Source organism: Pristimantibacillus sp. Z349TD_6 (genome assembly GCF_056173205.1).
In genome coordinates, this window is sequence record NZ_CM149662.1 from 5,760,172 (window position 1) to 5,817,842 (window position 57,671).

Annotated in this window: 39 protein-coding genes (2 of these 39 only partly in view); 7 read left to right on the forward strand and 32 right to left on the reverse strand. The window is 47.7% G+C overall.

Features of this window, described 5'->3' with window-relative positions:
• The 5 genes from AC0VYE_RS25145 to AC0VYE_RS25165 form a co-directional block, all read right to left on the reverse strand.
• On the reverse strand, window positions 1–586 hold the 5' portion of the coding sequence (locus AC0VYE_RS25145) for a carbohydrate ABC transporter permease (RefSeq protein WP_076267714.1). It extends 287 nt beyond the left edge of the window; 586 of the gene's 873 nt are visible here — the first part of the coding sequence; its start codon is at window positions 584–586; its stop codon lies off the left edge, out of view.
• Window positions 587–597: 11 nt separating this feature from the next.
• Window positions 598–1,557, reverse strand: a complete 960-nt coding sequence (locus AC0VYE_RS25150; RefSeq protein WP_076267713.1) for an ABC transporter permease — start codon at window positions 1,555–1,557, stop codon at window positions 598–600.
• A gap of 78 nt (window positions 1,558–1,635) precedes the next feature.
• A complete protein-coding gene (locus tag AC0VYE_RS25155; RefSeq protein WP_076267712.1) occupies window positions 1,636–3,294 on the reverse strand; it encodes a type 2 periplasmic-binding domain-containing protein in 1,659 nt (552 codons plus the stop codon).
• 115 nt (window positions 3,295–3,409) lie between these two features.
• Entirely contained in the window at window positions 3,410–5,080 is a 1,671-nt protein-coding gene (locus AC0VYE_RS25160) for a response regulator transcription factor (RefSeq protein WP_475443250.1), read from the reverse strand.
• 19 nt (window positions 5,081–5,099) lie between these two features.
• Window positions 5,100–6,860, reverse strand: a complete 1,761-nt coding sequence (locus tag AC0VYE_RS25165) for a sensor histidine kinase (RefSeq protein WP_475443251.1) — start codon at window positions 6,858–6,860, stop codon at window positions 5,100–5,102.
• A 219-nt stretch (window positions 6,861–7,079) separates the two neighbouring features.
• Between AC0VYE_RS25165 and AC0VYE_RS25170 the strand changes: the two genes are divergently transcribed.
• A complete protein-coding gene (locus tag AC0VYE_RS25170) occupies window positions 7,080–8,495 on the forward strand; it encodes a glycoside hydrolase family protein (protein ID WP_076267709.1) in 1,416 nt (471 codons plus the stop codon).
• An 84-nt stretch (window positions 8,496–8,579) separates the two neighbouring features.
• Complete coding sequence (locus tag AC0VYE_RS25175; RefSeq protein ID WP_083681891.1) at window positions 8,580–8,798, forward strand: winged helix-turn-helix transcriptional regulator; 219 nt, start codon at window positions 8,580–8,582, stop codon at window positions 8,796–8,798.
• A 247-nt stretch (window positions 8,799–9,045) separates the two neighbouring features.
• On the opposite strand, the gene AC0VYE_RS25180 is transcribed toward AC0VYE_RS25175, so the two are convergent.
• The 16 genes from AC0VYE_RS25180 to AC0VYE_RS25255 all read right to left on the reverse strand — a co-directional run bounded on the left by AC0VYE_RS25180 (window position 9,046) and on the right by AC0VYE_RS25255 (window position 33,979).
• Window positions 9,046–10,014, reverse strand: a complete 969-nt coding sequence (locus AC0VYE_RS25180) for a glycoside hydrolase family protein (RefSeq protein ID WP_256710862.1) — start codon at window positions 10,012–10,014, stop codon at window positions 9,046–9,048.
• Between the two features lie 207 nt (window positions 10,015–10,221).
• Window positions 10,222–12,516 carry a chondroitinase-B domain-containing protein gene (locus tag AC0VYE_RS25185; protein ID WP_475443252.1) on the reverse strand — a complete coding sequence of 765 codons (2,295 nt, stop codon included), beginning with the start codon at window positions 12,514–12,516 and terminating at the stop codon, window positions 10,222–10,224.
• 138 nt (window positions 12,517–12,654) lie between these two features.
• Window positions 12,655–13,785, reverse strand: coding sequence for a glycoside hydrolase family 88 protein (locus AC0VYE_RS25190; protein ID WP_475443253.1), 1,131 nt, complete (start codon window positions 13,783–13,785; stop codon window positions 12,655–12,657).
• 21 nt (window positions 13,786–13,806) lie between these two features.
• A complete protein-coding gene (locus tag AC0VYE_RS25195) occupies window positions 13,807–14,682 on the reverse strand; it encodes a carbohydrate ABC transporter permease (protein ID WP_475443254.1) in 876 nt (291 codons plus the stop codon).
• A 12-nt stretch (window positions 14,683–14,694) separates the two neighbouring features.
• A complete protein-coding gene (locus AC0VYE_RS25200; protein ID WP_475443255.1) occupies window positions 14,695–15,648 on the reverse strand; it encodes an ABC transporter permease in 954 nt (317 codons plus the stop codon).
• 102 nt (window positions 15,649–15,750) lie between these two features.
• Window positions 15,751–17,421, reverse strand: a complete 1,671-nt coding sequence (locus AC0VYE_RS25205) for a type 2 periplasmic-binding domain-containing protein (protein ID WP_475443256.1) — start codon at window positions 17,419–17,421, stop codon at window positions 15,751–15,753.
• Window positions 17,422–17,593: 172 nt separating this feature from the next.
• Window positions 17,594–19,948: an AraC family transcriptional regulator gene (locus AC0VYE_RS25210; RefSeq protein ID WP_475443257.1), complete on the reverse strand. Its 2,355-nt coding sequence runs from the start codon at window positions 19,946–19,948 to the stop codon at window positions 17,594–17,596.
• Window positions 19,949–19,969: 21 nt separating this feature from the next.
• Window positions 19,970–21,151 carry a polysaccharide lyase 6 family protein gene (locus tag AC0VYE_RS25215; RefSeq protein WP_475443258.1) on the reverse strand — a complete coding sequence of 394 codons (1,182 nt, stop codon included), beginning with the start codon at window positions 21,149–21,151 and terminating at the stop codon, window positions 19,970–19,972.
• A gap of 282 nt (window positions 21,152–21,433) precedes the next feature.
• Complete coding sequence (locus AC0VYE_RS25220) at window positions 21,434–22,144, reverse strand: metallophosphoesterase family protein (RefSeq protein WP_475443259.1); 711 nt, start codon at window positions 22,142–22,144, stop codon at window positions 21,434–21,436.
• 484 nt (window positions 22,145–22,628) lie between these two features.
• A complete protein-coding gene (locus tag AC0VYE_RS25225) occupies window positions 22,629–25,025 on the reverse strand; it encodes a glycoside hydrolase family 95 protein (RefSeq protein WP_475443260.1) in 2,397 nt (798 codons plus the stop codon).
• Window positions 25,022–25,807 carry a response regulator transcription factor gene (locus AC0VYE_RS25230; RefSeq protein WP_475443261.1) on the reverse strand — a complete coding sequence of 262 codons (786 nt, stop codon included), beginning with the start codon at window positions 25,805–25,807 and terminating at the stop codon, window positions 25,022–25,024. The genes AC0VYE_RS25225 and AC0VYE_RS25230 overlap by 4 nt, the downstream gene beginning before the upstream one ends.
• A complete protein-coding gene (locus AC0VYE_RS25235) occupies window positions 25,801–27,591 on the reverse strand; it encodes a sensor histidine kinase (RefSeq protein ID WP_475443262.1) in 1,791 nt (596 codons plus the stop codon). The genes AC0VYE_RS25230 and AC0VYE_RS25235 overlap by 7 nt, the downstream gene beginning before the upstream one ends.
• Before the next feature lie 129 nt (window positions 27,592–27,720).
• Window positions 27,721–29,301 (reverse strand): extracellular solute-binding protein, encoded by a 1,581-nt coding sequence (locus AC0VYE_RS25240; protein WP_475443263.1) that lies wholly within the window; start codon window positions 29,299–29,301, stop codon window positions 27,721–27,723.
• A gap of 92 nt (window positions 29,302–29,393) precedes the next feature.
• A complete protein-coding gene (locus AC0VYE_RS25245) occupies window positions 29,394–30,269 on the reverse strand; it encodes a carbohydrate ABC transporter permease (RefSeq protein ID WP_475449722.1) in 876 nt (291 codons plus the stop codon).
• 40 nt (window positions 30,270–30,309) lie between these two features.
• On the reverse strand, window positions 30,310–31,296 hold the full coding sequence (locus tag AC0VYE_RS25250) for an ABC transporter permease (protein WP_076267698.1): 987 nt from the start codon (window positions 31,294–31,296) through the stop codon (window positions 30,310–30,312).
• Between the two features lie 313 nt (window positions 31,297–31,609).
• Complete coding sequence (locus AC0VYE_RS25255) at window positions 31,610–33,979, reverse strand: beta-galactosidase (RefSeq protein ID WP_475443264.1); 2,370 nt, start codon at window positions 33,977–33,979, stop codon at window positions 31,610–31,612.
• 379 nt (window positions 33,980–34,358) lie between these two features.
• On the opposite strand from AC0VYE_RS25255, the gene AC0VYE_RS25260 reads away from it, so the two are divergent.
• Window positions 34,359–34,664 carry a hypothetical protein gene (locus tag AC0VYE_RS25260; protein ID WP_475443265.1) on the forward strand — a complete coding sequence of 102 codons (306 nt, stop codon included), beginning with the start codon at window positions 34,359–34,361 and terminating at the stop codon, window positions 34,662–34,664.
• 140 nt (window positions 34,665–34,804) lie between these two features.
• Here AC0VYE_RS25260 and AC0VYE_RS25265 read toward each other — a convergent pair whose 3' ends face one another.
• The 6 genes from AC0VYE_RS25265 to AC0VYE_RS25290 all read right to left on the reverse strand — a co-directional run bounded on the left by AC0VYE_RS25265 (window position 34,805) and on the right by AC0VYE_RS25290 (window position 42,969).
• A complete protein-coding gene (locus AC0VYE_RS25265; protein ID WP_076267695.1) occupies window positions 34,805–35,998 on the reverse strand; it encodes a Gfo/Idh/MocA family protein in 1,194 nt (397 codons plus the stop codon).
• Window positions 35,988–37,808, reverse strand: a complete 1,821-nt coding sequence (locus AC0VYE_RS25270; RefSeq protein WP_475443266.1) for a right-handed parallel beta-helix repeat-containing protein — start codon at window positions 37,806–37,808, stop codon at window positions 35,988–35,990. Before AC0VYE_RS25270 ends, AC0VYE_RS25265 begins: the two co-directional genes overlap by 11 nt.
• 131 nt (window positions 37,809–37,939) lie before the next feature.
• Window positions 37,940–39,355 carry an endo-alpha-N-acetylgalactosaminidase family protein gene (locus AC0VYE_RS25275; RefSeq protein ID WP_475443267.1) on the reverse strand — a complete coding sequence of 472 codons (1,416 nt, stop codon included), beginning with the start codon at window positions 39,353–39,355 and terminating at the stop codon, window positions 37,940–37,942.
• A gap of 75 nt (window positions 39,356–39,430) precedes the next feature.
• A complete protein-coding gene (locus tag AC0VYE_RS25280; protein ID WP_475443268.1) occupies window positions 39,431–41,062 on the reverse strand; it encodes an extracellular solute-binding protein in 1,632 nt (543 codons plus the stop codon).
• Window positions 41,063–41,122: 60 nt separating this feature from the next.
• Window positions 41,123–42,010 (reverse strand): carbohydrate ABC transporter permease, encoded by an 888-nt coding sequence (locus AC0VYE_RS25285; RefSeq protein WP_083681883.1) that lies wholly within the window; start codon window positions 42,008–42,010, stop codon window positions 41,123–41,125.
• 14 nt (window positions 42,011–42,024) lie between these two features.
• Complete coding sequence (locus AC0VYE_RS25290; protein WP_475443269.1) at window positions 42,025–42,969, reverse strand: ABC transporter permease; 945 nt, start codon at window positions 42,967–42,969, stop codon at window positions 42,025–42,027.
• A 391-nt stretch (window positions 42,970–43,360) separates the two neighbouring features.
• On the opposite strand from AC0VYE_RS25290, the gene AC0VYE_RS25295 reads away from it, so the two are divergent.
• The gene (locus AC0VYE_RS25295) at window positions 43,361–45,532 is read left to right on the forward strand and encodes a helix-turn-helix domain-containing protein (RefSeq protein ID WP_475443270.1); all 2,172 of its coding nucleotides are present in this window, start codon (window positions 43,361–43,363) and stop codon (window positions 45,530–45,532) included.
• A gap of 82 nt (window positions 45,533–45,614) precedes the next feature.
• Here the strand turns inward: AC0VYE_RS25295 and AC0VYE_RS25300 are convergent, their stop codons facing one another.
• The 4 genes from AC0VYE_RS25300 to AC0VYE_RS25315 are packed head-to-tail and all read right to left on the reverse strand — an operon-like array spanning window position 45,615 to window position 50,530.
• Window positions 45,615–46,631: a metallophosphoesterase family protein gene (locus AC0VYE_RS25300; protein WP_475443271.1), complete on the reverse strand. Its 1,017-nt coding sequence runs from the start codon at window positions 46,629–46,631 to the stop codon at window positions 45,615–45,617.
• A complete protein-coding gene (locus tag AC0VYE_RS25305; protein ID WP_475443272.1) occupies window positions 46,628–47,458 on the reverse strand; it encodes an alkaline phosphatase family protein in 831 nt (276 codons plus the stop codon). Before AC0VYE_RS25305 ends, AC0VYE_RS25300 begins: the two co-directional genes overlap by 4 nt.
• A 21-nt stretch (window positions 47,459–47,479) precedes the next feature.
• Window positions 47,480–48,334, reverse strand: coding sequence for an EamA family transporter (locus tag AC0VYE_RS25310; protein ID WP_475443273.1), 855 nt, complete (start codon window positions 48,332–48,334; stop codon window positions 47,480–47,482).
• Between the two features lie 57 nt (window positions 48,335–48,391).
• Window positions 48,392–50,530, reverse strand: coding sequence for an alpha-amylase family protein (locus AC0VYE_RS25315; protein ID WP_475443274.1), 2,139 nt, complete (start codon window positions 50,528–50,530; stop codon window positions 48,392–48,394).
• Window positions 50,531–50,792: 262 nt separating this feature from the next.
• Here AC0VYE_RS25315 and AC0VYE_RS25320 point away from each other — a divergent pair, with 262 nt between their 5' ends.
• The 3 genes from AC0VYE_RS25320 (at window position 50,793) to AC0VYE_RS25330 (ending at window position 54,966) form a co-directional block, all read left to right on the forward strand.
• Window positions 50,793–52,712, forward strand: coding sequence for a DUF6259 domain-containing protein (locus AC0VYE_RS25320; protein WP_475443275.1), 1,920 nt, complete (start codon window positions 50,793–50,795; stop codon window positions 52,710–52,712).
• Window positions 52,713–52,839: 127 nt separating this feature from the next.
• Window positions 52,840–54,333 carry a cellulase family glycosylhydrolase gene (locus AC0VYE_RS25325; RefSeq protein WP_475443276.1) on the forward strand — a complete coding sequence of 498 codons (1,494 nt, stop codon included), beginning with the start codon at window positions 52,840–52,842 and terminating at the stop codon, window positions 54,331–54,333.
• 60 nt (window positions 54,334–54,393) lie between these two features.
• On the forward strand, window positions 54,394–54,966 hold the full coding sequence (locus AC0VYE_RS25330; RefSeq protein ID WP_475443277.1) for a TetR/AcrR family transcriptional regulator: 573 nt from the start codon (window positions 54,394–54,396) through the stop codon (window positions 54,964–54,966).
• Window positions 54,967–55,148: 182 nt separating this feature from the next.
• Here the strand turns inward: AC0VYE_RS25330 and AC0VYE_RS25335 are convergent, their stop codons facing one another.
• On the reverse strand, window positions 55,149–57,671 hold the 3' portion of the coding sequence (locus AC0VYE_RS25335; RefSeq protein ID WP_475449724.1) for a cohesin domain-containing protein. The gene runs 234 nt beyond the window's last position; only the last 2,523 of its 2,757 coding nucleotides appear in the window; the start codon falls outside the window, past its right edge; the stop codon is at window positions 55,149–55,151.

Consider the following 57,671-nt stretch of genomic DNA (forward strand, 5'->3'; position numbering starts at 1 on the left):
CAGTGGCCAGCACGGGCACGGAAAGCGGAATAAACATAGACAGAAAAATGCGAAACTCATTGGCCCCGTCAACGGTTGCCGACTCATGCAGCTCCTCCGGGATCTCTCGGAAAAACGAGTTGAAAATAATCATGTTAAACACAGAAAACATAGACGGAATAATATACACCCAAAAGGAGTTAATCAGCGCCAGGTTTTTTAATACGAGAAAATAAGGAATGAGTCCCCCGCCAAAAAACAAGGTGATCAGATGGAGCCAATAATAAGGGCTGCGCCAAATTAAATTTTTCCGTGACATGGCATAGGACACCATCGCGGTAAATAGGATACTCGTTAAGGTGCCGATGACGGTGCGAAGGATGCTGACCTTAAGCCCCACGTACAACCGTTCGTCCTGTAGCACAACGCCGTAGTTAGCAAGGCTGAATTCCCGCGGAAACAAAAATACCCCGCCCCGCATATAGTCGCTTCCTTCGTTAAAAGATCCGATAAGCACAAAATAAATCGGATAAATGGTAATGACGCAAAAGAGTGCCAGAAAGGTGTAATTCAACACAATAAACAAGTCGAACCGTTTGGTAACCATTTGTTCCCCTCCTAAAAAATACCGCGCCCGGCAATGCGTTTGCTAAGAAGATGTCCGGCCACCAGCAGCACCAGCGCTACCAGAGACTTGAACAGCCCTACCGCTGTCGTGTAGGAATAACGCATCTGGGTGATCCCCATTTTGTACACAAAGGTGTCTATAACCTCGCTTCGTTCCAGATTCAACGGATTTTGGAATACCCATATATGATCGAAGGACGAATTAAGCAGATTGCTGACGGACAGCAGGAAAAAAACGATGATGGTTCCCGATATGGATGGAAGCGTAATATGCCAAATCCGTCTAAACCTTCCCGCTCCGTCAATCGTTGCTGCCTCATACAAAGTAGGATCTATGGAAGTAATCGCCGCCAAATAGATGATCGAGCCCCATCCCAGCCCCTTAATGATAGAGGTGATGATGATTAACCCCCAGAAGGCCGCGGCCTCTCCCAGTATCGCGACTGGCTCATCAATGAAACCGAGCTTCATCAGAATCGGAACGACAACGCCCGACTCTACGGACAGCATATTAATGACGATTCCGCCAAAGACGATCCAGGAAATAAAATGCGGAAAATAGGTGATCGATTGCACGAATTTTTTGTAGCGCTTGTGAACGATCTCGCTAATCAAAATGGCAAAAATGATCGGTGCCGGAAAATTGATCAAAAGCTGCAGCAAATTCAGTCCAATCGTATTAAACAAAATATCTCTAAATTGATAATCGTTAATAAATTCCTTGAAATAAGCGAATCCCACCCAAGGCGCCTCCACTACGCTCTTCATGAGATTGACCGAGTAATCCGCTTTCTTAAACGCAATGACAATGCCAAACATCGGCAAATAATTAAAGATGAGTATAAAAACAATGCCGCAAAGCGCCATGAACTGGATTTGCCACTGCTTCCATAATCGTCTAGGCAGACTGGGCTGCGGTCGAAGCTTGGTCAAAGCGGTTTCTTGCTGCATCAGATGTGCCTCCTCCTGTCCCCATTAGCAGCCCGTGCGCCTAAATACGGCAGACGCACAGGCCTATGTTATCGGTTGTTATTTGTATAGCGGCCAGGAGTGCTTGATACCGAGTGCTTCTTTTGCATTTTGGAACAGCTCATTCGTGTACGCATCATATTCGGACCTGCCCATTTCGTCGAGCTTCGCAAGCGTGTCCTCGTAAATGCTGCGTGCCTTCTCCTCCGATTCAGCCATGATGATACGAGGCAGCTCTCTGCCCCAAAATAAGGAGAGGCGATTGCCCGTTTCCAGCATCTTGTCGCGGTTTGGATGATCCGGAATCGGTTTGCCGCCGGAAGCGCTCGTATTATAGCTGTATGGAATTAACGGTTTCTTCATATTAGACTCCGCCAGATAGCTGTCCACGGGTTTATCCGGCTGAGGGAACAAATCTCTTACCGAATACCAGTCCATCAGCAGGTTGAAGCCCATTCCCCATTTTTTCTCCGACCCGTCACCCTTGGCGAGCGTCTCCTTATACTCCTCTGTCCATGCGATCGTGCCATCCGCATTATACGTATACGTTTCGCCCTCCCAGCCAAAATGGACGATATGCTGGCCTTCCTTGCTGCTCAAAAACTGCATAAGCTTAATAATCCGTTCATGCGCCTTGGATTCCTTGCCCACCATCGTAACGAGCCAGCCGAATCCGCGGATGTCCGTCAATACCGGATCCTCGCCTGCATAATTTCGCAAAGCAAATGCTTCATATTGCGCGGCGTCGTCATTGTTATACAGCGTACGCATGGAATCGGTAAAATCCTGGGGCGCAGTCAAGCTCGAAAACACTCTGCCGCTCGCGATTTTCTCATTAATTTGATCCCGTTTATCCGTAAAATTATCTTTGGAAATGAGTCCTCTGTTATAAGCATCATTTAAGAAGCGCAGCGTGTCCCAATACTTTGCGTCATACCTGCGGTTATTGTAGGTTCCGTCTTGCTTCTCATAAGGAATCGCAAAATTTTCGACCAGCCAGTCGAGCGAGCTATTCCCGTTTGAAGTAAACTCATAGAGCTGAAGCGGAATTACCGGCTTTCCGTCATACGTTTTCACTTCATTTTTCACTCGTTCCAATACATCCAGAAACTTGTCTGCTGTTGAAATATCCGGACGCCCTAGCTGCTCGTAAATATCGCTTCTCAGCGTAAAAGCGCTGTTTGATTCAAGCTGCTCGCCGGGCTTTAGCGCATAGCTGGAATAGGCAAAGTTAGGCAGGACGTACGTATTGCCGTCTGATTCCTTGTACCAATTGAAAATATCCTCATAAGGCTTAAAGTCTGGAGCATATTTCTCAATCAGCTCGTTTAAAGAGATGAGATAACCGCCCTTCGCAAGGCTTGTTTTGTAATCCATCCAAGACTCCACCGTGATGATATCCGGAATTTGCCCGGTAGCGATCATGGCTGACATCTGCTCCGAGCCATCTCCGGCTGGCGTAATGAAGTTAATATTAAGACCGAATTTGTCGCGAATCAGCTGCGAGAATTTATCCTTGCCATAGTCGCCGCTATATTTCCACCAAGACAAATTCACGTACCAATCAATATCCAATACTTCCTGTGCTGGCGGATTCGTTTCGTTCGTGTTTCCTTGTTGCTGTTCCTCGTTGCGATCGTTTCCGGTGCAAGCCGGCAAAACCGTCATGGCCGCGAATAGGAATAGAAGCATGGTCAACATCCATTTCTTGCTTCTCATTGCGTAACCCCCTAATATGCTCATTGCTGTTTTTGATTGGCTAGGCCTATAACCGTAGCTCCATTGTATGGGGAAACCCAAAGAGCCATCTACTTTGATATTGTTACCTGATTGACTATCTTTCGTTTACCTGCAGCTGTTCGCGGTACTCCTGCGGGGTCATCTGAGTAGCCTTCTTGAAGAAGCGGTAAAAATAATGCTCGGACAAAAAACCGACCGCTTTGGAGACATCGCCAATTCGGTACTGCGGCTCCGCGAGCAATTCCTTGGCTCTTGCAAGCTTCATCTCGTTAATCGTCTCCGATAATGCCTTTCCTGCCTTTTGCTTGTACAAGCGTGACAAATAGGAAGGGTTATGACCAATGGCAAAGGCCATGGTCTTCAGTGATAAATCGCCGCCTAAATGACTAATCAGGTAAGCATGAATGCTTTGTACGACGCGGTTTTCTTCATTTTCTTCCGCAGGCAGGCACTGCTCCAAGATATACTTTGCCAATCGCTGCAGCTGCTCCATCTGCCAATCCCAGTTATTCGATAGGCCAGATTCAATGCTGGCTTGCAGCTCCGAAATCCATTTCGGCATTTCTGTAAGGTTAAGCTTCTCCAAATAGGCAAGCAGCAGAGCATAGATCGAGCTGGAAATTTGCATACAGACGATCGTATGCCGACCATAGAAGGCTTGCTCCCCAATTCGAAGCAAGAGCTCCAATACCCGATTGAACTCCTCTTTGTTTTTGTGCTCCAGACAATAGGCTAAATGCTCATAATGCTTAAAGATCTCTAAGCGGACCGGAAAGCTATTGCTCTCCTTCTCTTGACCCGTACGCTGCTGCTCATCTAGCAGAAGCTGCTGCTTCTTAATCGAAGAGGTCATATTATTTTTTAATTGGTCGAGATGCTCGCCTAGCTGCGACCATCCAAACGGATGGCCGCCAATGGCAAACGACATCGACAGATTAAGCAAATCCCGGCAAGAGGATTGAATGCCTTCGAAGGTGCCATAGACAAAATGGGAGGTCATATTCATCGTGCTGGCAATTTGCATATGATCGATCCACGGCTCGGCTTTGGATTGCATCAGCCATATGATTTTCGAACGGTCGTAAATAAAGGAGTAATGAATCATCGATAATGATAAATATTCGTTGGCAATGTTTTGTACCGCGTAGAGCAGCAAGGAGCGATCATACTGCGAATAGGGCTGCTCCCATTCATCCACTTTAGCGATTACCGCAAACAATTGCTTCTCTGGCAGCAAAGGGATCTGCAGCTCTTCAAGCTGCTGAGGCAAGGACTTATAGGCTGCTTTATCACCAAGGAGCAGACTTTCAAAAAACTCCCTTTGCAGCGCCCCAAGCGCCTGCTTCACTTGTTTTTTCGCGTCTTCTAGCAAGGTTTTGGCTTCCTGCTCCCCTTGAACAAGCTTAATCGCGGCATAAACCGCCGCTATAATGACCTCATCTTCTTCCGTCTTCAAAATATAATTAACGGAGCCCTGCCGAATGGCCTCCTGAGCATAGTTAAAATCGTCGTAGCCCGATAGAAAAATAACCTTGCAATACGGCCATCGGGCGACAATAATTTTCTGCAATTCCAATCCATTCATGCCTGGCATCCGTATATCGGTAATCACAATATCCATCTGGGTCGTCATGAGCACATTCAAGGCTTCAGCTGCTGAATAAGCGCCTGCGACCTCAATTTCCGGGTGCCGGGTGGGACTAAACAGCTCCACCAGACCATTCACGACATATTCTTCGTTGTCTACAATCAATAACCGGTACATGTTCGGCTTCCTCCTCAAATTAGCTGGAATGAATCGGCAATCGCAGCATGACATGCAGTCCGCCGTCCTTGCTGCGACCAATCGTCAGTCCATAGGATTGTCCAAACTTCAACTGGACTCTCCGATGGATATTCAAAATGCCTGTGGTCTCAATGTCTCTACTCTGAGACAATAACAGCTGCTGCAAGCTCTCAACCGTCGCTTCTGTCAGGCCGATGCCATTATCCTCGATGTGAATGAGCAGCTCTTCCTCCGCCAGCTCAAACCAAATACGCAAAATTCCCTGCTCGTGATGATCCTCTAGCCCGTATTCAAAAGCGTTTTCTACGATTGGCTGCAGAATAAGCCTCGGCACGATAAGCTGTTCTACTGCTGCCGGAAGCGGCTCGATTTGAACGGCCAGCTTGCTTCCGAAGCGCAGGCTCTGAATGCCAATGTAGGCTTCAATATGCGACATTTCTTCTTTGAGCAGAGCCTCATCTTCCTTGTTGCGCGTAATAAACCGGAAAAATTGGCCTAAATTTTTGGTCAGCCGCTTGGCGTTTTCGATATCATCAAGCTGGATGATCCGATTCAGCAGAAAAAAGATGTTATATAGGAAATGCGGGTTAATTTGAGCCTGCAGCTGCTTTAATTCGGCCCGGTTCAGCCTCAGCTCATGCTCATATACGTCATTGATCAATCCTTCCAATCTGCCGGACATTTTATTGAACTGCTGATATAAATAGTTGAATTCATCCTTGCGGTCCGATTCGAGCAGCGTATTGAATACCCCCTTCTCCAATCGCCGGAAAGCTCCTGTCAGCCGAATCATCGGCTTATGAATGAGGCTGTAAATCCAGGTGGAGAAGAAAATAATAACCAATAGCGATGTCGCCGCCAAAATGAAATAAATCCTTTTGTACCATTTGATAGGGCCTAGAAAGCTATTCTCCGGTACGTAAGCGACAAGCGTTGCATCCAGCAAGGAGGACGATTCATAAGCAAAGACGAAAGCGCTGCCATCAATCATAAACCTTCCGATTCCGCTAGCGTCTTCCTCTGCTTTGCCCAGCTGCAGCAGTCTAAGCAGCTCCTCATTATTCATTCCTTCTTGCGGCAGCGAGCCGAGCAGCCATTTGCCCTCATGATCAACAATTAACGCTTCGCCTCCATTATAGGTCGCGACTTCCCGCAAGGATCGTTCCATATTTGTTTTGGACAAAATGATCTCCATCCATATTTTCGGAGTACCCTCCTGCATCTCTTTTTTGGGATAATGCTCGCCCATGATGAGCTCGCCTTGATCGGAGCCAATGTGCTTACGCGAAAGGTAAAGCCTCTGCAGAGCCTCGACATCCGCTTCCTCTACCTGCTGCACAATGAGATCATTATGGATCGTCGTCTCCAAATCCGTCAGCATCAGCTTGATCTTATGGACAAACAAGCTGGAATCCTTGAACTGCTGCAGTCTTCGCTCAATATCCTGTTTGGCATAGATAACATCGCTGTCTGAATAAATGGTGTGGTACCTCATTAAATTTTGTACAGAGCTGTCCAGAATGTACTTCTGCTTCATCCGGATCAATCTTTCCATTTCCAGCTCGAATGTATTTAAATAAAAATGGGCATTCGATTTCAGCGAATTCGTTATCTCGCCTGAAATCGCTGCTTCACCTGAACGGTTAATAAGCGCGCTAACAATAAATACAGGGATAATCGCTATCAAAAAAACAAGAATCAGCTTCTGGAACAGATTGATGCCTGTGGTCGGGATTTTTTTGAAAAAACGTAATCTCATCGCTGCCAACTCGCTTCCCTTTGCCCTATCGATTAGGGTCTCCTTTACTTATTCTGTAGCATGAAGACTACTCCTCTGTCTTCTGTTTACCTCTTCCTTCCCTAGCAAGTAAACAAAAGACAGTCAAGATATCGAAGTAGCTAACTTTTCGGTGAAATGGCTATGATTAAACAGACCTAAGCTAGGGTCACAGTACACACTTGTCAGGGGGAAAATAGTATGGGGAAGCTCAAAGCATTAGGTTTGCTGGCTCTTGTTCTTATTTTCGCAGTATTGCCGCTTCAGTCCGCTAAGGCAGCCGTCTTGTGGAACTCACCAACGTTAACAGAGGTATACAATCCCACCGGCAACACCTACGCATATGCGCCGACGGTTATCCGCGACGGCAGTACGGAGCATATGTGGACTTGCCATAATGCGCAAGATGGGGTTATTAAGGACCATATTTTTTATACCAAAATCGTAAACGGCAGCGTGGTCGAATCCAAATCCGTGCTTGAGGCTGGGCCAGAAGGCGCTTGGGACAGCTATCATGTGTGCGATCCCGCTATCGTTGCAGGCCAATTTTATTATTCAGGGGTAATGTACGATTATGCGTTGTTTTATTTGGGGAATGACGTGAATGCCAGCTACCATAACCAGATTGGCGTCGCTTTCTCGAATGACTTATCAGGCGAATGGGTGAAATATCCCTCGCCAATTATAGAGTACCCTAATGATGGCTATTGGGGAGTCGGACAGCCTTCTGCCACAAGCATTGACGGCCAAGGCGGGCTATTGCTGTTTTATACGAAAGGAGATCCGAGCGCCACGGCAGGCTACCGCGTCCAATTGAACTTAAGCGACATGAGCGCGCCTGTGATTGGCACTCCGCTGCAATTGACGAATAGCGGATTAACCGACAGCAACGGCAATCCCGACTGGCTAAACAACTTTGACATGGTCTATGATCCGACGCGGGATCGCTTCTTCGCCGTACGCGATCAACGCCCATTCCCGAGCGATAATCCGGCTTACATCAGTGCCAGCCTGCAGGTCGTTAGCATGGAGGGAAGCTTTGTTTGGGGCGGCGGCGGCTCATGGAAGGTCGAAGGTGCGCTGAGCAGCGCCATCTCTGGGAAACCGCGCAACCATAATGCGGCGCTCCTTCGAACGCCTTATGGCACGCTTCCTAATCCAGCAAAAACGGAGGTTTATTTTACGGTTAGCCTTGCGGGTACAGCTTTAAGCACGATTCCTGAATATACGTATGACATCTGGCGGGTGGAAGGTGAATTAACGGATGGGGATAGTTTATTGGAAAAACCGCTAACCCATTTTAGCAGCAAGCTGTTCTCGGTTGACCGCTTGACTCACAACTTGAATACGAATGTGTTCGAGATCCACGGCAGCTCCAAGAAGAAAGTAAACCAAGCTTGGGTAGGCTATCAAATGTTTGACACGAGGGGTTATTTGATTGAGGCCGGGACAGCTTATCCGAATGCCATTAACGAAGAAGGAAAATTCACGATCCCCATCCTAAAGCCTGCCGGTATCGACAGCCAAACCATTAGGCTTGAGGTCTACTTCTTGTCAGCCAAAGGACAAAAGCTGAGCTCCAAATCAGCAAATTTATCTTTTTCCTTTCTTCCCTAACCGATAAAACAGGATTGGCCGACATGATGTAACGTTGAAGCGTTTTGGGCTTGGGGATGCATCTCTTGCAAAATACCATATGGAATGAACGAGGCAGCCCTCTTCGGAGGGCTCTTCTCTTTTTTATGTAGACATAGTTTCTGGCATCATTGCGAGTTGGAGAGAGACGGAGTGGTCCAGCTCGAGGTGGATCATGAAGTTATAACAAGGGTTGATTATTCACGGACAAACCTGGGTGAAACACTTCTCCCTATCACTCAATTCATGCGGTATTTTGTTTTCCTTAATCTGCTATACAGCTGAATAGTTGTATCTGCCAGCCTCTCCACAAGCAGAAAATATACCCTTTTCAACTGTGCATGGTAGGATCCGCCATTTTTATTTGTCGATTAAAACCTGCTGGGGTGTCACATACTAGATTCCGTATTGGTTGTAGTGGTTGTAGGGTTTGGTGTATTCATAACACATTTTTCCACGATCCAGCAAGGATACTCTGCCGTAGTTGTAATGACTTCTCCGTTAACTGAGATATTATTAAAGCCCCCATGTATCATTGCTTTAAAGGTATAACCATGTTCCATGTATCGGAAGCGTCCATAAAACCGTCGTTGCCATCCGAGACGGCCGCGAACAAATGAGTCGGCTTGCCGTTCTGGAAAAGCAGGAACGGCCGCTCCAGATTGCCCAGCGTCTGCACCGTGCCGTCATCCCAGCGCACCGTCCGGGAATAGCTTTGCGGCTGTCCATGCATGCTCCATTTCAGGCCGTCTGGAGACCCGGCGTAGATGCCGCCGTATTTTTCACCACATAGACGCCCTTCCATATCTTTGGCGATCAAATGGTATCCTTTCGCTGTTTGCCAGATGAACGGATCTTCGATATGGAACGACTCCGGAGGAAACACTGGCTCGCCGCTCAGCACCCGGTATGGTCCCTCGTAGTGATCCGCATACGCGACGCCAATCGTCATGCCGCCATGCAGGTTGCCTTCGTAGCTTCGTGCCTTGTAGATCAGCAGCACGGAACCGTCCTCCCGGACACACGGAGCCGGATTGGAGGTCAGAAAGCTATCGAATCGGCCGGGACGTGTTGGCAATATCGGTTCATCTGCTCTGCGCCAAGGGCCGAATACGCTGTCCGCGATAGCCAGGCCTACCCGTTTGTTCGCCCGCGCCACGATGCATTGCGGATCGGTTAACCCGAAATTTTCGGGCGGATCCGGATCGCCCAGCGGATGGGTCGAGCCCGTATAATAAAGTAAATATTTGTTGTTGTGCTTAACGATATGGGGGTTGTGCGTGCAGCGTCCGTCCCAATATTGCGCTCCCCTCGCCGGGAGCGCCACCTCGCGGAATTGGTATGGTCCCTCGGGCGTATCCGAGTCCGCCCTGACAATCTCCGAAGCCGTCATCCAGCCAGGGTGCATCGGCAGAGTCTTCGGCCAGCGCGAGGCAAACATATGGAATTTGCCGTCCTCGCCCTGCACGACTGAACCACACCATATCCAATAACCTTCCATTCGGAAGCCGCCGCCACGCGGAGCCGGCAGCATTATGTTAGTATGCATGTAGTGTCACCTCGCCTTTTCCCACTGCTCTATAATTGCTGCGAACCATGGTCTCTCATCCTTTCGAATGAAGTGTATAACCGGCATTCTTCACACAGCTATGGATCGACATAGCCATGCCGGCGGACCGACCGCCGGCATGCTTGCTCATCAATCAACCTAAGGCGTATTCAGCCCCACATCGTCGGCCGCTAGCGGGCGATTCAGCAGAGGCGCTCCGGAATACTCATCCGCCCCCACATCCGTTGTCGCCCGCATTTGGCCATCCATATCCGCCTGCACGAACGCGTATGTCCCTACAGCGGCGTCAATCGCCGGGCTGCTCGCGGTCAGCTTCTGGATGCCGCTCACCGTGGTCAGCAGCGGATTGATATTTCGGATCTGCCCCGAGCTGCGCGATATGTTGCTAATGGTGCTGCCATACCCGATATTGCCCTGAAACAGCGTATTCGTTGTCGCCGCCTCGTAATAAAGCGTGCCGGTGCTGTTGCGCACGATATTGTTCGCCACGACGGAATCCTGCGGAGCATACGCTTTGCCCGATCCAATGACGATGCCGGTTGTACTGTTTACAATCGTATTGTTGACGATAAGCGCCCGGTAAACTTTCCACTGTTTGCGCAATTGTTCGACCGTCGGGCTTGGAGGGGAGCCTCCAGTACCGCCATCGAAGTCGCCGTTTGGCAAGTAGATTGCTTCGCCTGTCAAATTCTCAAAGTAGTTGTTATAAATCTTATGGTCATTGCCGAACATCCGGATGCCTTCCTGATCCGACTCGACGCCGTCCCCGAGGAAGAAGTTGCTATATACGCTGTTGTTATGGCCGTGCCGCAGCGTCAGGCTGCCCTTGGACGTAAGGAATGTATTGAAGCGCACCGTATTGCTGCTGCTCTTGACCGAAACAATTTCCGGCTCGCCGTCGCAATTCTGAAATACATTATATTGTATCGTATTATAGCCGTGGGAGAGCGTTAGACCGGACAAGCCGAGACGGATGGTCTCTTTGCCGTTGGCTACCCATGGGCCTACATCATGGAAATAGTTGTATTCAATAATATCGTATTGCGAAATTTGACCTGAGCCATCCTGTCCTTCGTAAGCGATCAGCGGTTCGGTGTCGCTCTTCATTCCGAAGTCGTTCCGGTCGATACGGTTATGATGGCTGTTCGTGCCCCGCACTTGCAGCCACATCAGGCCACCGCCTGAGCTTGGCAGCGCAAACGTATTACGGGTCAGTCGCACATGGTGCGAGCCTTCAAGCACCACTGCGCTATTGCTTGTGTTCGTAAACTTTAATCCGTCCAGCACCACATGCGAGGAGTTCTCGACGCGGAAGCCCGACGCTCCCGAGATGATAGCTTGGCCGCGGTTTTTCGCCTTAATAACGATTGGCGCGTTGGCGGTGCCATTTTTGTTCTGAACAGCAAACGGGCTTGTACGCGAATACGTGCCGTTTGCCAGCACAATCGTTTTACCCGCTGTAGCATTTGCAAGCTCGGCAGTGAGCTGCGTGGAAGTGCTAACTTCGACGACCGTCCCTTCGCTACCGCTGCCGCTTGATTCGCTGCCATAAATTTCGACCTCTGCAAAGCTGTTCCATGCGTTCACCGAGTTGCCGTGGCCAACAATACGAACGTAGCGGACAGGGGCAACATCGGTAAAATCAAACGTCTGCAAGCTGTTGCTCAGACTGCTGACCGCTCCCGAAAGCGCTGTGCTGAAGTTGTAGCCATCATAGGAAGTCTGGATATCAAAGCTGAAAGTTCGCTCCGCCCCGTTGGTGAAGGCGATCTTCACGTATTCCACCCGTTTGCTCGATCCAAGGCCGTATTGAACCCACTCCCCGTCGCCACTCGCTGCCCAGCGCGTGCCGAGATCGCCGTCGATCGTATTCGCGACGATATTGCCGTCATCTCCACTAGCCATAAGCTGCGGTACGGTAACCGCCAGCTTGCTTGCACCCGGCGAAGGGCCGCTCGCGGTGCCGTACAGTTCAACTTCGGTATAGCTGTTCCACAGGTTAGTGGAATTGCCGTGCCCAACGACCCGCACATAGCGGGCTGGATCGACATCCGGGAAATCGAATGTTTGCAGGCCTTCCACAAGGCTGCTCACAAGTCCGCTGCTGACGGTCGTGAAGGCGGAACCATCCGTAGACGTTAAAATATCAAAAGTAGAGGTGCGGCTTGCCCCATTCAAAAAAGCAATTTTAATGGAAGACACTTTACGGTTTACGCCCAAATCGTACTGAATCCATTGCCCGTCGCCATTCGCTGACCAACGCGTGGCGAAATCGCCGTCCACCGTGTTGGCCGGAACATTGCCGTCATTTCCACTCGCCGTCACACTGGAGCTGCTAATTGTGAACTTCGCATCGGCCGCCCTCGCCGCTCCTGGCATTAACGCAACTAGCATACAGAGCAAAATCAAACATGTCATACTTTTGGTTCCCATAATTCTTCATCCTTTCTGTTATGAATTGATGGTTATTGAATCATTCCCTTCGTTCCGTCCGCACCTCCTCTCAAGAATACGGAAGCCGGGAGGTGCTTCCTGTCCTCCCGGCTTCGTGATTACGGCTCTTGATCCTGCTTAAAAAATGTGCTGGCTCCAGCCTTTGCTCTTCGCCAAAGCTTCAATATAATAGTAATCGCCGTAAATCAGCGATACGTTGATGTTGCTATTGACTGGCTTATGCCCGGTTGCACCGAGCAGAATGCCTTCATACTCCGGCTGGTCGAACGTACTGTAGTTGTTCGACAACGAGCGCAGAATGCGCATGGCCGCGCGCTGATATAAAGCGGCTTCCTCAGGAGGCACCTGCGACGCGATATCGATCAGTCCAGATGCCGCGCAGCTTGCCGCCGAGGTGTCGCGCGGCTCGTCCGTCAAGTCGGCCGCCGCACGGAAATCCCAATGCGGCACATCGTCTTCCGCCAAGGCGCTGATGAAATAATGCGCCACCCGCTTCGCCGCATTCAAGTAACGCGCTTCACCCGTATAGCGGTATGCGCAGCTCATCCCGTAGAGCGCCCAAGCTTGGCCACGCGACCAGGACGATTGCGGCGCGAAGCCCTGTCCGCCGTCATAACGCTCTACTTCGCCCGTCTCCGGATCGAAGATTACGATATGATGCACCGAGCCATCGTCTCGGATAAACGAGCGAAGCACCATATCTGCATGAGCAACCGCAATATGCTTGAAGCGCGGATCATCGCTTTCTTCGCTCGCCCAGAACAGAAGCGGCAAATTCATCATCGAATCGATGATCGACCATCCCGTCTGGTTGCGAGGCCACGCTCTAATAAACTGCCCGACCGGGTTGTACCGGCCTGCCAAATAGTTGGCGGCGAACAGCCCGCGCCGCCGTGCGTCCTGGTCGCCGGTCAGCTTGTAGCGGATAACCGATGTCGGCAGAAACTGAAAGCCAACATCGTGGTGGAAATGGTTGTCCCGCAAGTAACATTGCTCCATGCGTTCATCCCAAGGCTCTGCTTCCTCCCGATAACGCCGCTCTCCGGTCATATCGTACAGAATCCACAGAATGCCCGGCCAAAAGCCCGAAATCCACTGATCCACTTTGATCTGGTCATATTTGCCCGCTGCCGAAACATGCGGCGCTTCTGTCCAGCCCGCTTCGATCATATGATCAACTTTAATCTTCACTTTATCCCACCAATCCGACAGCTCGGATGGTTTCAGCTTCACATTTTCATTGCTCATTTCAAAATTCCACTCCTTATCCTAACCTTTGATGGCACCGATCAAGGCGCCTTTCACGAAATATTTTTGCAATAACGGGTATACCAGAAAAATCGGAAGAGTAGCTACCATAATCGTGGCGTATTTCAATGTCTCGCCGAGTATGATGATCTCATCCTGGGATGCTCCCTCCGCCATGGAGCTCGCCTCGCCGATAATCAATATTTCTCGCAGGATTAACTGCAATGGATACATCGACCGATCCTGAAGGAAGATCATGGCATTAAACCACGAGTTCCAGTGGCTTACTCCGTAATACAGGCCCACCACTGCAAGCACGGGCTTGCATAACGGCAGGAAGATGCGGAACAGAATGACAAAGTCGTTGGCGCCATCGATCTTGGCCGACTCTTCCAGCGCATCCGGCACCGCCTCGAACGAAGTCCGCATAATAATGAGGTTAAACGCGCTTATTGCGGTAGGCAGGATCAGCGCCCACAGTGAGTTCGTAATGCCTAGCCCTCTAACCAGCAAGTAGAACGGAATTAACCCACCGCTGAAAAACATCGTAAACACGATAAAGAGCGTAAGCTGCTTGCGATATTGCAGCATTTTTCTGGACAAGGCGTATGCCGCGAAGGAAGTGAGCAGCAAATTTAGAGCCACGCCTACAATGACAATAAATAACGTGTTGCGATAGCCGAGCAGGATCATCGGGTTGCTGAATACCGCCCCGTATGTTTCAAGCGAGAAGCCCAGCGGCTTCCAAAGAATACCCTTATGCGCCATCATCAGCGCCGGTTCGCTGAACGAAGCAAATGCCACGTACAGAATGGGGTACATTGTTGCAATCATGAGCACGGACAAAAACAGCGTATTGCAAACCCTGAATATATGTTCACCCAAGCTTACTCGCATGCGAACCCTCCTCTACCACAAGCCCGTATTGTTCAACTTCCGGCTTATCCAGTTGGAGCCGATAACGAGCGCGAAGTTAATCACGGAGTTGAACAATCCGACTGCTGAGCTGAAACTGAATTGAAAATCTTGAAGCCCGATTCGGTACACATACGAGGAAATAACATCCGCTGTCACATAAGTGGTCGGGTTGTACAGCAGAATAACTTTCTCGAAGCCAACGCTCATAATTCGGCCAATGTCCAGGATGAGCAATATAACGAAGACGGGCAGCAGCCCCGGTAGAGTAACATTAAGCATCTGCTTCCAGCGTCCGCCGCCGTCGATCTTGCAAGCTTCATACTGCTCGGGATCAATCGCAGACAGCGCGGCCAAATAAATAATTGTACCCCAGCCTACATGCTGCCAGATATTCGAGGAAACGAAGATCGTCCGGAAAAAAGACGGCTCCAGCAGCATCGTGATCCGCTCGCCGCCGAAAAATGCGATAATATCGTTAATGACGCCGTCACTGCTCGTAAAATCCTTGATCATGCCGCAAATAATGACAAGCGAAATAAAATGCGGCAAATAAGTGATCGTCTGAACCGAACGCTTGAACAGCGCATTTTTCACCTCATTAAGCAGCAAGGCGAGAATAAGCGGAGCGGGAAAACCGAAAACGAGATCGTACAAGCTTATCATCAGAGTGTTTTTAAACACCCGCCAAAAATACATTCCGCCAAAAAACTCTCTGAAATGCTCAAGCCCAGCCCACGCGCTGCCCCCAATTCCAAGCCTGGGATTAAAATCCTTGAACGCAATAATCGCACCGTACATCGGGAAATATTGAAAAATAATGAAATATGCCAAAACAGGAGTAAGCATGATGTACAAATACTTGTTCTTAACTATGTCTTTCGCGATATTAAGCGGCAGACGCCCGGCATGCGCGACTTTGCTGCGTCCCAGCTTCAACTGAGCCATCTATACTCCTCCTGTCCACATGCAGCATCATCGGCAGGGGATGGTTGCACCACCCCCTGTCCCCACGGCGGCCTGCAGCCTGCCGCAAGACGATACATGGAGTTATCTTTTGTTGTAGCGTTCCAAGGCACCTTGATAGATGTCGATTACATCGCGAATGCCCATATCTTCCAGCTGCTTCACGAAGCTGTCGAACTTGTCGAGCGGTTCGTTGCCCATTAAAAATTTGATAAACATTTCTTCCAAATACGTGTTGATTGCCGTCATCGTCTGCGCTACCTTCTTGCTCTCATCTACAGTAGGCGTAATGAACGCGGGCAAAATATGTTTCTCCGCGTCGGTCTCCGACCAAACCTTGACCGCCTCGTCCTGTTGCGGAAACGTGTTGGTCGTTTTTTGCTCATGCATCGGGAACGGGCCATTCGGAACCGTATATTGCGCCAGCATCTGCTGCGAAGTGTACTTTTCGTTTTTCACGATCATATCGGTAAATTTCGGGACGCCGTTGTCCATCGTGTAGCTTTCGCCTTCAACGCCGAAGTTGTACATTAAGGTTCCTTGCTCGCTAAATGCGAAATCCAGCCATTTTACGATCGTTTCCAGGTCTTTCGCTGATGTCGTCACGGCCGCGCTTGCTTTCGGGTTATATTTGAAATCGCGCTGTCCGGTGAATGGTTTTTCGCCTGCTTTCAATACCGGATAAGGAGCCGCTGCTAGATTAAAATCCGGATTTTGTGCTTTGCCGGACTCCAGCCATTTGCCCATGCCGCCGCCCAGCAGGTAAACCGTTGCGCCGGACTCGCCGTTCAGAAACCGCTTATCCAGCGTGTTGCGCTCGACGATTGGAAAGTCTTTATCAATCAGACCTTCGGAATACCACTGGCGGAACAACGTCAAAACATCTTTGTACTGCGGATCTAACGGACCGTATTTCACTTTGCCCTGATCGTCAATATAGAAGCCGTGCGACGTTTTGTATGCGCCGAAAAACGCATCCTGTAAATTCATTTTGTTCGCGTATAGTGCCGTCAGCGGTGCTGCGGCGCCCTTTTTCTCTTTGAACGCCGTCAAGACCTTATGCCAATCATCTATCGTGACAGGCAATTGCAGCCCCAGCTCATCCAACCAGTCTTTGCGCAGCATTGGTCCGCGGAAGACTACGCCTTCCGAGTTGCGTACCATCGGGAAGGCGTAATATTGGCCGCTGTCGGTTTTCAACATTTTATCCAGATCCGGATCAGCTTCCAGCATCTTCTTTAGATTAGGCGCATATTTATCGATCAAATCGTTGAGCGGTACGATAACCCCGTCTGCAATTGCCTTTTCTGGTCCACCTGGATAGATGCTCCAGTCGTACTCCAGCACATCCGGCAGTTTGCTGGAAGCGAGCAACAAATTAAACTGCTCTTCCGCTTGGCCGTCGGTCGGGTGGATGTAGGTTACTTTCACGCCGGTAGCTTCTGCAATCGCCTTCCCGATTGGCGCTTCCGCCAGATTCGTTGTAAAAGTAATCAGGTTTCCGTTGATTGGAGCCCAGTACGAGAACGTATCTTTGGTATCCAGCGGATAAACCGGCTTATTCGCTCCCTCGTTGCCTTTGCTTTCGTCATTGCCGCCCGTATTGCTGACGGCGCTTTGAGCTCGCTCTGTCTTGTCCTTGTTGCCTGAGCCCCCATTACTCGTGCATGCGGTTAACAACAATGAAAGTACCATTGTGATCCCCAGTGTAAGCTTCAGCCCTTTGTGCATCTTGCCGTTACGATTTTTCGCCATTGTGCCCCTCCGTTCTTTTCGTATCGAATATGTTGGTGTGAATACGCTTTCATCGTAACGCTAATCCAGTGCTACAAACCATTGTCAAAACCTCAAATATACTGCAATTTCTCAAAAAAGAAGGTAGCAAAACCGCAAGTTAACCGCTTTTTCTTGAAAAAAAGCCCGAGAGCTACTCAACTTCCCTGTAGCGCCCGGGCGTAATGCCTTCGAATTTTTTGAATATCCGGTGAAAGGTATTCACATCGTTGTAACCGACCATCAGCGATATTTCGCTGACATTATATTTCTCACTGGTAAGCAGCAATTTGGCCTGCGCCAGCCGCGTCTTGTTTATATAGTCGAGCAGAGATTCGCCCGCAAGATCCTTAAACAGTTTGGAAACATACGACGGCGTCATGGAGAAGGCTTCCCCAATCATCGAAATGTTCAGGTTCTCGTCTTGGTAATACTCATTAACATATTTCATGACCTTATCGATTAGCGGATTGCTGCAGTATTCGCGGTTATTATTAACGTAGCCGCACAAAAGCTCTAGCATATCGTATAGCTGGCTGCGCATCTCCCCAACCGTCTGGCATTGCATCAGGCGTTCGATGGCGCGCACTCCGTCAGGCATATCCGGCTTGCCCGCGATGCGGATTTCTCCGATTACTTTTTGCAGCGTAGCCATCAGATCGAACATGAGACATTTCGCTGTATGGAAAGGATACGGCTCTGTCGTAACATTTTTCTGAACAATCTCCCCGACGAACGTTTTCGCCTTATCGAGCTGGCCTTCGCGAACCATAACGATCAATTGCTGCTCGGCCTTGAGAGGATAAAAATAACCACCCGGAGCAGCCCCCTGGTTGTCGCTGCCGCTCAGGTCCGCATAATGAATAATGCCCCCGCTGCCTGCAATGATACGGTATTCCATCGCCTCGACCGCTTCCTGAAACGCCTGGAAGATGCCATATTCGCCCTCCTGCTGTGCACTGATGGCAGCGGTCAACTGGACATCGGCATGACTTGCGATGAACGACAACGTTTCTTCCGCGATGTGCTCCAGCTCCCCCCGCTGCTCCTCCGGCGATGATAGCTGATGGTTAACGATGCAAGCGAGCAGCTCCTGGTCCAGCTCTACCGCATAGGCGTTAACGGACTTACGCGCAACCTCCTCGACCACATTGGCGATCAAGAAGTGCAGCAACCGCTTGTTATGTACCTGATCCTCATCCTTCCGATGGAACTTGCCGAAATGCTCAATGCGCAGCAAGATAACAGAAAATCCTCCCAGCGGGAAGCGCAGGTCATAGGCTGAAAACGATTCGTGCAGCGGGATATGGCTGTCAAGCTGCCCCTTCAGCAACCGCTGCAGGAAATGCGATCTGAGTGTATTGTTATGCTGATTCAGCTTGTTATGAAGCTCCTCCTTCTCATGGAAGGTGCTGCTCAGCGCCTGCTCCAGAAAGGAGTATTCATTAGAGCCGCGATCGAATGTCACACCAGCCTTGAACGATAAGCTCTGAATGAGCGCATGAATCGGCAGGTAATTCCGCTTGAGCAGCCAATACGTCACGCCTCCGCCAATAATGAGGCAAAGCAAGATGCTTGCGATCGTCAATTGCTCTACTACGTTCATCTTCTGGTGGTATACGCCCGCCGGAAGCGTCATCACATATTTCCATCCCGTAATGGAAGAGGTTGTATAGGATGCAACAAGCTTGCTGCCGGAAGTTTCGATCTCCAGTTGCCCTGATTCTTCCGGCATATCGCTGTAGTGTAGAGCAGGTTCCGCCAGCGACTCGCCTGTAGACGCAATGAATCGGTTGTCTTCATCTAGAATAAAGATTGTGCCTTCCTCAGGCACCGACGCTTGCTCCAGCAGCTTGCTCCGGTCAATCATGAATAGCAAGACAGCTCCCGGCTGATTCATGATCGTTGATGTCGCATTTTGGGCATACATGACCGTAGGCCTCCACTCATTCTCTTCAGACACAACAACCGAGTGGTAGCCTTTAATGTACCATTGGTCAAAATATTTTTGAAACGACTGGAACGGCATTTGCTCTTCAAGGCGGATATGGTCGTATAACGCTTCGATGTTCATACGGTTGTTGCGGGCGATGACCGTATCGCTGTTTTTGTAGTAAATATAAATGCCTTCAAGAAAATCGTTAGCGATTTCATATACGCGCAAATCATTGGCGATTTGGTATATTTCGTAGTGATCTGAATCAGACAAAATGGGATCGGCAGAAATAAATGATGCGATTCGCCTGTTGAGGCTTACCTCGAGGCTTAGGCTCTCGATTCCTTTGAACTGGCTATCTATGGCTTGCTCCATCTGAACAAGAATGGATTGGTTGGCGCGGTTAATTTCGGCCTTTACAACGTTCAGCGTCGCGCCGTATATAACGCCGCTGATCAGAATGGGCACGAGCAGCACCGAGATGTATGAAAGCATCCAGGTCAGAAATACGCTGCGGTTTTTGTGCCGGAGCTGCTTCAGATAGATCGTCCACCGGTTTCGAGTTTGGGCCATAGGTTCTCCTCCATGTTAGCTTTAGTCGGAGTCGGGACCGACGTCAATTCTTGTTAGAATGGCCGGACAACGAATATCCTCGACATCCGCTTTCTGATTGTTGATACATACCGCCGGAGACGGCCGGTATTCATATATGGCCTGTTGCTCCTTGCTGCACACACGGTTGTAAGCGATTACACAATTCTCTGGCGCATAAGGAACCCGCTTGCCCAGCGTAATGCCATGACGACAATTCACAATCGTATTATTCACGACATGCGCGCGATAGACGCGCCAATGTTTCCTCAGTTCCTGCTGCGTCGGCGCCTCCGGATAGCCATCCGGACCCCCATCGTAGTTACCGCCGTCAATGAGCAGCGCATCCAACGTTAAGTTTTCCATATAATTATCAAAAATGTGATGGTCGTTGCCGTAAATGCGAAACCCGCCCATCTCTTCCTTCATGCCATCACCGATAAACACATTGTTATGAAAACGGTTTCCATGTCCGTGCCGCGCTGTCACTTGGCCGGCGGAGTTTTGGAATGTGTTGTACCGAATTGTATTATAGCAGCTTTTTACCGAAATAATCTCGGGCTCTCCGTCGCAATTTTCAAACAGATTGTGTTGAATCGTAATATAACCGTTCGAGAGAGAGATTCCGGACAAGCCAAGCCGGATCGCTTCTAACCCGTTGACGACTCGTGGGCCTATATGATGAAAATAATTATATTCGATAACATCATGCTGCGAAATTTGTTCCCCATCGCCATCAAATATGACGAGCGGACCAAGGTCGGCCTTTGGCCCGAACTCGTTGCGTTCGATCCGGTTCCAGCCGCTGCCGCTTCCCACCACAGACAGCAGGCTATACTCCGCCCCAACCTGTCGCGGCTCAAATCTATTCCGCGCAATCCTCACATGCCGCGAACCATCCAGAATGATAGATTCGCGCTGCTCGACCTGGAAAAGCAGTCCCCATACCTCTACATAAGCAGAGTTCAAGATGCGTATACTTGATTCGCCAGCTATCGTCGCTTTTCCTTTATTGACAGCGCGAATGCTTAATATGGCGGTGTCCGATCCCACTTTGCCTTCAACGATATAGTCTTCATTCCGCTCGTAAACGCCGTCTGCGAGCAAGATCGTGGAACCAGGTTCTGCCCGGCCCATGGCTGCCGCCAACTCGTCGCTGCTCGACACCCAATAAATAGTAGTCATCTTCCCACCTGCTTCCTATTAAATAGGCTGATATGATCCGCAGCCTCTGCAGGATCATATCAGCAACTTCACAACTTCTATTATGAAAGATACGTTTCCCATGCCATAGTGTGAAAAAATGAAACAATCATAAAAAAGTAAACTGAGGCTCAAAAATAGCTAAAATAATCGCCTTGCAACCTGTAAATCGCAACCTGCCGGTGGACAAAACATAAGAAAGGACGTATCCCGATATCAAATCGTGGATACGTCCCCTTTGCAGTTGCCTGTTTACCAGCCCGCTTAACCGAAAAAAAAGTATGCAACCTTCATCTCTTCTTCCTTCAACAGCAACTTTTGTGCTGCTTCAAGCAGGGGTGTGCGGTCATAGACAAGACTTTTCATTGCAATTTTGCCATCTGTAATCGTGAAATAGTGCGCTTCTTTCGACGGATCGTCGCGACGGCGGTAGGACACGCTTCCCGGATTCAGCCACAAACTGGAATCGCTCAAATAATGAATGCATCTGCGATGCGTATGTCCGAATATCATGCGGCGATCTCCTGTGGCCTCTGTTGTCTCGCCGTAGCGTTCCGCCCAGAAGGCGTCGTACTTGGGCAAGCTGTCAATCGTCAAATAGTTGTCGTACAGATGCTGCATCGTGTAACGATAGCCGTCCATTTCGAATGTGCGGGTGACTGGTATGCTTTCTAGGAAGGAAATTTCCGCTTCACCGAGCAGCCTTGTATTGCAATGTGCCCACTTGATCCCATCCTCCGCCACATCATGACCTCTATTGCCGTTTCGGTATAGGTCGATAATAATGTCGTCGTGGTTGCCGCGAACGCAAATCGCTTCGTTCTTATGCACCCATTCGATAACTTCCCGCGGGAAAGGCCCGTAGTCTACGAGATCTCCCGCGCAATAAATCAGGTCACAGCCTTGTTCTGCCTTGCGGATCGATTCCAATGCATAGACGTTGCTGTGAATATCCGAAATAATTAAAGCTTTCATAATCAGTTCAACTCCCAAAAGTTCAATATTCCCAGCAGTAAAGTCACCACTCTAAGTGTTCTCCCATTTGCCTAGCACACTCTCCCTCCTTTATATAAAAAGATGGAACTTTGATAAATCGTCAAAAGCTAAAACCGCACTCATATATTTCTACTTCCTATCTGCAATTTCTGGAATGGACATCAAATGTTAAAAAAGTCACTCATGAGATCGTACATTTTTGAGAAAAAAGGCACGTACGCGCTGCCTCATACTAGCTTCCGTTAGCTCAATAAATAGAGCAGGTTACCGTAGCACCTGCTCATCAATGTCTTTTATTCAAATCGTGACTCGTTTGTGCTCGGCAACCCTCAAATTCAAGGAGGGCGGGATTTTTTTCATCCTATTTAGAAGTTTAAATGATTAACTTGCTATTCCTATCCATTTTGTTGCGAAACCCTTATACATAAAAAGTCCGGAAATTGTCTGATCATTAAGCTTGATATCACAAAGCAGAAATTGGTCTAATTATATACTGTTCACCTGCAACTGTAGGAAAAGAAATTTCCTTAATATGCTGCTCCGACTTAGCTATAACTACTCCATTATTGATAGCTTCAACTTCTACTTCAGCATCTATCGTACAATTTCGTCCTAGCTTTGAAACAAGCTTGGCCTGCGAAAGCCTGCCGCTTGCCCATTCGATCCCTATCTCGAATCCGCCGCGCGCACGCAAGCCCGTTACGCTTCCCGTCTGCCAAGTATCCGGCAAAGCCGGCAGCAGTTGCAGCTTCCCTGCATGCGACTGCAGCAGCATTTCAGCAATGCCAGCCGTTACCCCAAAGTTTCCATCAATCTGAAATGGAGGGTGAGCATCGAAAAGATTCGGGTAAACTCCTCCAGCATGCCCTCTATCTGGGTCCCTCTCATCAACAATTCGCAGCAAATGACTAATTAATTTACGAGAACGGTTGCCTTCGCCAAAGCGTGCCCATAGTCCAACTTTCCATGCGAGACTCCAGCCTGTTCCTTCATCGCCCCGAATTTCTAAAGAACGGCGCGCTGCCTTGAACAAGTCACTATCGTGATCTTTCGTAAATTGACTGCCCGGATAAACGCCATATAAATGAGAAACATGGCGGTGATGGGGATCCTCTTCATCGAAATCAACAGACCATTCTTGGAGTCTGCCTCCTCTTCCGATTCGAAGCGGAGCTAACTTATCTCTCTTGCTGAGCAGCTCCTTCTGCCACTCCTCATCCACCTGCAGCACTTCTGCAGCTTCAACGCAGTTTGTAAACAGCTCCCAAATAAGTTCCATATCCATAGCGCTTGCCGTCGACACACCAACCAAGCTGCCATTCGCAGGATTTTTGAATTTATGCTCGGGAGAAGTGGAAGGCGATGTGACTAACGAGCCTTGATGATCCTCCGTTAAATAATCACTTATGAACAGAGCCGCCTGCTTCATAATCGGATATGCGCGCTCTTTAAGAAATAGGAGACTACCGCCAAATAAATAATGCTCCCATAAATGACTGCATAGCCATGCTCCCGCCATCGGCCATAGTGCCCAGACTGGATCGCCATGCCCATAGTCGCCTACAGGCGCTGTTTGTGCCCAAATATCAGTATTTTGATGAGCTGTCCAGCCTCTGATGCCATAATGCACCTTGGCTGTCTCACTTCCTTTAATTTTCAAACTGTCAATCAAATCGAATAATGGGTCGTGACAATCGGGCAATCCGCAAGTCTCTGCAAGCCAATAATTCATTTGCGCATTAATATTCAGCGTCCAATTGCTGCTCCACGGCGCCCTCGTTTCTCGGTTCCATATCCCTTGAAGATTAGCCGGCTGACTTCCTTTCCGAGAGCTGGCAATAAGCAAATATCGTCCATATTGGAACAATAGCTCTATGAGTCCATGATCATCAGCCCCGTGCATCCTAATCCGTTTATTAATTGGTAACTCTGATTCATGTTCCGACGAAGCCGAATCTAGTTGCAATTGGACACGATCAAACAAAGGCTTGTAGTCGGCAAGATGTTTATCCTTCAGCACATCGTAGGACTGTGCTGCCGCTAGCGATAATCGTCTCGCAACCTCCTCGGACGGATTCTTCCCCTCATGAGTAGGCGACTTATCATAACCGTTAAAACTAGATGCAGCAGTCCATATAAGCATAACCGAAGAGGCTTTACTGACATGCAGACCGCTATCATCCAGCTCTATCATTCCACCATCCGCTGTTGCTGTTAGCCCCGCTTCAAAGCGAATAGCCTCACTTTCCACTTCTTCTTTATATACGATTGGGTTATCGGTACAATAATAGCTTGGATCCACATGATCCGGACAGCGGCCATTCATGACGAGACTATCATCACGCACAGACATTCGATATTTTAGCGGACTCTGCATCCTAGCAGAGAAGTTAAGCGACGAAGCTTCGCTGGCAGTTAATCTCATTACAAGTATCTTATCTGGGTAAGAACAGAACGTCTCACGAATGATCCGGTTATTTCCCACCTTAAACTCAACACGGGCAATAGCAGTCGCCAAATCAAGGCTTCGTTTGTATTCGGTAGCTAGATCGCCATGATAAAAATCGAGTATGAGATCTCCTAATGGCAAGTAGGATTGTGTATAGGGACCCAACATAGACTTCGCTAACTCGTCTGCGTCTTCATATCGCTCTTCTTGCAGCAGCTTCCTAACTTCGGGCAACACCGCTAATGCATTCGGATTATTATCTCCCTTAGGGGGACCAGACCAAAGCGTATCCTCGTTTAGTTGTAATCGTTCTCTTTCCACACCGCCGAAAATCATCGCCCCTAGATGCCCATTCCCAACAGGCAGCGCCTCTGTCCATACATCTGCCGGCTTGTCAAAATACATATTCATTCACATTCACTCCTTTTCGCTGTTTCTCGGTAACTGCCAGGGGTAACGCCAACATATTGTTTAAATACTTTATAAAAATGACGAGGATTATCATAGCCTACACCCTTCGCAATCTGCTCCATCGAGAAATCAGATTCTTTACTCAGCAATGCTTTCGCTTTATCGATACGTATAGAACGCAAATAGGAGACGAATGTCATTCCGGTTTCCCTCTTTAGCAGATTACATACATAATTAGGGTGTAACATAAGATGATCAGCCACTTCTTCAAGTGATACGTCACGCATAAAATGGTCCTGTAAAAAATCCTTGAATTTACGAATGTTCATATTATTATCTCCAGGCGAGCGCTGATCGTCCTCGTCAGTATCATCATCTCCCCGTGCAAAGCCTTCTTCCCGCTGCTTTTCTTCCATTATTTCCAGTGTGACACGTCCCAATATAAGTGAAAGCTCCTTCTGATGAATCGGCTTTAGCAAATAATCAGTTACTTGTAGACGAATGGCCTTCTGAGCGTACTCGAAGTAATCATATCCAGACAAAACGACGAATCGCTTCACATGCATTCTTTGCGCTTCGCGAATCAGCTCTAAGCCGTCCATCTCCGGCATTTGGATATCGGTTATCATAAGATCTGGTCGGAATTGTTCCATCAGCTTCATTGCTTCGATTCCGTCTGAAGCGACTACGATATTGGTAAATAAAGTGTTCTCGCTCGTAACCATAAACTGCAAACCGTTTCGTATAACAGGCTCGTCATCGACAATCATCAGCTTTAGCATGATGAATCCTCACTCCTTTTCTCGAGTGTTAATTCAAATGTCGTCCATTTCCTCTCTTCAATTCTAACTTTAATACCTGAACTGCCTCCGAAAAAAGCTTTAATCCGCTCATTCACGTTAAATAATCCAATACCGCCCGTAAACGGAATTTTGTCCATCGGAATTTCACCTGCAAGGACTGCTTGTATAATACTCAAGCGGTCTGGTTTAATTCCCGCCCCGTTATCAGATATTCGGATTACAACCTCACCTGGCCTGTCTTCAATTTTAAAAACTATCGTTCCGTTACCGCGCATCTTTCCAAGCCCATGCAAAATACTATTTTCTATAATCGGCTGCAATATAAATCTTGGACAACGGAAATTGGTAATATTGCCCTCGATGGTCTCCTCGAAATGTAAGCGCTCCCCTATTCGAACGCGGTGGATGGAAATATAGTTGCGTACATTCTCGAGTTCTTCAAGTAGAGTTGCCTCGTCATTATCCTTAGATAGGCTGTAGCGCAATAAATTGCCTAACGTAAAGGCGATTTCCGCGATTTCTGTTTCATTCTTCATTAAGGCCATCATACGCATCGTTTCAAGTGTATTGTAAAGGAAATGCGGTTTTATTTGTGCTTGAAGCATCTTAATTTCCGCTTCCTTCTTCATTAACTCCGTTCGATGGACTTTATGTCCAAGCTCATCCATTCTTGTGATCATCTTATTATAAGCACCGATAAGGAATCCAACCTCATCCGTTCCGCTTTGACCTGGATAAAAAGCTAGCTTCGGATCCTCAACACTCCTCATATGCCGCGAAAGACGAATGATCCGCGAGGTAATGGACGATGCAATCCCGAAATAAAACACTGAAAGTACAGCTAGAAGCAATACTCCGACAGTGATCGTCCAACGCTGCTTTGTCTTCAAATCCAGCATAGGACCTACTTTGCTAATCTCAATTAATGTCATATTTATTTTTTTCAATTGAACGGCATTTACTAAATAGCTGTGCTGGTCAATATAATAGCTTCGCACACCGTTCTTCGGCATTCCAGCTATTGCTTTCGTTATTCGATTCGGATTCCAATTTAATATTTCTTCAGCAAAAATCAGCTTCCCATCCGTGTCGACGACCATTTTCCACGAAGTTTCACCGTTCTTAAGCATTTGAAAAAAACTGTTTAATAACCCGTCATTCGCTACAATTCTAAGCAATCCTATTTCTTTTGTGTAGGATTCATTATAAAGCTTCTGAGTGTAATGAATAACTGGATACTCGTTCAGTCCCTTCTCTTGGTAAGCCCACAATCCCCGGTCAGGGGAGAGCGCACTTAGCGATTCCTTATTGGAAGGATCAGAGAAGTCAGTCTTGTTCATAATATCTGGCGGTAATTTCAAGACCGCATCATTGTCTTTATAGATGGTAATGGCATTAATGATTGGATTGCCAGAGTACATGAATGTGAAGGCAGGCCCAATCTCCTTGCGATAGTTATAAATCATCTCCCACTCGTTCACAAATGTCCCTGACAAATAATCGGTTAGGTTCGTATTGTTTTGAAATAGCGGATAGGCGGACTCGATTTTAGATAATTCCAGTTCAAAATTCCCATAGGCTTGTTCCAATAACTGCTGCTTACTGGCTAAATATTGATCCAACAAATTGTCCGACATCTGCTGGTAGAAAATATATCCAAATACAACAAACGGAACACAAATAAGCATCACATAACCTATGATAAGTTTTGGAACGATGCGCATATGGCGAATTTTATCCAGTTGTTTGCTTATAACTCGCATAGTACTCCGCTCCATTGTCACAGGTTAGATTTTATTCCGTCCATTATAAAATGCCACTCAATAGATAGGAGCGGCTTGAGCTTCCACCCCGCCGCTTTCCTAAACATAAGTCGCTATGCATAAATCATTCTATTTGTTGAAGTTTGCTTTTACCTCTTCATATTTGGTATTCGCCCATTGCTCCAGCTTATCCATACCCATTTTATCGGCTTGCTTCACCATATTTTCAAATGCTTTCTTAGCCGCTTCCTCCGAAGTTGCCATGTAAATTTTGGCTTCCTCGTTATCAATCATGTTCGTGATATTGTTCGTCGTTACCTGCTCCTGCGAATCGGCCGCAGGCTGCACGAGACCAATCTCAGGCATGAAGGTTGTTAATGCGCTAAGTTCTTGGTTCGCTTTTGTAGTCTCTGTACCAGGCACATAAGTACCGAGTGCTTCATTAACTGCATTGCCAGCTAATAGACCCCACCAGTATACTCCCATGCTATTTTTCACTTCGTCGCTTGCACGGTCATAAGTAAAGATAGGATACCCTCCGTCTTCACTCATATTATAATCTGTTCCTTCAATGCCCCAAAGCGCCAAGCGCTGTCCTTCATCAGAAAGTAGAAATTGCATCAATTTAATCGCAGCTTCAGGGTTCTTATTTTTCTTCGTAATGAATACGCCCTGCCATCCACTTCCATAACGCTCACTTTTAAAGCTTTCACTGATTTTGGCCGGCAGCTGCATCCATTTGTAATTCGTATCCTTTGTTTCTGCACCAATTCTGCTTGCGCCGCTTGTCGTCCATGCATAAGCGAAACCTTTACCGCTTGTCATAATTTGCTTAGCTTGATCTTCATTTTTGTAAGCAAAGTTTTCCGCTTTAATATATCCGTTGCGGTACAATTCGTTCATGTACAGATACATTTGTTCAAGCTCCGGCGTCCGAAGCGCATGAACCAGCTTGCCATCTTTCTCCACCATTCCATCTTTCATTGCACCGAATTGCATGCCGATATAGCCTTTCGCCCATGCTGGGTTTGGGTTGAGTACCAGCGGGATCATATCTGGATATTTTGTCTTCACCATGCCTAACAACGTATTAAAATCTTCCATTGTTTTAATTTCGGGGTTTCCAATCGCTTCCATAATGTCGGAACGTACGGTTATACCAGCTCCGTCGGTAAGTGCATATTTTTCGTTTGCTTTCCACTCAGCTGCTGTGGAGAAATTATTACGGATCGTATAATACTTACCGTCTTCCTCTGTGTTCACTGCGATATATTCCGGATCGATTTTGAAGTCCGGTGCATATTGATCAATTAGATCCTGCCAGCTATAGGACATTTTTGGATCGGACAACCGTTTGATTTGCGCGCCGGTTCCTGTTGCAACGAGATCGGGAAGATCGCCTGACGCGATCATGAGCGGAAGCTGCTTCTCATCGGTTGCAACCGTAATATTCAATTTCACTCCCGTTTTAAGCGTAATTTGATCTGGAATCTTGCCCTTGAAATCTTTAAGCGGCCACCAGGTTTGATCAACAAACAAATCAAGCGTAACAACCTCTTTGGATGTATTGCCGTTATTGTCCTTAACATTAGTACCTGTACTCGTGTTTCCTTGATTTCCATTGTTGCTGCCACATGCGGCAAGCAATCCAGCAAACAATGTAACCGCAACCATTATAGCAAGTGGTTTTTTTGACACTTTCTTTTTCATTTCCGTTCATCCCCTTATGCTTATTATACTGTATATGGAATAGACAGCGTATCGCAACTCGTAAGAAGCGTCGCTGCCTTTGCTCCAACTTTTCAACCTTTTACGGATCCCAACATCATGCCTTGCACAAAATATTTTTGTAAAAATGGATAGACGCACATAATCGGGAATATCGAAATGACCATTGCCGTCACCTGTACGGAAAACTGCGTCACAGAAAGCTGTGCCGTATATTGCGCCGCATTCGCGTCACCGGGAAGCATCGTTTGATTAATAACCTCCATCATCCGATACGTAATCGTTCGCAGCGTATCCTTCTGAACGAAATAGGCAGAATCGAGCCAAGAGTTCCACTGCTGAGAGCCAAGAAACAAGCCCATCGTTGCCATCAAAGGAAGCGATACTGGCAGTACTATTTTAAGGAATACTCGAAGCTCGCTTGCGCCATCAATTCGCGCCGATTCCCCAAGCTCCAACGGTATTTCCTGAAAAAACGATACGGCTATCATAAGGAAAAAGATACTGAGCATAGTTGGGATTACGTAAACGCCAAACGTATTGAGCAAACCTATACTTTTCAGCACAACATAATAAGCAATCAAGCCGCCTGTGACATTCATTGCCACGATTACTATTAAGTAATAGCCCTTGCGAAAAATAAGGTCCTTCTTAGCCAAGCCGTATGCTACCATGCTAGTAAATAAGACACTTAATAGAGTACCGATTAAGGTACGCAGAACGGTAACCCCAAACGCGCGAATCCACTTCGGTTCTTGAAAGAAATAGGTGTAATTATCAAAGGTAAATTGCCTAGGCAGAAAGTAGAGCCCGCCTCTAGCTGTGTCTTCGCCAACATTAAACGAGGCAATCAGAACGTAATAGAATGGATACAATGTCAGAATAGCAATGATACCAAGCAACACATAATTTACTGTGTCTACAACTCTGTCCTCCGTCGTTCTACTCATTCTCATGGGCATCTCCCCCTTTCATGTCATTTTAAACGGTCTAATAGAGGCTAGAGCCTGAGAAGCGTTTCGCTATCGCATTACTGGTGACGATCAACACTACAGAAATAATGGATTGTATAAGATCAATAGCAGTTGCAAAAGCAAAGCGTCCTTGCGAAAGCCCGGTATTAAAGGCATATGATTGAATAATTTGTGATTTTTCATTATTAAGCACATTGCCAAACAGCATGACCTGCTCGAAGTTAGACCCTACCAAACCGCCGCCTAAAATACTGCCAATGGATAAAATCAATACGATTACAATGGAGCCCTTCATATTCGGAAGTGTCACATACCAAATGCGTTTCAACCTGCCAGCTCCATCTATTTCAGCAGCTTCATATTGTCCAGGATCAATTCCGGCAATCGCGGCAAGGAAGATGATCGTCCACCAGCCGGCTTCCTTCCAAATGGCCGTGCTCACCGCCAGCCCCCAGAATGAATCCGGGTTCGTCAATATGTCGAGCGGCTTGTCAATGAGACCAAGCGACATCAGCCCTTCATTGATCAGTCCCGTCTCGGAGGAGAAGAATGCAAAAGCGATACCAGATACGACTACCCATGATATAAAATGCGGCAGGTAACTGGCCGTTTGTACGAATCTTTTTACGAACGATCCTCGAACCTCTGTTAGCATGATGGCAAGCAGGATCGGAACCGGGAACGAGAAAATCAATTTAAGGATGCTGATCGAGAGTGTGTTGCGTACCAAGCTTGGGAAGTTGTAATCATTAACTAGTTCTTCGAAATAACGCAATCCCACCCATTCGCTTGTAAAAATGCCTGCAATGCCTGATGAAATGCTGTAATCCTTGAAAGCCATCAATATTCCAAACATTGGGATATAAGAGAACACTAACAAGAACGCTAGTCCTAGCCACACAAATATTTGAAACGTGATCTGCTTTCTGAAACGTCTGCTGAATGTGTCTGGTAAAGGACTAGTTAGAGAGGTTTTTGTAACAGGTTGTGAATTCGTTTTCATGTTTGCCTCCTTTCTATAGGCTTAATTATAAAAACGTTTTCATTCAATGAATACGGATCATTTATAAGCACTTAGGTATCCGATATTAAGGTGCTGTACATAAAACATAAAAATCCCAAACCCCTAAGTGATTAGGGGATTTGGAATTTGCTTCAGTTGGGCTATTCGTTTGGTTCTCCGTATCGGCCAAGCAGCATCCCATGTTCAAAGTTTTACTTATTAGACTGAGCTTGCATAACTTAACGAAACGTTTGGAGCTAAGTTATCTGCACATTCTTTAAAATCTGACCCACATTCGTATCATTCAGATGCTTTAAACCCTCCGATTGTCATGGTCTATACTAATCGTATACTCCGCTTCCGCAGAAAGCGCCAAAATCTCTGGCTGGCGATCTTCCAGTGGTCTGGATGGCATGTAGATGTCTCTATCCTTTAATAGAGGAGAAATCTTCAGAACAATCGAATGGCTCGCCAATTGATCACGAAATCTCTTTAAGCCTATTTTCCAAGGGACGCCGTTATAGAACTGATCTGCGACGCATTGTCCGGCAATATAGGCTTGTGCTACGTCTCCTGCGAAATCGACGCTCAACGTGATTTCGCTCGCTTCACCGAATGCCGAAGCATCTATGCGAATCTCCCATTCAGGTGCTGTGCCTTCTTGCCCCTTATCTTCGAATAAATATTGGAAAAAGTGTCGGTTTAGCGAAGAATCGCGGATCCGCTTCCATGAGAATTCGACTTCACGAGTTTGCAGGATTGGCTTGAACGCCTGGAATATCCCCTCTTTGTTTGGTGAAGACTTCAACGAAACGCCCTGACAAGCGATGCTATGTTCAACTGGAGGATAAACAGCAAATGCCATCCGTTCGGCTACAGTACCGCTAATGCGCAATCCTTTCTCCTTAAACACGACGTTTCCTTCGCATAGAATTAACCGTTCACCTCCAAATGCATGGCCCTTCCACAGATGCAGCGACTGCTCTTCGGTTATTGTCAGCACCTTAACGACATGACGGGCAACAGAGCGAACAGCGAATTCGCAGCCAGATCCCGGCTTCAGATCGGAAATGGCGAGCGTACCCTTCTCCCGTACCAAAGTTCCCTCTTTCAATTCGACATCGGAAACGGTATCCGATTCGAAGAAGAATTCGGGCCGAACGCCAGAAACCTCGAAGAATACATACAGCGTCTCCCCATCTCCACGAAGCATGCATAACAGCTGTGCAGTCGCATATTTCAAACGTACACCGTCCATATCCATATGGAATGGCCAGAAGAAGTAACCGTCCTTCTTAAGCGTAAATCCAGTTGCAGGAACGTTCAGCTCGCCTCCGGGTAACCGCAATTCAACCTGTACGTCATCCTTGTCTTTCATCTCCGTCAGTCTCTGGTAGTTGTTGAAGAACAGGAAGCCGCTATCTCCTTGCGCTCTCGCAACGACGCGTACCGTCTCGTTATCCTCCAAGGATGAAGGCCGAACTTGCGGAAAAACCACAGCCATGGGCGCCAGCTTATCTCCGAAATCGTGCAGAAATAAATGAAGCCGCTTTAGTTTTCTATAAGAATCCCTGATTCCGCCGAACTCTCCGAGCGGCGCCTGGAAATCGTAGCTCCGTACGGGCAACTGATTGCCTTGGGGATTGGATTCTTGCATCGTTGAAAGTTCTCCAAGAGGCTGGGTTCCTCCATGATACATATAATAGCCCAGCAGATTGCACCCGTTAGCAATCTTAATCATCGCCATCGCGCCAACGTCGTCCGCCTGTATGATGGGGCGCCGATGATAGGTAATTTGCACGCCGCCCCCAAGCTCGCAAGAGCCATCGGGATAACGTTCGATGTCTTCCAAATCTTTAATATCGACGGCTTTTTCGCCAAACAGATCGCTGCCGATGCTCGGATCGTTGCGTACCGAATGGAAGAAATAATGCGGTCCGGGAGGCAGTTGGTTTGTATGCTTATCCCAAGGATGATCCGGATAACCTCCGAATAGCGGCAGCATTTCGTCCTTCGGAATTCGTGCTCCACCAGGACCTCCCCAACCTGTAACCGTATATAAAGGAGCTTTCATGCCCAATTCTCGCGCGATACTCTTTAAGGTTCGCAAATGCTCAGGGTTATCCGTCAACTCGTTGTCGAATTGCATGCCGACGATCGAGCCGCCATCTTGGAAGGACAACCCTTCGATCTGTTTGGCAATTTCCCCGTAAAACCTTCTAACATACCGCAAATAGTCATCATCGTTTGTCCGTAATGCGCATCTTCCATAGATCCAATCCGGAAAACCTCCATTACGGCATTCGCCATGCGCCCATGGGCCTATGCGAACAAGGACCTCCAATTCGTTCTTCTGACAGAACTGCACGAATTTCCTAAGATCCTTGTCCCCCGACCAATCGAAGCGACCCTCTGTTTCTTCATGATAGATCCAGAATATATAAGTAGCGACGATCTGGATGCCACCCGCTTTCATCTTAAGTAGCTCTTCCTCCCACTGTCCATGAGGAAACCTGGAGAAATGAAACTCCCCCATAACCGGTAGCCACGGCTTTCCTCCGCGGGTGAGATGCAAGCTATTCACATTGATTTCCTCTCCCGCCGGATTGGTGCCTCCCATTTTTAGATGACCTTCGATCAATACTGGCTTTCGTTGATTGCCGACATCAAGTAAGTATTTCATTGTTTCACTCCCCGAGTATGCGTCCTTCCAACCCATCCGAGCTGCAGCACTGGATTCGAGCGCTTGAACTAAATTTCACTTCCATCATAATTTCGGAATCCTACCTGAACAACGGGCATTTTTTAAGATCATTGTCCAAATCCGTCGAATTGCCCTCTTCAAATATTAATCTCGTAGTCAGATATTTAGATAACTGTCTGATCTTATGATTGAACAAGCGGAACGGTCAAGTTCAATACGGAGAGATATAGTTAGATTTTTAGGTCAATCTCATTTCTTAATATTCGAAGCAATGATGGATATAATCGTTTGACAATGCCTGTTGTTCCGAATATGATAATACTGACTAGTCAGTACAAATTAAAAGGAGTTGATATTCATGCATGAAATGTACGAATTGAAAGCTATCTTTACGCCGAATGAAGGAAAACGCGGAGATTGGGCAAAACTGAAAGTGGAGTACGGCAATCTCGGGGATAGCGTCGAGATCGACAAATCGATCGTAAGAATTTCGGATTATGGGATTTACGATGCAATGAAACGCGAAGAAGATGGATCGTTCACATGGTCTTATCCAATTCCGTATGAGGCACCGATCCAAACCTACGAGATCGAAGTGTATGCGATAGACAAGATAGGAAACAAGGGACCTAAGCAAACGGTTATCTTCACTGTTATCAGCTAAAAATTCCCTTGCACATGAAACCGACGGCAGCTCGAATGTCTGCCGTCGGTTGTTCCTCCTAATCTACCTTTTGTTCTCTTCGGTTAATATCTTCATCCAGCGGTGCATTGTCATGAAAGGGATAGTCTATCGAGAACTTGTCACTTGCCGATCCATTTCCCGTTCGTGAAATCGGGGATCGCTACTGGCTGCCCGCCCATGGCAATCGAATCCTCGGTTAATGAGGATATACTCATCCATGAAGCCATGTCATATACATCAATCGGCGTTTGCGCCTTGTTCCTGAAACTCTCGATGAAATCCCGGAAGACAAGCCAATCCATCCCGTCATGGCCTCCTTTAACTCCTTCCTGCAAATAGCTCTCCCACAGCGGATGTTCATAATGCTCGCGAAGGTGCTCGACGTTCCCCCATTGCGTCTTCCAGTTCGATTCATACTGGTTATGCTGTCCATCAATGAATAGAGAGTGGTTCTCCTCCATATACATGCCTTTTGTTCCCCTTACCGTAAAACCTCTTGAATAATATCTAGGCAATGTAGTATCCAATGTGAGTGTAATCGTTTCTCCGCGAGCGCACTGGATGATAGTCGTTACGATATCGCCTTGCTTAAACCGAGTACGAGCAAGCTCGCTATCCTTCCTCTTGCTTGTGATGTACTCCTGCATGCCTTCTGCCTTTGAGGCGAGAGAAACTAGCGATACCATGCGATTTCCTCTATTGATATCTAGTATTCTGGCGATGGGACCTAGCTCGTGAGTGGGATAATTATCACAGTTTCTATGAATATATTCGTTCAGTCGATAATGACGGTTTTCTTTGCCATTAGCGATTTCATAGCGCAGGTCGTGAAGATAACCTCCTGAGCAATGGACGATTTCCCCGAGAATACCTCGCTTTACCATATTTAATACCATAAGCTCATCGCGGCCATAGCAGCAATTCTCCAGCATCATGCATGGAACTCTCGTTCGCTCATAAGCTTCTACCAGCTTCCAGCATTCCTGCATGGAATAAGCTCCTCCGACCTCGCAAGCGACATACTTCCCTTTCTCCATCGCTTCGATTGCGATAGGGATATGAGTGGACCAAGGTGTGCAGATCATGATGACATCAACTGCCTCTCTATCCAGAACTTCCTTATAGTCAGCAGTTTCAAAAGGTCGACCGCAGCCTGCCTTCTCAATCATATTAGCTGCCTGTTCGCGACGATCCTCGTGCAAGTCACAGACGGCAACGACTTCAACGTCCTCCATTTTCAGCAATATGATTTCCAAAAGCCCCGTTCCCCTACCACTAAGCCCGATTAAGCCGATTTTCACTTTAGATTTCATCCTCGTGATCCCTCCGAATAATAACTGCTTGCCCCTTATCGATCGCAAGGTGCTCTGCCTTCATTGATATCGTCTTTACGATTGCGACTGCCTTGTCTCCCATTGTATTCCCGCGAATCTCAACTCCGCTGCATGCCCGTAAGCGAATGATTTCTTGCGAATCAGCGTATTCTCCGCCCATATCGCCGTTCCTTGAGATCTGGTTATCCGCAACAATTAAGTCGTTTGTGCTCTTCGCATCCAATAATGGGGAACCGTCCAATTCAAAGAGGTTATTCCTAATCACAACGTTGCTGTGCACGGGAGCATCCACTGATACAACCGTGTTCTCCGGTTGAATCAGAATGACCGGCTGATTACCGTTACCACAAGCGACAAACCGATTTCCCCTTATCTGGACATCGCGAACCATCCCCGATTCATACCAGCTTACCGCATCGTTGGCGATGAGAATCGCGCTCATATTCAGCTTCTCGAACAAATTATTCTCGATGGTCACTTTACGGCGCGTTGTCACTAAAATTCCACGAGTCGGTATTCTCTTGAAGACATTTCCGCATATGGATACTTCGGGCGCCCATGTAACATTCTCGATAACATCCTCGTCCCCGATCATTCTCGGTACCGGTGCATCCAGCGTCAGTTCGGCTTCACGCAGACTACGCTGCTTGATGTCGACGACATGACGGGTAGCATAAGGTATCAACGAGCTAGCGGAAATAAAATCAATCTCATCGCCCAGATGGAAGGCGCTGAATCCGTAGCTTTGCGGATGCATAAACCGCACGCGAATGCGTCTCTCGCCCTCGGCTCCAATGATTCTTAGATGAGTACCGTGAATATTGATGGCATCATCGTGCGCACCCTCGAATAAGCAATCGTTGATCGATATTTTTCCTTTCATCCCGGAAAGATGAACAAAATCGGCGAACGCCGCCGCTGTTCGTCCATGGGAAGGATCCGGTGCCAATCGCAAGCCCTCGAAAGTCAAGTTTTCGCTGAATTGCCCGACGATCCCAAGCCCATGCATATATTGCATCCAGACATGACGCAAGGTAATATTCCGGCAGCCAACAATCAGAGCACCAACCTGATCACGAATACCGTCGCGCATTTGAAACACATGACCAACCTTAGTGATCGGAACAGGCGATATAAACCAAATCCGAAGCTTACCGAGCTCCATCTGTTCGACATGGCTGGCCAACGTGATCGGATTGGGAACTCTCCAGGTCCGGTTGGTCACCGGGTCAAATTCCTGGGCAGGGCCCCCGCGGTAAGACCAATCCTCACCGGTCCAAAAAAGCTTATCGTCCATCAACAAATAATATGAATCCGGATGAACCTCCACCTCCCAATAGCTTTCGCAAGTCGCGACGATTCGCATTTCGGATATAGTCGGCCGGACGAAATCGATCGTCAGGTTCCGTATTTCCACGTCGACGCAGCTGTCCATAACGATCGGCGTCATCTTCCCATGAAACAGCAGTCGCGAGCCATTCCCTTCCACATGAATTCGTTTTGCCCCTTTGAACCAGAGGCCTATCGTTTTGATCGGATGGGGATGCTCCTTTTCGCTAGCCGTATTCGAGACGTAGTAAGGTTCTTTGCTAGCGTTATTGGCATACAAATCATATCGTCCTGGCGGTAATTCGATCACCGTCGGCCCATCCTCGGCCGAAGCGGCATCGATCGCAGCTTGTATGGCCCTAGTCGCATCCTCGCCAGAATCCGGGATCGCTCCGTAATCAGTTACCCGAAACAGACGGGGCGCTGGATCGTTTCCTATCTCATTTGCTTGACCTCGCATGCTTCATCTCCCAGTATGATCGACTTTTCACTACACCCATTTCCTACGATAAACTGCGCTTGAACGCTATTGAATCAATTGTTGAAGCTGCAATGAGTGACCCTTGTCTCCTTCGTCCGCTCATTCTCTATTTATTGTTGCGATGGAATAATTGATATCGCCATTCCCGGCGCTAGAGAAAGCTCCAGCAACCCTCCCACAATACGTTGACCAAGCTGCGCTTCCGATAATCCTTCAGCCGTAATCCGGTAGATATCAACGGCAGCTACTTCGTTCCAGTCCGGCGGAAGCGACCAAGCCTTCTTCGAGTAACCACTCTTGCTGAATGCGATTAATTCCGGCCGCTCTTGCCATAAAGCAGGGAACAGCACGTCGTCTCCTACGCGCAGCGGCTTGCTGTCTCGACGAACGGAGTGATCCGCTAGATGAACGGAATGCCCTCCCGAATAATGAACAACCCTGTTATCGCCCTCGCCCTCTATCCGAATGCGATCAAGCGAGTTCAAATACTGGTATTGAAGCATTCTTGTGCATATCTGCTCCAAGAAGATATCGTGCCAATCCTCGCGTGAAATTTCGTTGTCAAGATCCCAGAATACATCCTCACCATGTACGCCCGCGCCGAACAAGAACTCCAGATCATGTCTGCGCGGAATGCCCGGTATAGAGTAATCTCGAATAGCAGCTCCGCTCAGCAGCTTGGCGGGTCTCTCCAAAAAATGCTTCTCCTGGTTCTGATCAAACCACCAGCACCACGGTTGCAATCCGATGAATGGATCGTTGCGATGATGGGCGAAGTTTTCGCTTGTCACATCAATCCCGCGGCTTCGGAAATAGCGGATCGTCCTGCGCATGTAGGAGGACTCCTCCTCCTGGGAGACGCCTCGGAAAACATTCGCTCTAGGAAAATAGGCGTCCAGATGTACCGTGCCGGCCTTATCAAGCTCCAGCAGCGAGATCAACTTCTCGATTCGCTGGACGATAATCCCGCTCTCCCATTCCTTCTTATAGAAAATTTGATAGGCAGCCATATTGTTATAGCTACCGATTTGCAGCAAAGAACCATCTTCGTTACGCGAGATCAGATCATGGTCCATGTAAAGATCCCAATGCGGACTATTATCGTAGGCGTCCGTCATATTGACATGAACGCTGACTGTTGTGTTATAACGTTTGGCTGCATCCGCCAGCCACAAATAGCTGTCCCTCGCAGTCGAATCCTGCGGCCTCTTCAAATGGACATTCACTTCATCCCAGGCGGGGTATCTGTCATCGTGACCATTATACTGCCATCCGACCAAGTATATGATTTTCGGAATGCCTCTGGTAAGCCGATCGATGTCCACAATATATCGAAGCGCCTGTTCAAACGTACAAAACACCTTCGACCCGCCTTTACCGTCCGGAATCGCCATACCTAGCTTCATCGTCAGCGTCTGACTATAATCGAAATTGTAAGGGCTCTCCGGCTGCATCGTTGCTTGCCAATCGTAATAATCTCCCGGAATGGATCTCCACGCTTCATTAGTATCTATTGAGTTAGTCATCCTGGCCTCTTCCTTTCTTTAATGAAGAAACCTGACAGCGCCACACATCGACGCTGTCAGGCTTCGCATTTCTTTTTACTTGGATACTTGAGCGTTCATCATATCCACGATCGATTGATAATCGCCGATATCCGAAAGCTCCTTCTTGAATGCATCCCATTCGGAGAGATCTCTCTCGCCAAGCAGGAATTTATAAATATTTTCGTCCAAATACGTTTGCACCGCGGTCATGATTTGCGCTTTCTTCGCTTCGTCATCTTTGCTCAGACGAACGACCGGTGCTTGTTCATACGGAGCAATAGACGTTTCCGAACTTGTGAATTTACCCATTCCCTCTTGAGGACGCATCTCCTCGAATTGGCCCTTGGCGAAAAATTGCACTTTTTTGTATTTAATATAGTCCGTCGAATAGTTTTGCGGCGCGTACACGAAGCCTTGACGCGTCCAAGGATTTCCGAGACCAAAATCGGAGTTTTCTTTCCAATCTCCGTTTTTATTGATGAATTCCCTTTTGCCATCGATCACTTCAAAGGTTTTGCCTTCTACACCCCAATGCATCAAATCAATCATTTCAGGTGAATACTGGTAATCGAGCAATTTGATGATAAGCTCAGGATTTTTTGTGTTTTTGGAAATCATGATGCCGTAGTTCGGATAGATGGTTTTACCCAAGAGAGCCGGCCCCAACACCCACTGATCGCCGTACTTTTCGTTTTTCGGATTGACCGCTGCGCCCCACGAGACGCCTTGGTCCGGAACGGAATATTGCTCCCACCAACCTCCCCACGCCAACGGAAGCATAAAGGACTTGCCTGTAGTTACTTTCGCCTTCAACTGGTCTTGCGACTGGCTTAGGAATTCGGGATCGAGCAGCTTCTCGTCGTACAGTTTGCGAATATAGATTAAACCTTCTTTGAATGACTCCTCAGTTGGACCATATACGTATTTCTCGCCGTTCCAGTAAATATCGCTTTTTGTATGGTTCGAGAGAGCTAACGCGTCTGTGAACTTTGGCCATTCCTGCGAATTGACCGGATAGGAATCGGGATACAGCTCTTTCAGCTTAACGGCCGCATTATAGAATTCGTCCCAGTTTTCCGGAACTTTGATATTATGTTTTTGGAAAACGTCGAACCGGTATAATGCGGGGTAAGCAGAACCCGCCAAACCTGTATCATTCTGGAACCCATCCCCGAAGAAGAACATTTTGCCTTCAGGCGTGTACATACTCTTGTCCGCAAACTTTGTAGACTCTAAATATGCTTTATAGTTTGGAGCATATTCGTCCAAGTAGGGAGCAATGTCCAAGAGGGAACCTTGGTTGCCGAATTGGAACATGACCTCGGCGTCCTTCACGCCCGACATAATGTCCGGAGTATCGCCGCTGGCCAGCGTCAACTTTACCTTCTCCGGATAATCGTCGCTATTCACGTAGTTCCACTTAATATCGAGCTTCTTGCCAATATAAGCTTCCATCTTTTCTTTCCAAAGCTTATAGAGCTCGGTATCCTTTGGATCGTCCCCGAAGCTAGACATGTAAGCATTAATCTTGATCGTTTCCTCGGCTGGTTCGGATGCCTTGGAAGTCTCACCGGAATTGCTGTTGTTTACTTGTTCTGACGGCTTGTTGTTGTTCTTGCTGCAACCAACGAAAACAATTGTCGCTACGAGCAGAAAACTAAGCACTAGAACCATTTTTTTCTTCAAAGCGTAACCCCTCCATGAATAATATTTGTTAATCTATGTTTAATTTCAGATCAACCCTTGTTACCCTTTCACCGAACCGATCATCATACCTGACACAAAATGTCTCTGCAATAGCGGGTAAACGAACAAAATCGGTAAAATTGTGACCATGATAGCTGCCATCCTAATGTTTTTGGGGTTTAAATTGTAAGTGTCAATGAATCTCTGCAGCCCGCCAACATCTGTATAATCCTTTAATTCGATCGTCATCCTGCGCAAGAGCAACTGGATGGGATGGCTACTTTCGTCGTTGAGGAAAATCATCGGTTCAAACCACATATTCCAGAACATGACCGCGCCGAATAGCGCGAATGTCGCCAGAAGCGGCTTAGACAACGGCACGTAAATGCGAAACAAAATGCCGAAATCATTCGCTCCGTCTAGGTATGCGGATTCCCGCAATTCCTTCGGGACATCTTGGAAAAACGTGCGGAAAATGATGATATTGAATGCGGTCATCGCGACCGGCAGCACGACTGCCCATATCGTGTTGAACAAATGCAGATCCCTTATGAGAAGGAAGTGCGGAATAAGACCGCCTTGAAATACCATCATAATGACTACAAAAATGGCCAATGGTTTGCGGAATACGAATTCGCTGATCGCTAACGGATAAGAGAACAAGGAGGTCAACAGCAGCTGTAGAAAAGTGCCGACGACCAAAAAAACAAGCGTGTTCTTATAAGCATTCAAAATATTTTTATCTTGAAAAATGTATTGGTAACTGTGAAAGTCGAAACCTTGCGGGTAAAATGTAATCTTGCCTTGACCAACCAAAGTAGAATCGCTGATCGAAACAGCAAACGTATTTAACAGCGGATAAAGCATAACAATACATAGCAAGATCATAATCGTGTAATTAATAATATCGAAAACTTTGGACCCAAGCCCTTCATTATATACCTTCAACTTTTATCAACTCCTTACCATAAGCTGTTGTCGGATACTTTCTTGGAAAAGTAATTCGCAAATATAATCAAAATGAAGCTGATCACAGAAAGCATCAAACCTACCGCGGCGCCATATTCAAATTGCCCGCCTTGCACGCCAACCCGATAGACGTAGGTTTCGATAACGTCCGCCGTTTCGTAAATTTTCGGATTGTACATGAGAAGCACCTTTTGGTAATCCGTGCTTAGAATCGTTCCAAGTTTCAAGATGAGCATCACCGCTGTCGCCGGTATGATCGCAGGCCAAGTGACGTATCTCAGCCTCTGCCAACGATTCGCGCCGTCTATGACCGCTGCTTCGTGTTGCGCCGGATCGACACCGGTCAGCGCTGCCAAATAGATGATGGCTCCGTAGCCCAATTCCTGCCATATACCCGCACTAATGTAAATCGGCCGGAAAGCTTTCGATATATACAGCAGCGTCTTTGGTTCCGCCCCAAACCACGACATAATATTGTTGATAATACCCTCTACCGATGTGAATTCATGAATAAAACCGACGACGATTACCGCGGATAGAAAATGCGGGAAATAAGTAATCGTTTGCACAGCCCGCTTAAAAAATTTGTTGCGAAGCTCATTCAATAATAAAGCGAATAGGATTGGAGCCGGAAAACCGAAAATCAAAGAATAAAAAGCAAGCAATAGCGAGTTTTTAGTAATCCTCCAACTCATTGGACTATCAAAAAACGCCTTAAAATGGTCGAAGCCGACCCAAGGGCTTCTCAAAAAGCCCAACGATGCGTCATAACTTTTGAAGGCGATTGTAATACCATACATGGGTAAATATTTGAAAACTAGAATAACCAGAAATCCAGGCAGCACCATTAGGATCAAGTAGCGCTGCTTCCAACATTTTCGCAGAAAGCTTTGTTTTTTTGTGAGTTGTAGATTGTGCGCAAGCTGTTGATTCTGCAAATTTCACCCCTCCAGTACACATATACATAATGTCAATAAAATGTAAGCCCTTTCGAAATGCAGCTGATCATCTCACCAAGCCCACATCGTTCTTGGTGACCTCAGCATACGGGAGATGATGAATTTTAAGCAATTATCAACTATTAATATCGTTTGAATAATTTCATTTCGATCGAAAATTGATTGTATGTGAAAGAACGAAAATCGCTCCTGGTTACGAAATATGGGAATGTCATTTATTAATGTGCTGTTCAAAATTTCAGCTGCGCATGACAGCCAAGAATTATCCCCTTATAATGATGGAAAGCGCAACCCGCTTTATGCAAGCGGTTACAATTTAAAGACTAGAAAGCGATCTACCTTATAGAAAGAAAAAAGGGAGGTTCCAAACTTGAACAGATTATTCCGAACTGTTTCCACTCGATATCACAGAAGCAGCGTTCTGTTTAAGCTGCTCATCGTCAACATGATTTTTATCATTCTGCTCACCACTCTGCTCGGGTTCAACTACTCGTATTTGAAAACAAACGTCAAGGAACAAGTTCTGCGGACGAATGAAGGTTTCCTGAAGCAATTGTCCGGGGACTTGTCTGGTGAATGGTTGGAGATTCGCAACATGATTTACAATTTCAGCGTTAGCTTGGATACGAAACTCCTGTCCAACAATCCCAAAAATTCGCGTTCTTATTACCCAACGTTAATGGCATACAAAAACAAAATAACGCAATCGAATCTGCAGCTTCCGTTCCGGGCGCAGATTTCCACTTACTTCCCGAATCAGGACTTGGTGATCAGCAGTGACGGAACCCGTAGTTTGAGCGTCTTCTATAAGAATCTGGATGTTAAAAACGGTGGTGAAACCTGCCGTTGTCTGCTGCAAAACGAATTGGAGCATCTGTATAATTTCCGCAATACTATCGTGTTCTCATACCGGCTATTCCCAGAAGGCTATATATTCGTACAAATCGCCAAGGCCGAGCTGCTCGCTTATCTGAACAATCAGACTATGTTGCTTGATAACGTTATCGTGATAAGCGATAGGGAAAATCAACTTTTTGTAAGTACAGCGACACTTGATCCAGCAATCGCCGAGCAACGGCTTCCTGAGTTTAAAGGTCCGCTCATCATTAATGGAAATAAATATACGCCTATTTCTCAAACAGACCCATTGTTCACATACACCGTTTTGTTCTCGGAAAGCCAGATGCAGGAAAAGCTTAAAAAGGCCAACGGATACACCTTCGTCTTGTTTGCCCTTTTCTTCGCCGTTAATTTGGGATTTCTGTTCGTCAACTGGTCCATGTTCAGGCCGCTAAGGCTCATGGCAAGAACATTCAATCAATGGACGACGGGCCCTGCTACGAAAAATGAATTCGCGATTCTCTCGGATACGTTCAAAGAACTAAATTCCGCCACCGTCTCCATGAAACAGGAGATCACGGAGCAAGCCGACATCTTGGAGCATAACGCGCTGCTTCGGCTGTCAACGGACGAAAATTATACTATGAAGCCCCACATAAACCGGATGCTGTCCGTGAAGTATGATTCCTATGCCATACTCACCGTCATTGAAGAAAGCAGCCAAGGCCAATCCGTTACCTTGTATGCTCCATTACTGGAAGCGGCGTTAAGTCAATCTCGACCGTACATTCGACTGCATGCCCATAGCGATAAATCTATATTTATTACAAGCTGCTCCGACACGAACGCACTGGAAGCTCTGGTTTCCCGCGTCTTTGACAGCTGTCCCGATCCGGTAGACAATATGCTTGTCTTCTGCGGTATCAGCTCCGTTCATACGCGACTAGAGGACATCGGCAAAGCCCTTCGTGAATCGACTGACGCGATTGACAAGCATGTCCCCAATCTAACCCATTTAAAGAGCGTCATTCTCTATCAAGATCGGAACAGCGATCAAGCGGCGGTCATTCACTTATCCATCGATAAGGAGCAAGAACTTGTCAACTATACCCTCAAAGGAAATACGGAAACGCTACAGCAATTTTTCGATAAAACGATACAAAAGACGTTCAAGAATCTAACCTTTGAACAGTTCCGGAACATGCTTCGTTACCTCCACGACCTGCTGCTTGTCATCATGAACAGTAAGAAGATCAGCGTCGAAGAGGTGTGGGACGTTCCGCCGGCATTTTCGCATACGTACCATCTCCAGTATTTATTCCGGCAAATCCAAGAGGGATATTTTCTCGTGGCCAAGCGATCCGCCCTGCCGATTACGCCTCTTCTGGAGCAGATCAACCAATATATTGACAAGCATTATGCCAATCCGGACTTATCATTAACGCTAATTGCCGATCATCTGGCTATCACTCACGTGTATTTATCGACATATTTTAAGAAGCACTCCGGCTACAACTTAAACTACTACATGCACCTTGTTCGCATCCAAGCTGCAATCCGCCTTATCCAATCTCATCCGAATATGACCATGAAGGATATCGCGGAACAAGTCGGATACTCGAATGCCGGAACGTTCATTCGGCATTTCAAGAAAATCTCCGGGACGACGCCCACGCAGCATGTCAGGTTACAGCAGGAATAGAAATAAACAGGAAACGATACTAGTAAGGAGGCCGATGCTTTGAACGGCCTCCTTACTGTTTCGCTCCGGCAGTACCGGGCCTTTATGTCTCGAATTTTATGATCCTGTCTACTCCCGCTCCGAACCGGATAAGGCGCAATTCTCCCTTCGCGTAATCAATGCTGATGAGATCGAACGCCGTCTCAGTCACCGTACCGACCGTCCTTTCGGGGCTTTCGTCATAATTTTTGTAGCTGACCGCATTAAGAGTAGATATCATCGGAATACCGTCATGGTACAGCACCTGATCAATATGAACGTGTCCGAACAGGCAAGCGACGACGTGCTTACGGTTTGTTTTAATGATTTTCCAAATCTTCTCACCGTTCTCAACCTCTCCGTCGACGTACCCTTTAACCCCACGTTGAATAATAGGCAGATGCGAGAATATGACAACTTTCCAGTTTTCGCTTTCCGGTACACCGGTAAAATCGAACACCTTATGTTCGAACCAATCGACCTGCCTGTCCGAGAAGGCATATTCCCATTGCCCGTTTTGCTGCAGCATCCCGTCCGCTTTTATTTTGTAGAGAATATCGATGCTGTTCAACATTGCGATACGCGTCTTTTTGTCCGGGATATCATAGTAGTAATAAAGACCGCATTCATTTCCTTTATCGAATGTTACCGTGCCTTCCAACGGTTTAAGCCAATTCTCGTAAGATTCAATCGGAAAGATCACATGCCCTGCGCTTCCGGTTTTTCGATAGAAGTCATGTATGGAATTATCGTCATGGTTGCCTTTCACCGGGAACATGGGACACTTTGGTACTTGAAGCGCATTAAGAATTTCTCTTTGCGATTGCAAGACCTCCTCTTTCGGGCCGTTCTCGCTGAAATCTCCGCCGCACACGATCGCATCAAGTGGAAGCAATTGCGCCAATCGCCTGATGGCCGCGGCCGCTTGAAGCTGATTGCCTCCCGGCATATGATGCGGATCCGTATAGAAGAGCAATCGTACGATCGCATCTCCCTGATCTTTCGTTGCTTTTTGGGCGACTGCCGAAAGCTCGGAACGGAAATACTCTGGCATTTCTCTGTCCTGATTAAGGCGCTTCACTCGACTGCCTCCTTGAACAAGCCTGCGGGAACTTGGCCTGACCAGGTGTTCGGTGCCTCTAAACCGAGTGCTTCAGCGACGACAGCAGCAGTATCTTCTATGCGAATCGGCCTCGCCTCGGTAGGGGTGGATACGTTCGGGCCTGCGCAGCCCCAGAAAATTGTCACATCCTTCGGATGATCGCTGCCGTGATTCATCGGATCCTCGCCGCCCCCGCCATGATCCGCGAGAAATATAATTAGGCTTTCCTCCAACAAGTCCTTATTCCGAAGAAGATCAAGAATGTTGCCCACCAATTCGTCCGTCTCTTCAATGACTTCCAAGTATAGCGGCGACCCATAACCGAAGTTATGTCCCGCCCCATCAATTCCGTCGAATTGGATGAACATGACCTTGAAGTCCGAGTGCTTTTCGGCAAAGTCGGCAACTTCTCGAACCAGATGCTTATCGGCATGGACGTTTGCAATATACGTCGCAACCCCCTCTTCAATAATTCCGTCATTAATCGGCTTCCATGCGCTGAACGAAGCGATTACAGCAGACGGATCGGCTTCCTTGACGAGTCTCATAAAAGAAGGATAAGGCGAATCGGCTGGATACTTGCTCTTCTCGGCTCTTTCGTTCGTCAGGCCATGCAGCTCTGGCTTTACCCCATGAAACATAGATCCCCAACACTCCCCGCTAATGGTCGGATTCACTGTCTGGGCAGCGTAAGTAATAAATCCGCCGTCCAATGCTTGATCGATATTCGGAGTACGTGCTTGATCGATCATATTTCCGGCGCCATCCAAGCCGATAACAATTACTCTCTTCGTTAATTCCTTCACGTTAATCATCTCCTTTATTTGTTATCCGCTCATTCCAACTACAATAATACCGGCTGTTATCGCGGAAGCTGTCACAAGTCTTCTGAACCCGCTTTTTTCTTTTAATATCCATATTCCCAGCAAAGTAGCCATCACCGTACCCACTTCCCTAATCGGAGCCAGGTGGGACACCGGTGCTAATTCCATCGCAACGAGGAACAAGAAATAAGAACCTGGCATCAGGATGGATCCGAGCAGAATCATTCGTTTATTTCTTCGCCACTCGCCTGATAACACTTGTACGTTCAGCATCGTTCGGCTATTTCCTAGCATGAACCCAAAGTTGGAAACCGAAATCAGAATCAAAGGAGATACGTATTGCAAAGTCATTTTATCAATGAGCACATAAGAAGTAATACATAACCCTACTCCCACAGCGGTCAATATAGGCTTCATCTGGAAAGCATGACCTGCTGAGGGGACCCTCTTCCATTCACTTAGTCCCAATATGCCGATAAATATAATACTGACTCCAATCCATCCCCATAAAGATAATTGCTCGCCCATAAATATGACGCTAATCAAAGGAATAAGCAGCACTCCCGTACCACGCTGAATCGGATAAACCTGCGACAAATCACCTAACGCGTACACTTTGGATAACATCCATGCATAGGTCGCTTGTGCTGTCATGGACATCAACAATAGAACATAAACCTTCGGCGGATAGCTCCTGCTCACCAATTGTGTCAGTAATAAGGGAATAAGCAGCACGTTCGCCGCAATGACAATGAGGGAGAGATAGGCTTGCTTATGCTTACTTTTCTTAGTGAATAGATTCCATAGAGCATTCATTGTGCCTGAAACGAGAACCAACGATACAGCGATCCACAACATACCCAAACCTTCTTTGCAATTGATTGCCTTAACAAGACAGCGATGGTCTAATCCGCATCATGTTCTGAAGCTAAGAAAAACTTTTCCACGCTCTGCCTCGAAACGGATGCACAATGTCAACAACCAACCTTCTTCGCAAGCGCTGTCTTCGATCGTAATCGCGAGTCCGATCCCGGAATGCTCCTCAAGCGTGTACGAAGCCGGTACCTTTATCCAGTAGTGCTCTGTCATGCCTCTCGCTCCACACAGCTCGAGCTGCAAGCGGTTATTGTCCCAGCATTCGTCGAGCACGCTAACCGCATCCATGCTAACGTGGCGGGAAGAACCGATAAATTGTGGTCGGTTTTCGGCTTTACTTAACCCGACAATTTGGCAAGCCCCAAGCTCTAATGGCTCTAATGCGATCGCTATAGAAAACTTGCCCATATAGCTTTGCTTCCAGAAATCAAATGCATGATATGCGTCACTCGGATCCAATGCCAATGCTTCAAGCTCCAGTTCAACCTCAGTTAGCGGAACAATCGCGAATCGGCCAGCTACGCACCAGCGGCGAAATGGAAGGTCGAAATGAATGGCCCAGAGCGATGCCGTCACATACGGTTCCCGCATTCCGTCGTTCAAACCTAATATCGCATACGCATACTCTTCCCTCGTCTGACTAGCATTTTGCTGCGGAAATGATAAGTCCAATGGAAAAGTCATATCTAATGGGCCGGTTTCCCCTGTCATCGTCGGCAGCGAAGGGATGCAGCGCTGAATGGAGCGAATCCTCTCGCTATCGTACAGGTCTGTATTATCGCTAATAATCATCAAGCCGCCTGTTAGCGAGACGAGCGAAAGAAGCGTTTGCCCCCAGTCTTTCTCTGTTCGCACGCAAATGTAATCAGGATCGTTCAAGAACAAAATTCGCTGGGTGTGATACCACCTTGCTGTCTCTACCATTTGCTTGCAAATCGCTGTCCAGCTCGCATTGGAATCTCCTGCAATTCTACAAGCATCGACGATTCCAACCGCTTCCGTTAACACACCCCAGCATGCGAGGAAATATGCATCCTCCCCGAGCTGCTCTCGCGCACATTGGAGATACGCTCGCAAGCTGTGAGATGCCTCTTCGCTCGTAATACTTCCTTCATGGACAGCCTTGTGCAAACCTTCGTACAGATAGTGACGAATTTGATCTGTTTTGAAATAGCTGTAGCCTATTTCCTTCAATCCCTTGTACAGTGGCGCAACCTGCTCTGCAAGCGTTTCTGGCACTGCCTTGATTACGTATTCAATCCATTGTCCAAATAGCGGATCGCCGTTGCTATCCCGCTCGAAACGGTCGCGATGCGCAGCGACGAACTCAGGATTCGTGACCATCGCGCTCGTCCATATGCCCGCCTGAAAATCTCTCCCCACGATGCTGGAAATTATACCATCATGTCCGTCAGGAAAGCGCTCGTTCGTCTGTAGCCAGGCATCAGCAACGATGCCCTCTCTCTCTGGCGGAATAGCCTCACGCTGAAACCCGTCATCAATCTGCATGTGAGTCAGACCATAGGGCTTGAAATGCGTTTCCAAAAATGAAGCCGTATGTTCAATATCTTCCCCGGTTACCTGTTGTGCGAATGCCTCCCATGAACTCCAGCCGGTAATCGGCTGCAATTGCGGACGCCATTGCCAAGGCTTATGGTACTCATAATGAAGATGCATCCGATAATAGTGCATTCGTAAGTTGACGATCCAAGGCCGTAAGCCCCCTTCTATTTCGAGTTCAGCTTGCCAGTTCCCATCTTCGTTCTGCTCTAAGCGCGATTTCGTCCACTGCCATCCTGCTCCGTGCCAATCGATCAACAAATCCTGTAGAACATCATACAAGCCGTTAACCCCAGAGAGCAGCGGCTTGCCGACCTGTCCAAGTATGGCTTGCCCTCTCATAGCACGATTCGGCCTCATGTTTATCGCTTCTTTACTCAAATAAACGATGACTTTGATCGCAGCTGGCTTATCCAATGCCAAGTAGAGCTGCTGGACTAATGGGCTGCTTTGGATATTGCCGTTCGATTCTTCCCGATAATACGGCTTTACCCCTTCTGGAATGCTCATCGACAGTAAGCGACTGCCGTTATAATCGTAATTCAGTGACCGAGTGCTGGCATCCCAGCTTTGCGATGCATGTGCAACGGGGGGTTCCTTGCCTGATATCAAGCTCATCCAACGACCTCCATATACGATTGATTTCCCCATACTGTCATGCTAATCAAGAGCATATTCAGACACAACATTCATAATTTAATCTGGCACTCGAAAATGCATAAGCACGATATTCAATTATTCATATTCCTTTCAAATTTTTAACCGAACAACCCTGTAGCACCATTTTTTCGTAATGATCTTAATAAAGCGATATAGTTGATTCCCCCTTTAAGTGATAGATTAAGGGACATCACCATCTATTTTAGAAAGGAACTGTGATATGACCATCCAAAATACGGAGCAGTTATTCATGATGGAAAACAACGGCATGAAGGTTTCGCTAGACAAGAGAAGTCTAAGTCTGCGCGTGGATACAGGAGACACCACGTGGGAAACCGTTCCCGAGGCCGCGAGTATGGCATTAGGATTCGAGGATACTGATCGAGTTCAAATCCCTCTTAGTCAGGCTGAGAACAAAAGTTTCTCACCAATCGTGTCAGGCTACTTCCAAGGCGTCCGCATCCAGCTTAATCATTCTTCCGAAGACGGAATTGCCAGCGGGATTCAAACGGTTGTTACCGTTCTGATGAACACACATCACGGCGAACTCGTGTTTGAAGTGCTTGAAGTTAGCGAAGGTAAAGACGTATGCGAAGTCGTATGGCCCGGTACTTTCCATTACGCCAGTGCTCGCGAGAGTGATTATACGGCCGTGCCAGCCATGCAAGGCTACTTAATTCCGGGAAATTGGCCGCAGCCTATCCGTAGATATCATCAAGGAATGATGTTCAGCAGGGATGCCTATATGCCGTGGTGGGGGCAGGTTAAAGATGGGAATGGCTATCTATCCATCATCGAAACGCCGGCAGACGCCCGATTGTCCATAGAGCATATTCCACTTGTGCACACGCATGCCGAAGTCGTATGGATTCATTCGCTTGAGCGGTTCAGCGCTGCGCGGAGACTGCGCATCCGTTTCGCGAAAGATATGAGCTATGTCGTTATGGCTAAGATGTATCGCCAGTATGTACGCAGCCTAGGAAAATTACACACATTGACAGAGAAGCAAGTGCAGAATCCACAACTATCTGCATTAATTGGCTCGGCCGTCGTACACACAAGCGTGCATACTCGCATTGCACCGAACTCTTATTATTTTGATAAGGAAAATCCCGAGCTGAACGACTATGCCGTATCCTTCGAAGAGCGGGCCCGACAGCTCACAGCGCTCAAACAAAAATATGCCGGCAAGCTCTATGTCCACGTGGATGGGTGGGGGCATAATGGCTACGACAATCTTCATCCTGACGTCCTCCCGCCAACCCCTAAAGGTGGCGGATGGGTAGGATTCCGAAAACTTCAAGAGGTTTGCCGGGCGGAACAGATTCTACTTGCGCTGCACGACAATTACCGCGACTTCTATCATGATGCCGCTTCCTACGACCCTAATCTGACGATTAAGGATAGGAATGGAAAGCAGGAATTTTCCGACTACTGGGCAGGAGGCGCCCATAGCTGGCTTTGTACAAGTTTGTCCAAAGGCTATGTTGAGCGCAATCACGATCTGCTGCAAGAAAACGGTATCCACCCGGATGGCGTTTACATTGATGTTTTCGCCGTAGTGCCTGGGGATGAATGCTATGATCCGGGGCATCGAATGACCAGAACAGAATGCTTGGCTTACCGTGCTTCCTGTTTTGAGGAAATCCGCTCTAGAGGGATGCTGGTCAGTTCGGAGGAGCCCGCAGATTGGGCATTACCTGCGCTGGATCTCGTCCATCATGCTCCCTATGCGCTTGATCCGGACCCTGGAGGCGGTAGAAGCATTGGCGTTTCAACCCCTTTATTTTCCCTTGTCTATCATGATGCGATCATTGTGCCTTGGTCTTTGAATAGAGGAGACTGGGGAATCCCAGAAACCGATCTCGGATCACTTCATGGTTTGTTGAATGCCGGCGTCCCTTATCTGTCGATCCAGCCTTCAGACAAAGAGATTCCGATCGTCCGGACGCTAGCTCGGCTTCATCAGCTAGTAGGGGTTCTTGAGATGATGAGTCACGAATTTATTGAAGGAAGCAATTGGCGCAAACAACGCAGCACGTACGCAGACGGTACAATCGTCGAGATTGATCTAGACAAGGACAGCTATACGATCATTCCGGCTAACGAGGAGCCGTTCTCATCAGTAGAACTTCAATAGGCCGATTAACGCCAAGCCGAGCCATAACGAATAACCTTTCTTTCAATTTCAGATTGACATTCCCGGTATCCACCCTTTAAGATTAAACTGACTAGTCAGTACAATTTTAAATGAGGGAGGAATTCATATGAAAAGCATGACAACAAAAGGCTCTCGTTTCATTGATGCTCAAGGACGCCAAGTCATTCTTCACGGCATTAGCATGGTTTGTAAGGACAAAGAAAAAGGATATATCGATGATTGGACACAGACGGATTTTCTAAAATTAAAGCAATGGGGATTCAACGTCATCCGGCTGGGAATTATCTGGGACGGAATCGAACCGTCGCCAGGACAATTCAATGGTCAATACGTAGATAACGTCCGGGAGATGATACGGCTCGCTGATCAATACGGCCTCTACGTCATTCTCGATATGCACCAAGATTTGTATAGCTCGCTATATGCGGACGGCGCCCCTGCATGGGCCACATTGATCGACAACCATGAGTATGCCCGAACCGATCTCTGGAGCGATGCGTATCTGTTCGACCGGGCAGTTCAAACTGCATTCGACCACTTCTGGAACAACACCCCTGCTTCCGATGGCATCGGCTTACAGGATCATTACGTATCGGCTTGGCGTTTCGTCGTCGAAAGGCTTCGCGCCGAGCCTAATCTCATCGGATACGATATGATGAACGAACCCTTCATCGGCTCCAAAGTCGAGGAAATGGTTCAAGGCATGTTTGCTGCATACGGAGAACAGGCAGCAAAACTAACGGGACAGCTCCCCCCTAACATGGAAGAGCTACTGAGCGTATGGCTCGATCCCGAGAAGAAGCTGCAGGCACTAAGTTTGCTGGATTCTATCGATGTTTACCGCCAAGTCATGCATGCGACTGCACCTGCGCAGGTCGTTTTCGAACGGGATGTGCTCTCTCCCTTTTTCCAGAAGACGGGCCAAGCCATTCGCGAAGCCGATCCTGACCGAATTCTGTTTCTTGAAACGAATTACTTTTCTAATCTGGGAGTGACCAGTTCGATCCAACCAGTCGTCGGGCCAAACAGCCAACCAGATGATCAGCAAGCGTATGCGCCGCATGGCTACGATTTGGTTACAGATTCCGATTACGTGCACGTTGCTAATAGCCGTCGTATAGACTTTATTTTCGACAATCACGCACAAACCCAGAACAGGCTGAACATGCCGATGGTCATCGGGGAATGGGGAGCTTACGGCGAATCCCATTTGGCGGAACAAGCGTGTCTTGATGTTCAGAAAAACTTTGAACGATTGTTATGCGGTGATATTTACTGGTGTTATTTGTACCCCGAGATGGATCAGTTCAGCTCCTTTAACGGCGTGTGCCGCGGCTTTCCTGCAGCCGTCGCCGGGAAAATCTTAAGCTACTCCTATGATCGCAATTACAACCGTTTCGAGATGGAGTGGGATGAGGATGCCGGCGTCGACGTACCGACGAGAATCTATTTTCCGGATATCAAAGCCATGCAGTCCGCAGACTTGATGCTAACCTCCGCTGAGAGTGGATATGAATGGTCTGGCTTAGAAGGATCGACAGCGGGTTATCTTTGCTTGCAGCATTCAGGTGGAGGAAGAAGGACGCTGAGAATCGGTTAATTCCCCGACATATGGTATACTCTAGGGAAAATCAATACCTAGGAAGGGACCGATAGTAAGGTGAGCAGAAATAAAATTATCGATGCCGCAATCAAACTTTTTTCCGAATTCGGTTATCACAAGACGAGCATGGACGATATCGCCAAAGAAGCCAACGTAGCTAAGGGCACGCTTTACTATCATTTCTCGGGCAAAGGGGAGCTGTTCGAGAGAATCGTGACTGACGGACTTCAAATGCTGATGGAGAAAATCGAAGACGTGCTGCAGGAAGACGAGACCGCCGATAAGCAAATCCGGAAAATCGTTAGCAAGCATATCGAGTTGTTCTTACAATACGGTGAGCTTATTCATATTATCTCTAACGAGATTACGAACGGAATCGAGCCAGATATATTGGAGCGGATCGGTGTAATCAAGCAGAATTATATCGTCTTCTTGTCTGGTGTCCTCCGCCAGGGTCATAATGACGGAGAATTAAACAAACTGAACTTCGAGCTCGCAGCTGCCTGCTTACTCGGTATGTTAGAAAGTGCGAGTATCTATGTGGTCCAGCACCCGGAAGCTGTCACAAGCGAGCATTTGCATGAGACGATCAATGCTTTCGTTCTTCCGGCGCTATTGAGAAAATATTAAGTTTCGCTTATTTTTGCTGGTCTCGAGGAGAAGCATTAGGTTGTTACACCTTCCTCGTCCACTATTTGTATGCAGGTTAAATGAGTCCAATTTCCCCTATCTTATATGCTACTGCTCTTTGTCCAGAAGTAACCTCTAACTTAGTATAGGGAAAGAAGCCTGCGCCTCTTTCCCTTCCTTACTTAGCTCACTATTTTATTCGCGATTGAGGCAAGGTCGGAAATGTCGATAATGCCGTTGGCATCCATATCCACGATTTTGATTTGGTCCCAATCGGAGCTTTGCGACGTTTTTCCGTAGTTCACCGCCGCAATCGCCAAATCGCCGACACTGATCTTGCCGTCGTTATTGGCGTCGCCTGGAATGCCTACCGGAGAAGCCGTTATTTTAATGCTGATAGACGAAGCATCCGCTTTCGTTTCATTACCTACGACATCTCCAAGCGTCGCATCCGTTACCGTAATCTTGCCTACAGTTTCTTGCGAAACGGATTTGGCCTTGAAGATCAGTTCGGCAACATCCAACGTTCCCTTTATGCCATGAGCTGCGCCTTCGCTGGCGATAATGAGACGCAGCGTACCATCGCTATTCTTTGCCTCGACGATGCTCAGCCCATCCTGCACAGATTGAGCCGACAAAAATTCCATTGCATTCGCATCGTAGCTCATCCTAATATCTTGTGCGTATGCCTCCACCGAGATGTTCTTTAATCCGAGCTTAACCGTAAACGGTTTTCCCGCCTCAACAGTGGCTGGACCGCTAAGCGAAGTGTACGGCGACTCTTCTAGCATGGCCTCTGCAATGCTCACGTCATCGATGTAGCTCTTCTTCGCGGAACCGGATTCCTTCCAGAAGTACATCGTTACGCCCGACGTTTGACTTCCCGTCGTAAACTCCAGTTCGTATAAGGCATATTCGGCCGACTCTACCGGAATTTGCACGCTTTTATCTCCGGTCGCCGAATCTGTCCATTTCACTCCCAAATATAGCTTTTGGTCCGTGCCTCCCGATTTGGCATATGCGCCGATGCGGTACTTCGTATCTGGCGATATGGCAATTTGCTGCTCAATCGAAGCGCCGCCTGCCACTTCCTTTAAATATCCGGCATAGCTGCCTCCATGCGCGTTGCCATCATTGAGAATGCCTGCATTCCATTGCCACTGCCACGGATTCGAATTTCCATGCTCAGCCGTATTCTCGAAATCCCCATTTTTAACGATGGCTTGCGGTTTGGGAATGACTGGCTCGTACGGATCAACATGAGGATACTTTACTGCTTCGAATTCATGTACGCCTACGTCGGGCATGCCGTTATAAATCAGGTTGTTATAGTAATCACGCGTTCCCGGATTATGCATAACGCCGATGAATCGTCCCGCGTTAATCATCGGGGAGCCGTCGGACAGCTTATAGCCGTTCAGCTCGGCCCAGCTGACTTGCTCGGGAATGATCGGACCGATTTTGTTCAGTACCGTGCCGGCTTTGCCCGGATCAGCCAGCTTAGGATCTCCCGTCAACATAAACGGATCGGGAATTTGCTCCTTCGACGGCACATTATTGCCAATGAACGCGTTATTGTGATAGGTCCAGGTCGGCTTGGCCGTATATCTACCCGTTCCGTGATTAATGAAAATATTGTTGAATAGGGACACGTCGACCCCTCCGCCTTGGCCGACGAGCATGTTCGTATTCATGCCTTCTTTCACATAGAACACGTTGTTGTAAACTTGGACATTCTCAACATTGCTGCCGCCGCAAATCGTGAAGGTTTGGTACTTATCGTTCTGGCTGATGTTGTAACGGTAAATTCCGCCCTTCACTCCGCCACCCCTGCCGTCCGCGCAGACGAGCAACGTGCCGCCGTCGTTGTTGTACGTATAGTTGTATTGATAAATAATGCCTTGGGTGGCATGATCGAAGTCGAACGGCTGTCCATCTCTCGTCGAATAACCGCCAGTCACTTCGTTGAACTGGTACAGCGTATTATCGCCGTCCCATGTCCACATGCCGGCGTTGTAACCTGTCGAAGTACGGTTATACCCATCCAGGAAGTTGTATTCGACTAAAGCGCCATCGGTCATATGCGGCACGATGCCGTCGCCACCGATGTTGTAAAGCTTGTTGCCTTGAATGACGACATTCGTGACCGGTGTCCAAGGCGTCAGCGAGCTTTCCCCATAATCCAAGCCGTCCCCAAGCAACGGCCTGTTCTTCCAGTCGTTCCAGATCATAATGCCAGAGCGCGAGACATCTCTTACCTCATTGTTAATAATTCGGACATCGTCAAACGTAGTGCGCTGATGAACCGAACCCGCTGCAGGAACGCCATTCACCAAACCGGAAATTTTAACGCTTACTTGAATGCCGGAGCTACCGTTTACGTCTTTCTTATCCTCGCCGTTCACGTCATGGACGTACAGATCATGGATAAAGATGCCACGCAGCGTTTTCGTTTCTTCGATATTCGTTACGCTGCCTTTCTCGAAGTCTTCTCCCGACACGAGCACGCCTCGCCGAGATGAAGCGGCAGGCGCGGCTCCTTTATTCGTAATTTCCAAATGACCGATTTCCCAATACTGCTGGTTATATAAGAAAACAGCATTCTCTACTAAGCCTTTGCCTTCGATTAATGGCCTATCGCCTACGCCGTATTTGCCGATGACGATATATTTCCCTTCCAATCCCGATCCTTTGGGACTTAGCGA

Coding starts and splice junctions, on each gene's coding strand:
- AC0VYE_RS25200 (WP_475443255.1), bottom strand. CDS start 15,648: ATGGCTCAGTTGAAGCTGGGACGCAGCAAAGTCGCGCATGCCGGGCGT.
- AC0VYE_RS25240 (WP_475443263.1), bottom strand. CDS start 29,301: ATGAAAAAGAAAGTGTCAAAAAAACCACTTGCTATAATGGTTGCGGTT.
- AC0VYE_RS25255 (WP_475443264.1), bottom strand. CDS start 33,979: ATGAAATACTTACTTGATGTCGGCAATCAACGAAAGCCAGTATTGATC.
- AC0VYE_RS25270 (WP_475443266.1), bottom strand. CDS start 37,808: ATGCGAGGTCAAGCAAATGAGATAGGAAACGATCCAGCGCCCCGTCTG.
- AC0VYE_RS25315 (WP_475443274.1), bottom strand. CDS start 50,530: ATGAGCTTGATATCAGGCAAGGAACCCCCCGTTGCACATGCATCGCAA.
- AC0VYE_RS25190 (WP_475443253.1), bottom strand. CDS start 13,785: ATGAGCAATGAAAATGTGAAGCTGAAACCATCCGAGCTGTCGGATTGG.
- AC0VYE_RS25160 (WP_475443250.1), bottom strand. CDS start 5,080: ATGTACCGGTTATTGATTGTAGACAACGAAGAATATGTCGTGAATGGT.
- AC0VYE_RS25215 (WP_475443258.1), bottom strand. CDS start 21,151: ATGACTACTATTTATTGGGTGTCGAGCAGCGACGAGTTGGCGGCAGCC.
- AC0VYE_RS25225 (WP_475443260.1), bottom strand. CDS start 25,025: ATGAATATGTATTTTGACAAGCCGGCAGATGTATGGACAGAGGCGCTG.
- AC0VYE_RS25195 (WP_475443254.1), bottom strand. CDS start 14,682: ATGCGAGTAAGCTTGGGTGAACATATATTCAGGGTTTGCAATACGCTG.
- AC0VYE_RS25155 (WP_076267712.1), bottom strand. CDS start 3,294: ATGAGAAGCAAGAAATGGATGTTGACCATGCTTCTATTCCTATTCGCG.
- AC0VYE_RS25220 (WP_475443259.1), bottom strand. CDS start 22,144: ATGAAAGCTTTAATTATTTCGGATATTCACAGCAACGTCTATGCATTG.
- AC0VYE_RS25210 (WP_475443257.1), bottom strand. CDS start 19,948: ATGGCCCAAACTCGAAACCGGTGGACGATCTATCTGAAGCAGCTCCGG.
- AC0VYE_RS25185 (WP_475443252.1), bottom strand. CDS start 12,516: ATGGGAACCAAAAGTATGACATGTTTGATTTTGCTCTGTATGCTAGTT.
- AC0VYE_RS25250 (WP_076267698.1), bottom strand. CDS start 31,296: ATGAAAACGAATTCACAACCTGTTACAAAAACCTCTCTAACTAGTCCT.
- AC0VYE_RS25325 (WP_475443276.1), top strand. CDS start 52,840: ATGAAAAGCATGACAACAAAAGGCTCTCGTTTCATTGATGCTCAAGGA.
- AC0VYE_RS25245 (WP_475449722.1), bottom strand. CDS start 30,269: ATGAGTAGAACGACGGAGGACAGAGTTGTAGACACAGTAAATTATGTG.
- AC0VYE_RS25175 (WP_083681891.1), top strand. CDS start 8,580: ATGAACGAGGCAGCCCTCTTCGGAGGGCTCTTCTCTTTTTTATGTAGA.
- AC0VYE_RS25205 (WP_475443256.1), bottom strand. CDS start 17,421: ATGGCGAAAAATCGTAACGGCAAGATGCACAAAGGGCTGAAGCTTACA.
- AC0VYE_RS25180 (WP_256710862.1), bottom strand. CDS start 10,014: ATGGAAGGTTATTGGATATGGTGTGGTTCAGTCGTGCAGGGCGAGGAC.
- AC0VYE_RS25235 (WP_475443262.1), bottom strand. CDS start 27,591: ATGCGAGTTATAAGCAAACAACTGGATAAAATTCGCCATATGCGCATC.
- AC0VYE_RS25275 (WP_475443267.1), bottom strand. CDS start 39,355: ATGACTAACTCAATAGATACTAATGAAGCGTGGAGATCCATTCCGGGA.
- AC0VYE_RS25260 (WP_475443265.1), top strand. CDS start 34,359: ATGCATGAAATGTACGAATTGAAAGCTATCTTTACGCCGAATGAAGGA.
- AC0VYE_RS25310 (WP_475443273.1), bottom strand. CDS start 48,334: ATGTTGTGGATCGCTGTATCGTTGGTTCTCGTTTCAGGCACAATGAAT.
- AC0VYE_RS25150 (WP_076267713.1), bottom strand. CDS start 1,557: ATGCAGCAAGAAACCGCTTTGACCAAGCTTCGACCGCAGCCCAGTCTG.
- AC0VYE_RS25265 (WP_076267695.1), bottom strand. CDS start 35,998: ATGAAATCTAAAGTGAAAATCGGCTTAATCGGGCTTAGTGGTAGGGGA.
- AC0VYE_RS25230 (WP_475443261.1), bottom strand. CDS start 25,807: ATGCTAAAGCTGATGATTGTCGATGACGAGCCTGTTATACGAAACGGT.
- AC0VYE_RS25320 (WP_475443275.1), top strand. CDS start 50,793: ATGACCATCCAAAATACGGAGCAGTTATTCATGATGGAAAACAACGGC.
- AC0VYE_RS25170 (WP_076267709.1), top strand. CDS start 7,080: ATGGGGAAGCTCAAAGCATTAGGTTTGCTGGCTCTTGTTCTTATTTTC.
- AC0VYE_RS25165 (WP_475443251.1), bottom strand. CDS start 6,860: ATGAGATTACGTTTTTTCAAAAAAATCCCGACCACAGGCATCAATCTG.